General features: G+C 58.4%; 59 protein-coding genes, 1 tRNA gene and 1 pseudogene (2 of these 61 only partly in view). 31 read left to right on the top strand and 30 right to left on the bottom strand.

What is annotated here, in order from left to right:
• Window positions 1-658 carry the 5' portion of a MurR/RpiR family transcriptional regulator gene (locus ACOI7D_RS13275; RefSeq protein WP_032454033.1) on the bottom strand. The gene continues 71 nt to the left of window position 1, outside the view, so the window shows 658 of its 729 coding nt (coding positions 1-658); its start codon is at window positions 656-658; its stop codon lies off the left edge, out of view.
• Between the two features lie 50 nt (window positions 659-708).
• Between ACOI7D_RS13275 and yqfB the strand changes: the two genes are divergently transcribed.
• Together yqfB and trhA are read left to right on the top strand one after the other, a co-directional pair.
• Window positions 709-1020 carry a N(4)-acetylcytidine aminohydrolase gene (gene yqfB / locus ACOI7D_RS13270; protein ID WP_023290970.1) on the top strand — a complete coding sequence of 104 codons (312 nt, stop codon included), beginning with the start codon at window positions 709-711 and terminating at the stop codon, window positions 1018-1020.
• Between the two features lie 163 nt (window positions 1021-1183).
• On the top strand, window positions 1184-1843 hold the full coding sequence (gene trhA, locus ACOI7D_RS13265) for a PAQR family membrane homeostasis protein TrhA (RefSeq protein ID WP_008806429.1): 660 nt from the start codon (window positions 1184-1186) through the stop codon (window positions 1841-1843).
• A 155-nt stretch (window positions 1844-1998) separates the two neighbouring features.
• Here trhA and ygfZ read toward each other — a convergent pair whose 3' ends face one another.
• Window positions 1999-2982, bottom strand: a complete 984-nt coding sequence (gene ygfZ, locus ACOI7D_RS13260; protein ID WP_109546954.1) for a tRNA-modifying protein YgfZ — start codon at window positions 2980-2982, stop codon at window positions 1999-2001.
• Between the two features lie 245 nt (window positions 2983-3227).
• Here ygfZ and sdhE point away from each other — a divergent pair, with 245 nt between their 5' ends.
• Together sdhE and ACOI7D_RS13250 are read left to right on the top strand one after the other, a co-directional pair.
• Window positions 3228-3494, top strand: a complete 267-nt coding sequence (gene sdhE, locus ACOI7D_RS13255; protein ID WP_002916312.1) for an FAD assembly factor SdhE — start codon at window positions 3228-3230, stop codon at window positions 3492-3494.
• Window positions 3475-3885, top strand: a complete 411-nt coding sequence (locus tag ACOI7D_RS13250) for a protein YgfX (RefSeq protein ID WP_023290968.1) — start codon at window positions 3475-3477, stop codon at window positions 3883-3885. Before sdhE ends, ACOI7D_RS13250 begins: the two co-directional genes overlap by 20 nt.
• A gap of 6 nt (window positions 3886-3891) precedes the next feature.
• On the opposite strand, the gene fldB is transcribed toward ACOI7D_RS13250, so the two are convergent.
• Complete coding sequence (gene fldB / locus ACOI7D_RS13245) at window positions 3892-4413, bottom strand: flavodoxin FldB (protein WP_004205324.1); 522 nt, start codon at window positions 4411-4413, stop codon at window positions 3892-3894.
• 100 nt (window positions 4414-4513) lie between these two features.
• On the opposite strand from fldB, the gene xerD reads away from it, so the two are divergent.
• The 5 genes from xerD (at window position 4514) to lysS (ending at window position 10596) form a co-directional block, all read left to right on the top strand.
• On the top strand, window positions 4514-5410 hold the full coding sequence (xerD, locus tag ACOI7D_RS13240; protein WP_004144729.1) for a site-specific tyrosine recombinase XerD: 897 nt from the start codon (window positions 4514-4516) through the stop codon (window positions 5408-5410).
• A gap of 22 nt (window positions 5411-5432) precedes the next feature.
• The gene (gene dsbC, locus ACOI7D_RS13235) at window positions 5433-6146 is read left to right on the top strand and encodes a bifunctional protein-disulfide isomerase/oxidoreductase DsbC (protein ID WP_002916301.1); all 714 of its coding nucleotides are present in this window, start codon (window positions 5433-5435) and stop codon (window positions 6144-6146) included.
• Between the two features lie 5 nt (window positions 6147-6151).
• Window positions 6152-7885 (top strand): single-stranded-DNA-specific exonuclease RecJ, encoded by a 1734-nt coding sequence (recJ, locus tag ACOI7D_RS13230; protein ID WP_032454029.1) that lies wholly within the window; start codon window positions 6152-6154, stop codon window positions 7883-7885.
• 85 nt (window positions 7886-7970) lie between these two features.
• Window positions 7971-9069 (top strand): peptide chain release factor 2 gene (gene prfB, locus ACOI7D_RS13225; RefSeq protein ID WP_101862173.1). Its coding sequence is split into 2 segments (ribosomal slippage): window positions 7971-8045 and window positions 8047-9069, totalling 1098 coding nucleotides; the frame shifts between segments, so codons are not numbered across the junction.
• 9 nt (window positions 9070-9078) lie between these two features.
• Complete coding sequence (gene lysS / locus ACOI7D_RS13220; protein ID WP_008806422.1) at window positions 9079-10596, top strand: lysine--tRNA ligase; 1518 nt, start codon at window positions 9079-9081, stop codon at window positions 10594-10596.
• 203 nt (window positions 10597-10799) lie between these two features.
• On the opposite strand, the gene idi is transcribed toward lysS, so the two are convergent.
• A complete protein-coding gene (gene idi, locus ACOI7D_RS13215) occupies window positions 10800-11354 on the bottom strand; it encodes an isopentenyl-diphosphate Delta-isomerase (protein ID WP_032454025.1) in 555 nt (184 codons plus the stop codon).
• Between the two features lie 315 nt (window positions 11355-11669).
• Between idi and actS the strand changes: the two genes are divergently transcribed.
• Together actS and ACOI7D_RS13205 are read left to right on the top strand one after the other, a co-directional pair.
• Window positions 11670-12383, top strand: a complete 714-nt coding sequence (actS, locus tag ACOI7D_RS13210) for an amidase activator ActS (RefSeq protein WP_050533763.1) — start codon at window positions 11670-11672, stop codon at window positions 12381-12383.
• 80 nt (window positions 12384-12463) lie between these two features.
• Window positions 12464-12537: transfer RNA gene (locus tag ACOI7D_RS13205), tRNA-Gly, on the top strand.
• A 167-nt stretch (window positions 12538-12704) separates the two neighbouring features.
• Here the strand turns inward: ACOI7D_RS13205 and ACOI7D_RS13200 are convergent.
• A complete protein-coding gene (locus ACOI7D_RS13200) occupies window positions 12705-14093 on the bottom strand; it encodes an MFS transporter (protein ID WP_109546955.1) in 1389 nt (462 codons plus the stop codon).
• A 129-nt stretch (window positions 14094-14222) separates the two neighbouring features.
• On the opposite strand from ACOI7D_RS13200, the gene ACOI7D_RS13195 reads away from it, so the two are divergent.
• The gene (locus ACOI7D_RS13195) at window positions 14223-15140 is read left to right on the top strand and encodes a LysR family transcriptional regulator (protein WP_004205331.1); all 918 of its coding nucleotides are present in this window, start codon (window positions 14223-14225) and stop codon (window positions 15138-15140) included.
• 247 nt (window positions 15141-15387) lie between these two features.
• Here ACOI7D_RS13195 and ACOI7D_RS13190 read toward each other — a convergent pair.
• Window positions 15388-16089: pseudogene (locus ACOI7D_RS13190) on the bottom strand (carboxymuconolactone decarboxylase family protein); the annotation flags it as partial.
• Window positions 16090-16292: 203 nt separating this feature from the next.
• Between ACOI7D_RS13190 and ACOI7D_RS13185 the strand changes: the two are divergent.
• A complete protein-coding gene (locus ACOI7D_RS13185) occupies window positions 16293-16556 on the top strand; it encodes a hypothetical protein (protein WP_109546956.1) in 264 nt (87 codons plus the stop codon).
• A 3-nt stretch (window positions 16557-16559) separates the two neighbouring features.
• Here ACOI7D_RS13185 and ACOI7D_RS13180 read toward each other — a convergent pair whose 3' ends face one another.
• Window positions 16560-17132, bottom strand: a complete 573-nt coding sequence (locus ACOI7D_RS13180) for a DUF1349 domain-containing protein (RefSeq protein WP_109546957.1) — start codon at window positions 17130-17132, stop codon at window positions 16560-16562.
• Between the two features lie 18 nt (window positions 17133-17150).
• Window positions 17151-17444, bottom strand: coding sequence for a YciI family protein (locus ACOI7D_RS13175; protein WP_109546958.1), 294 nt, complete (start codon window positions 17442-17444; stop codon window positions 17151-17153).
• Between the two features lie 216 nt (window positions 17445-17660).
• Here ACOI7D_RS13175 and ACOI7D_RS13170 point away from each other — a divergent pair, with 216 nt between their 5' ends.
• The 5 genes from ACOI7D_RS13170 to ACOI7D_RS13150 all read left to right on the top strand — a co-directional run bounded on the left by ACOI7D_RS13170 (window position 17661) and on the right by ACOI7D_RS13150 (window position 22277).
• On the top strand, window positions 17661-17990 hold the full coding sequence (locus ACOI7D_RS13170) for a metalloregulator ArsR/SmtB family transcription factor (RefSeq protein WP_109546959.1): 330 nt from the start codon (window positions 17661-17663) through the stop codon (window positions 17988-17990).
• A 51-nt stretch (window positions 17991-18041) separates the two neighbouring features.
• On the top strand, window positions 18042-19334 hold the full coding sequence (locus tag ACOI7D_RS13165; protein WP_109547584.1) for an arsenic transporter: 1293 nt from the start codon (window positions 18042-18044) through the stop codon (window positions 19332-19334).
• A gap of 9 nt (window positions 19335-19343) precedes the next feature.
• Complete coding sequence (gene arsC, locus ACOI7D_RS13160) at window positions 19344-19766, top strand: glutaredoxin-dependent arsenate reductase (RefSeq protein ID WP_049013767.1); 423 nt, start codon at window positions 19344-19346, stop codon at window positions 19764-19766.
• A 473-nt stretch (window positions 19767-20239) separates the two neighbouring features.
• Entirely contained in the window at window positions 20240-21793 is a 1554-nt protein-coding gene (locus ACOI7D_RS13155) for a peptide MFS transporter (RefSeq protein ID WP_023290949.1), read from the top strand.
• 184 nt (window positions 21794-21977) lie between these two features.
• Window positions 21978-22277 carry a DUF1889 family protein gene (locus ACOI7D_RS13150; RefSeq protein WP_004205347.1) on the top strand — a complete coding sequence of 100 codons (300 nt, stop codon included), beginning with the start codon at window positions 21978-21980 and terminating at the stop codon, window positions 22275-22277.
• A gap of 240 nt (window positions 22278-22517) precedes the next feature.
• Here ACOI7D_RS13150 and ACOI7D_RS13145 read toward each other — a convergent pair whose 3' ends face one another.
• From ACOI7D_RS13145 to ACOI7D_RS13130, 4 genes are read right to left on the bottom strand one after another with little or no spacing between them, the layout of a single operon-like run.
• Window positions 22518-23966 carry an MdtP family multidrug efflux transporter outer membrane subunit gene (locus ACOI7D_RS13145; protein WP_044524654.1) on the bottom strand — a complete coding sequence of 483 codons (1449 nt, stop codon included), beginning with the start codon at window positions 23964-23966 and terminating at the stop codon, window positions 22518-22520.
• Window positions 23963-25900 (bottom strand): multidrug efflux transporter permease subunit MdtO, encoded by a 1938-nt coding sequence (mdtO, locus tag ACOI7D_RS13140; protein ID WP_050533770.1) that lies wholly within the window; start codon window positions 25898-25900, stop codon window positions 23963-23965. The genes ACOI7D_RS13145 and mdtO overlap by 4 nt, the downstream gene beginning before the upstream one ends.
• A gap of 12 nt (window positions 25901-25912) precedes the next feature.
• Window positions 25913-26938, bottom strand: a complete 1026-nt coding sequence (gene mdtN / locus ACOI7D_RS13135) for a multidrug transporter subunit MdtN (protein ID WP_023290946.1) — start codon at window positions 26936-26938, stop codon at window positions 25913-25915.
• A 6-nt stretch (window positions 26939-26944) separates the two neighbouring features.
• Window positions 26945-27217 (bottom strand): YtcA family lipoprotein, encoded by a 273-nt coding sequence (locus ACOI7D_RS13130; RefSeq protein ID WP_032454006.1) that lies wholly within the window; start codon window positions 27215-27217, stop codon window positions 26945-26947.
• A gap of 224 nt (window positions 27218-27441) precedes the next feature.
• Here ACOI7D_RS13130 and yjdI point away from each other — a divergent pair, with 224 nt between their 5' ends.
• Window positions 27442-27672: a 4Fe-4S mono-cluster protein YjdI gene (gene yjdI, locus ACOI7D_RS13125; protein ID WP_004205354.1), complete on the top strand. Its 231-nt coding sequence runs from the start codon at window positions 27442-27444 to the stop codon at window positions 27670-27672.
• 11 nt (window positions 27673-27683) lie between these two features.
• A complete protein-coding gene (locus ACOI7D_RS13120; protein ID WP_002916201.1) occupies window positions 27684-27956 on the top strand; it encodes a GNAT family N-acetyltransferase in 273 nt (90 codons plus the stop codon).
• Window positions 27957-28222: 266 nt separating this feature from the next.
• Here the strand turns inward: ACOI7D_RS13120 and ACOI7D_RS13115 are convergent, their stop codons facing one another.
• The 9 genes from ACOI7D_RS13115 to fimB form a co-directional block, all read right to left on the bottom strand.
• Window positions 28223-29128 carry a fimbrial protein gene (locus tag ACOI7D_RS13115; RefSeq protein ID WP_032429212.1) on the bottom strand — a complete coding sequence of 302 codons (906 nt, stop codon included), beginning with the start codon at window positions 29126-29128 and terminating at the stop codon, window positions 28223-28225.
• Between the two features lie 17 nt (window positions 29129-29145).
• On the bottom strand, window positions 29146-29631 hold the full coding sequence (locus ACOI7D_RS13110) for a fimbrial protein (protein ID WP_072199039.1): 486 nt from the start codon (window positions 29629-29631) through the stop codon (window positions 29146-29148).
• A gap of 27 nt (window positions 29632-29658) precedes the next feature.
• A complete protein-coding gene (locus ACOI7D_RS13105; RefSeq protein WP_117140790.1) occupies window positions 29659-30186 on the bottom strand; it encodes a fimbrial protein in 528 nt (175 codons plus the stop codon).
• A gap of 10 nt (window positions 30187-30196) precedes the next feature.
• The gene (locus tag ACOI7D_RS13100; protein ID WP_060590269.1) at window positions 30197-32809 is read right to left on the bottom strand and encodes a fimbrial biogenesis usher protein; all 2613 of its coding nucleotides are present in this window, start codon (window positions 32807-32809) and stop codon (window positions 30197-30199) included.
• Window positions 32810-32890: 81 nt separating this feature from the next.
• A complete protein-coding gene (locus tag ACOI7D_RS13095) occupies window positions 32891-33574 on the bottom strand; it encodes a fimbria/pilus periplasmic chaperone (RefSeq protein ID WP_371807673.1) in 684 nt (227 codons plus the stop codon).
• A gap of 70 nt (window positions 33575-33644) precedes the next feature.
• Entirely contained in the window at window positions 33645-34181 is a 537-nt protein-coding gene (locus ACOI7D_RS13090) for a fimbrial protein (RefSeq protein ID WP_012967260.1), read from the bottom strand.
• A 71-nt stretch (window positions 34182-34252) separates the two neighbouring features.
• On the bottom strand, window positions 34253-34801 hold the full coding sequence (fimA, locus tag ACOI7D_RS13085) for a type 1 fimbrial major subunit FimA (RefSeq protein ID WP_004205364.1): 549 nt from the start codon (window positions 34799-34801) through the stop codon (window positions 34253-34255).
• 479 nt (window positions 34802-35280) lie between these two features.
• A complete protein-coding gene (gene fimE, locus ACOI7D_RS13080; protein WP_032454002.1) occupies window positions 35281-35889 on the bottom strand; it encodes a type 1 fimbria switch DNA invertase FimE in 609 nt (202 codons plus the stop codon).
• 452 nt (window positions 35890-36341) lie between these two features.
• Window positions 36342-36947, bottom strand: coding sequence for a type 1 fimbria switch DNA invertase FimB (fimB, locus tag ACOI7D_RS13075; RefSeq protein ID WP_023290937.1), 606 nt, complete (start codon window positions 36945-36947; stop codon window positions 36342-36344).
• A gap of 168 nt (window positions 36948-37115) precedes the next feature.
• Here fimB and ACOI7D_RS13070 point away from each other — a divergent pair, with 168 nt between their 5' ends.
• A complete protein-coding gene (locus ACOI7D_RS13070) occupies window positions 37116-37376 on the top strand; it encodes a hypothetical protein (RefSeq protein WP_032428979.1) in 261 nt (86 codons plus the stop codon).
• Between the two features lie 348 nt (window positions 37377-37724).
• Here the strand turns inward: ACOI7D_RS13070 and ACOI7D_RS13065 are convergent, their stop codons facing one another.
• The gene (locus ACOI7D_RS13065) at window positions 37725-37970 is read right to left on the bottom strand and encodes a hypothetical protein (RefSeq protein WP_023290936.1); all 246 of its coding nucleotides are present in this window, start codon (window positions 37968-37970) and stop codon (window positions 37725-37727) included.
• A 399-nt stretch (window positions 37971-38369) separates the two neighbouring features.
• On the opposite strand from ACOI7D_RS13065, the gene ACOI7D_RS13060 reads away from it, so the two are divergent.
• Window positions 38370-39326: a nickel/cobalt transporter gene (locus ACOI7D_RS13060; RefSeq protein WP_044524643.1), complete on the top strand. Its 957-nt coding sequence runs from the start codon at window positions 38370-38372 to the stop codon at window positions 39324-39326.
• On the opposite strand, the gene ACOI7D_RS13055 is transcribed toward ACOI7D_RS13060, so the two are convergent.
• Window positions 39323-39829 (bottom strand): MarR family winged helix-turn-helix transcriptional regulator, encoded by a 507-nt coding sequence (locus ACOI7D_RS13055; RefSeq protein ID WP_004205381.1) that lies wholly within the window; start codon window positions 39827-39829, stop codon window positions 39323-39325. The genes ACOI7D_RS13060 and ACOI7D_RS13055 overlap by 4 nt on opposite strands.
• Before the next feature lie 81 nt (window positions 39830-39910).
• Between ACOI7D_RS13055 and ACOI7D_RS13050 the strand changes: the two genes are divergently transcribed.
• Window positions 39911-40807, top strand: coding sequence for an EamA family transporter (locus ACOI7D_RS13050; protein WP_023290933.1), 897 nt, complete (start codon window positions 39911-39913; stop codon window positions 40805-40807).
• Between the two features lie 95 nt (window positions 40808-40902).
• Here ACOI7D_RS13050 and ACOI7D_RS13045 read toward each other — a convergent pair whose 3' ends face one another.
• On the bottom strand, window positions 40903-41112 hold the full coding sequence (locus ACOI7D_RS13045; RefSeq protein WP_002916131.1) for a DUF1471 domain-containing protein: 210 nt from the start codon (window positions 41110-41112) through the stop codon (window positions 40903-40905).
• A 705-nt stretch (window positions 41113-41817) separates the two neighbouring features.
• On the opposite strand from ACOI7D_RS13045, the gene mrkA reads away from it, so the two are divergent.
• The 5 genes from mrkA (at window position 41818) to mrkF (ending at window position 47356) form a co-directional block, all read left to right on the top strand.
• The gene (gene mrkA / locus ACOI7D_RS13040) at window positions 41818-42426 is read left to right on the top strand and encodes a type 3 fimbria major subunit MrkA (protein ID WP_000756959.1); all 609 of its coding nucleotides are present in this window, start codon (window positions 41818-41820) and stop codon (window positions 42424-42426) included.
• Between the two features lie 95 nt (window positions 42427-42521).
• A complete protein-coding gene (mrkB, locus tag ACOI7D_RS13035) occupies window positions 42522-43223 on the top strand; it encodes a type 3 fimbria chaperone MrkB (protein ID WP_050533776.1) in 702 nt (233 codons plus the stop codon).
• An 11-nt stretch (window positions 43224-43234) separates the two neighbouring features.
• A complete protein-coding gene (gene mrkC / locus ACOI7D_RS13030) occupies window positions 43235-45721 on the top strand; it encodes a type 3 fimbria usher protein MrkC (RefSeq protein WP_244341676.1) in 2487 nt (828 codons plus the stop codon).
• A complete protein-coding gene (gene mrkD, locus ACOI7D_RS13025) occupies window positions 45712-46707 on the top strand; it encodes a type 3 fimbria adhesin subunit MrkD (RefSeq protein WP_023290930.1) in 996 nt (331 codons plus the stop codon). The genes mrkC and mrkD overlap by 10 nt, the downstream gene beginning before the upstream one ends.
• A gap of 13 nt (window positions 46708-46720) precedes the next feature.
• Window positions 46721-47356: a type 3 fimbria minor subunit MrkF gene (gene mrkF / locus ACOI7D_RS13020; protein WP_109546960.1), complete on the top strand. Its 636-nt coding sequence runs from the start codon at window positions 46721-46723 to the stop codon at window positions 47354-47356.
• A 33-nt stretch (window positions 47357-47389) separates the two neighbouring features.
• Here the strand turns inward: mrkF and mkrJ are convergent, their stop codons facing one another.
• From mkrJ to ACOI7D_RS12990, 6 genes are all read right to left on the bottom strand, one after another.
• A complete protein-coding gene (gene mkrJ, locus ACOI7D_RS13015) occupies window positions 47390-48106 on the bottom strand; it encodes a phosphodiesterase MrkJ (protein ID WP_023290928.1) in 717 nt (238 codons plus the stop codon).
• A 143-nt stretch (window positions 48107-48249) separates the two neighbouring features.
• Entirely contained in the window at window positions 48250-48822 is a 573-nt protein-coding gene (locus tag ACOI7D_RS13010; protein ID WP_023290927.1) for a LuxR C-terminal-related transcriptional regulator, read from the bottom strand.
• Window positions 48823-48839: 17 nt separating this feature from the next.
• Window positions 48840-49544, bottom strand: coding sequence for a transcriptional activator MrkH (gene mrkH / locus ACOI7D_RS13005; protein WP_023290926.1), 705 nt, complete (start codon window positions 49542-49544; stop codon window positions 48840-48842).
• A 382-nt stretch (window positions 49545-49926) separates the two neighbouring features.
• Complete coding sequence (locus ACOI7D_RS13000; protein WP_023290925.1) at window positions 49927-50805, bottom strand: aldo/keto reductase family oxidoreductase; 879 nt, start codon at window positions 50803-50805, stop codon at window positions 49927-49929.
• A gap of 120 nt (window positions 50806-50925) precedes the next feature.
• Window positions 50926-52155 (bottom strand): amino acid permease, encoded by a 1230-nt coding sequence (locus ACOI7D_RS12995; protein WP_109546961.1) that lies wholly within the window; start codon window positions 52153-52155, stop codon window positions 50926-50928.
• A gap of 123 nt (window positions 52156-52278) precedes the next feature.
• Window positions 52279-52740, bottom strand: coding sequence for a multidrug/biocide efflux PACE transporter (locus tag ACOI7D_RS12990; RefSeq protein WP_109546962.1), 462 nt, complete (start codon window positions 52738-52740; stop codon window positions 52279-52281).
• Between the two features lie 102 nt (window positions 52741-52842).
• On the opposite strand from ACOI7D_RS12990, the gene ACOI7D_RS12985 reads away from it, so the two are divergent.
• The 3 genes from ACOI7D_RS12985 to ompK26 all read left to right on the top strand — a co-directional run.
• Window positions 52843-53712, top strand: a complete 870-nt coding sequence (locus tag ACOI7D_RS12985; protein WP_032453992.1) for a LysR family transcriptional regulator — start codon at window positions 52843-52845, stop codon at window positions 53710-53712.
• A gap of 118 nt (window positions 53713-53830) precedes the next feature.
• Window positions 53831-55009, top strand: coding sequence for an acetyl-CoA C-acetyltransferase (locus ACOI7D_RS12980; protein WP_023290922.1), 1179 nt, complete (start codon window positions 53831-53833; stop codon window positions 55007-55009).
• Between the two features lie 249 nt (window positions 55010-55258).
• Window positions 55259-55730, top strand: partial view of a KdgM family porin OmpK26 gene (ompK26, locus tag ACOI7D_RS12975; RefSeq protein WP_004205398.1) — the 5' portion only. Its footprint extends 224 nt past the window's final position; the window shows 472 of its 696 coding nt (coding positions 1-472); it begins with the start codon at window positions 55259-55261; the stop codon falls past the right edge of the window.

The raw sequence follows: 55730 nt of genomic DNA, 5'->3' as shown, positions 1-55730 counted from the left end.
TATCGTAGACACCGCCAATGCGCGTCTGCGGCACGTGCCAGGAGAGATTGAAATCGGCCAGTTTGGCCAGCCGCGAGTGTTCGTGACTGGTAATGGACATCACCTTGCAGCGGTGCAGGCTGAACTGGCTGGCGAAGCGCAGGATCTCTTCCGTCTCGCCGGAGACGGAAAGCACGATCGCCAGCGCGTTACGGGCCATATCGTTAGTCACCGGAAAATAGGGGTCATCAATATGATTACTAAATTTCCCGACGTTGGAGAAGAAGCGGGCGCCATATTTCGCCAGCGCGCCCGAGGTGCCTGCGCCGACGAAAATAATACGTTCGGAGGCGAGAATAATATCGACGGCCTGCTCGAGTAATTCATCGAACTCGTCATTATTAACGCTTTTAAAAAAGCTCATGATTTCGCTGGCGCCGATATTTGCCTGTTGAGGCTCGTTCTGCTCAAGATATAATTTAAAGCGCACGCGAAATTCAGAGTAGCCCTCGCACTGCAGTTTGCGGCAGAAGCGCAACACGGTGGTGGTGGAGACGCCGGCGGCTTCGGCCAGTTCGCGGATGGTCATGTACATCACTTTGTCACGATTCTTAATGACGTAGTGGTAGACCATCATCTCAAGATTATTGAGACTGGCGACAGCGGCGTGGGAGAACATACTCACAGTGGCGAACTCACAATTCATAATGACCAGGACGGAATTATATCATGCAGGCCAATGACATTACCTTTTTTCAGCGCTTTCAGGAGGACATCCTCGCCGGGCGCAAAACGATCACCATTCGCGATGCGGCGGAGTCGCACTTTAAGCCCGGCGATGTGCTGCGCGTCGGGCGCTATGAAGACGACGGCTATTTTTGCACCATCGCCGTAACCGCGACCTCGACGGTGACTCTCGACACGCTGACCGACCAGCATGCTCAACAGGAGAATATGACCCTCGGGCAGCTGCGTCAGGTCATCAGCGACATCTATCCTGGGGAGAACCAGTTTTATGTCATTGAATTCAAAACGCTTTAAGACAATCAGGAACAGCTGTGAGTTGAAATAAAATTGTAACTTTATGATTTTAATGTGTTTACAAATATACATCGTTTTATTTTAGCTAACAGGTGTTCACTGGAATCATTCTCAGTTACCCTAAGTGGGCAATGAAAGCGTTCTTGTTTTCACGGAGTCAAATATGGTGCGCAAACCATTAATCACTCAGGGATATTCTCTGGCAGAGGAAGTTGCCAACAGCATCAGTCATGGGATCGGGCTGGTGTTCGGTATCGTCGGCCTCGTGCTCTTGCTGGTGCAGGCGGTGGACACTAACGCCAGCGCGACGGCGATCACCAGCTACAGTCTGTACGGCGGCAGCATGATTATGCTGTTTCTCGCCTCCACGCTCTATCACGCGATCCCGCATCAGCGGGCGAAACAGTGGCTGAAAAAGTTCGACCACTGCGCCATCTACTTGTTAATCGCCGGGACCTATACGCCGTTTTTGCTGGTAGGGTTGAACTCGCCGCTGGCGAAGGGGCTGATGATCGTCATCTGGAGCCTGGCGCTGCTGGGGATCCTGTTTAAGCTGACCATCGCGCACCGCTTTAAAATCCTGTCGCTGGTGACCTATCTGACCATGGGCTGGCTGTCGCTTATCGTGGTCTATCAGCTGGCGGTAAAGCTGGCGGTGGGCGGCGTGACGCTGCTGGCGGTCGGCGGGGTGGTGTACTCGCTCGGGGTCATCTTCTACGTCTGCAAACGCATTCCCTATAACCACGCTATCTGGCATGGCTTCGTGCTCGGCGGCAGCGTGTGTCACTTCCTGGCGATCTATCTGTACGTCGGCCAGTCCTGATAAACATCCCACGGTGGCGCTGCGCTTACCGTGGCTACGGTTATCTGCGGCCTGGAAATCCCACGGTGGCGCTACGCTTACCGTGGCTACGGTATTTGCAGTCAAGTAGCCCGGCTAAGGCGCGAGCGCCGCAAGCCGGGAGTCATAACGCTTTATTACGCGTCTTCCAGTGAATAGGGCAGCGGTTCGATGCGCAGGCTGCCGGCATCGTCGCGCACGCGGAACACGCTGTCCGGCTCCATATCGTTATTCATCACCACCTGCACCAGCAGCTGGCCATCATCCAGCTGAACCGCCGCAAGCACCGTACCGGTGCGGCGCCAGTTTTCGCCCATCTTCAGATCCAGATCTTCTCCGGCCTCCGGCACCCGGCTGGCGGTACCTGACAGCGTCCACAGCGCGCGCTTATTGGCGCCGCGGAATTTCGCCCTGGCGACCATTTCCTGGCCGGTATAGCAGCCTTTTTTGAAGCTGATACCGCCCAGCGCCTGCAGGTTGGTGGCCTGCGGAATGAACTGCCCGCTGTTGGCGCTGTCGATAACCGGCAGACCGGCTTCAATATTCAGCGCCAGCCACTGCTGGCTGTTGTTGAGCTGCGCTTCGCCACGCAGCGCGTCGGTGACGCGATTGGCGGTGTCGACATCGGTCACCAGCAGGAAGCGTTCGCCCGGGTGTTCAAACCACAGCAGGCTGGTGGCGCCTTCGCTAATCACCGGCGTCGCGGCGTCGGGCAGGGCGGCGAACAGCGGCGCCAGCGCGGCGCGCGCCTGGAAGCCGGCCACCCCCAGCAGAACCAGATCGTCGTTGGCGGCGATGGTGACTTTGGAGAAGACGGCATATTTTTTCAGCTCGGTCAGCTGCGCGTCGCGCAGGCTGCGGCGCTCAATCCACGCGAAGCCGCCGTCGCGGCGGAATACGCGCAGGTTGCTCCACATCTTGCCTTTGGCGTCACAGTGGGCGGCAAGCAGATGCTGGGCATCGGTGAGACTGCTCACATCGGCGGTAATCTGCCCCTGCAGATATTTTTCGCTGTCCGGTCCGCTAATTGTCGCCAGCGCCCAGTCATCCAGGGTCATCAGCGTTAACGGCAGACGAGCGGAAGAGGAAGGCTGACGCGGAGGAAAAGGTGTAAAAGCCATAGTCATATCCTGAATCGCTTAACGCAGTGTGTGTGACCAATGGTAAAAGAGCTATAGTGCATTGCAAGCGCTTTCAACAGGCCATTTGTGCGCTGACGTTTGGTGACGGCCTGACGCGGGAAAACAATAAGCCCATCATTATTTTATGGTTTTTATGGAAGGATGCTCGCATTCAGCGATATTCCTGTAAAGTTACGGCAGAAAACGGGTTAAACTAACCTATATTTTGCTGCTGGAAGGTCAACATGGACATTAACAATAAAGCACGTATCCACTGGGCATGCCGCCGCGGGATGCGCGAACTCGACATCTCCATCATGCCGTTCTTTGAGTATGAGTACGATACCCTCAGCGACGCTGACAAACAGCTGTTCATTCGCCTGCTGGAAAATGACGATCCGGATCTGTTCAACTGGCTGATGAACCACGGCAAACCGGCCGATGCGGAGCTGCAGCGGATGGTAACCTTAATTCAGACACGGAATCGGGAACGTGGTCCTGTGGCAATCTGATCTCCGTATCTCCTGGCGCGCGCAGTGGTTTTCCCTGCTGCTCCACGGCGTTGTGGCGGCGCTGGTGCTGCTGGTTCCCTGGCCGTTAAGCTACACCCCGATCTGGCTGCTGCTGCTGTCGCTGGTGGTCTTTGACTGTGTGCGTAGCCAGCGACGGATCCATGCCCGTCGCGGGGAGATAAAACTGCTCACCGATTCCCGGCTGCGCTGGCAAAACGCCGAATGGGAGATCCTCGGGACGCCGTGGGTCATCAACAGCGGTATGCTGCTGCGTTTGCGCCATGTCGATACCCGACGCGGTCAGCATCTGTGGCTGGCGGCGGACAGCATGGATCCCGGAGAGTGGCGGGATCTGCGCCGGCTGGTGCTGCAAAAACCGGCGCAGGAGTAAGCGGCGTCAGGAGAAGTGTTCGGCCATTTCGCCGAGGATCTGCTCGCACCAGCTCTGGATGCGCTCGTCGCTCAGGTCGTACTGGTTGGTTTCATCCAGCGCCAGGCCAACGAACAGTTGGCCATCAGCGATCACCGGTTTCGGGCTGGTGAACTCATAGCCTTCGGTTGGCCAGTAGCCGACAAACTTCACGCCTTTGGTCGCCAGCTTGTCATGCAGCATGCCCAGCGCGTCAAGGAACCATTCGCCATAGCCCAGCTGATCGCCCATGCCGTACAGCGCGACGATTTTGCCCTCCAGGTCCAGGGTGTCCAGCTGGTCCCAAACCGCTTCCCAGTCTTCCTGAATTTCGCCGAAATCCCAGGTCGGGATGCCGAGGATCAGTACATCGTACTGGCTCATCAGGGCGGGGGAGTCATCTTTCAGATTGTGCAACGTCACCAGCTCAGGGCCGATGATATCGCGGATTTTCTCCGCGGCCATTTCGGTGTAGCAGGTACTGGAGCCGTAAAACAGACCTATATTCATCGCGTAAACATCTCGATTCTTGCTGTGAATGGCGGGCAGTGTACCAGAAAGGCGTCCTCTTAAGGCATAATGAGAGCGTTTAACGAACAAAGAGGCCGATGTGAAACAGGATCTGGCACTAATCGAACAGTTTCTCGATGCCCTTTGGCTGGAGCGCAATCTGGCGGAGAATACGCTCAGCGCCTACCGTCGCGATTTGACGATGCTGGTGGAGTGGCTGCACCATCGCGGCCTGTCGCTGGCAAGCGTCGGCAGCGACGACCTGCAGGCGCTGCTGGCCGAGCGGCAGTCCGGCGGCTATAAAGCCACCAGCACCGCGCGCCTGCTGAGCGCCGTGCGTCGTTTCTTCCAGCATCTGTACCGGGAAAAAATTCGCCCGGACGACCCCAGCGCGCTGCTGGCCTCGCCGAAGCTGCCGCAGCGGCTGCCGAAGGATCTCAGTGAGGCGCAGGTTGAGCGTCTGCTGCAGGCCCCGCTGGTGGAGCAGCCGCTGGAGTTGCGCGACAAAGCGATGCTGGAGGTGCTGTATGCCACCGGCCTGCGCGTCTCGGAGCTGGTGGGGCTGACGATGAGCGACATCAGCCTGCGACAGGGTGTGCTGCGGGTGGTGGGCAAAGGCAACAAAGAGCGGCTGGTGCCGCTGGGGGAAGAGGCGGTACTGTGGGTGGAAAATTACCTCGAGTATGGTCGCCCCTGGCTGCTGAACGGCGTGGCGTCGGATGTCTTATTTCCCAGCCAGCGCGCCCAGCAGATGACGCGTCAGACCTTCTGGCACCGGATTAAACACTATGCCGTGCTGGCGGGGATCGACAGCGAAAAGCTCTCCCCGCACGTGTTGCGCCATGCGTTCGCCACGCATTTACTCAATCATGGCGCCGACCTGCGCGTGGTGCAGATGCTGTTAGGACACAGCGATCTCTCCACCACGCAGATCTACACCCACGTAGCGACCGAGCGTCTGCGACAACTTCATCAACAGCACCACCCGCGGGCGTGAGTGCTGAACAAAAGGACTGAGTATGAAAAAAGGTTTATTGATGTTCACCCTGCTGGCGGCTTCCCTTTCCGGGGCGGCGCATGCCGATAGCGCGGCAATTAAACAGTCGCTGGCGAAGCTGGGTGTGCAGAGCACCGATATTCAACCGTCGCCGGTTTCCGGGATGAGCACGGTGCTGACCGACAGCGGCGTACTGTATGTCACCGACGACGGCAAGCACATCATCCAGGGGCCGATGTACGACGTGAGCGGCGCGCAGCCGGTCAATGTCACTAACCAGCTGCTGCTGGGTAAACTGAACGCGCTGAGCAACGAAATGATTGTCTACAAAGCGCCGAAGGAGCAGCACGTCATTACCGTCTTCACCGACATCACCTGCGGTTATTGCCACAAGCTGCATGAGCAGATGAGCGACTACAACGCGCTGGGGATCACCGTGCGCTATCTCGCCTTCCCGCGCCAGGGACTGCAGAGCCAGGCGGAGCAGGACATGAAGGCCATCTGGTGCGCGAAAGATCGCAACAAAGCGCTGGATGACGCTATGAACGGCAAGGGCGTGCAGCCGGCGAGCTGCAGCGTGGATATCGCTAAACACTACACCCTTGGCGTGCAGATGGGCGTCAACGGTACCCCGGCGATGGTCCTCAGCAACGGCATGGTGCTGCCGGGCTATCAGGGGCCGAAAGAGCTGAAGGCGTTCCTCGACGAGCATAAAAAACAGACAAGCGGTAACTGATTCGCGTGAAACAACAGATACAACTACGCCGCCGCGAGGCGGTTGACGGCGTCGATTTACCCGCCGATCTGCCGCCGCTGCTGCAGCGGCTGTATGCCAGCCGCGGGGTGCGCAGCGCCCAGGAGCTGGAGCGCAGCGTCAAAGGCATGCTGCCGTGGACGCAGCTCACCGGCGTTGAAAAAGCGGTCGGGATGCTGCACGACGCTTTCCAGAAAGGGTTGCACATTGTCGTAGTCGGCGATTTTGACGCCGACGGCGCCACCAGCACCGCGCTCAGCGTGCTGGCCCTGCGCGCGCTGGGCTACGGCAACGTCTCCTACCTGGTGCCGAACCGTTTTGAAGACGGCTACGGCTTGAGCCCGGAAGTGGTCGATCAGGCCCACGCCCGCGGCGCGCAGATGATCATGACCGTCGACAACGGGATCTCGTCCCATGCCGGCGTCGATCATGCCCATGCGCTGGGGATCCCGGTGCTGGTAACCGATCACCACCTGCCGGGGGAGACGCTACCGGCGGCGGAGGCCATCGTTAACCCTAACCTGCGCGATTGCGACTTTCCGTCGAAATCGCTGGCCGGGGTCGGGGTGGCGTTCTATCTGATGCTGGCGCTGCGCACCTTTCTGCGTGATAACGGCTGGTTCGATGCCCGCGGCATCGCCGCGCCGAACCTTGCCGAGCTGCTGGATCTGGTGGCGCTTGGCACCGTTGCCGACGTCGTGCCGCTGGATGCTAACAATCGTATTCTCACCTGGCAGGGGTTAAGCCGCATTCGCGCTGGCAAATGTCGGCCCGGCATTAAGGCGCTGCTGGAGATTGCCAACCGCGATCCGCAAAAGCTGGCGGCCAGCGACCTCGGTTTTGCCCTCGGGCCGCGCCTGAACGCGGCGGGGCGGCTGGACGACATGTCGGTCGGCGTCGCGCTGCTGCTGTGCGATAACATTGGCGAAGCGCGCGTGTTAGCCAATGAGCTTGACGCGCTCAACCAGACGCGCAAAGAGATCGAGCAGGGGATGCAGGCGGAAGCGCTAACGCTCTGTCAGCAGCTGGAACGCAGTAGCGATACCCTGCCCGGCGGGCTGGCGATGTACCATCCGCAGTGGCACCAGGGGGTGGTCGGCATCCTCGCCTCGCGAATTAAGGAACGTTTCCACCGGCCGGTGATCGCCTTTGCGCCCACCGGCGACGGTACGCTGAAAGGCTCCGGCCGCTCCATTCAGGGGCTGCATATGCGCGATGCGCTGGAGCGTCTCGATACGCTCTATCCGGGGCTGATCCTGAAGTTCGGCGGCCACGCGATGGCGGCAGGATTATCGCTGGAAGAGGCGCGCTTTGAGGAGTTTCAGCAGCGCTTTGGCGAGCTGGTGACCGAGTGGCTGGATCCCGCGCTGTTACAGGGCGAGGTCGTTTCCGACGGGCCGCTGGCGGCGGCGGAGATGAGCATGGAAGTGGCGCAGATGCTGCGCGACGCCGGGCCGTGGGGACAGATGTTCCCGGAACCGCTGTTTGACGGCCGTTTCCGCCTGCTGCAGCAGCGGCTGGTGGGCGAGCGTCACCTGAAGGTGATGGTCGAGCCGGTTGACGGCGGCCCGCTGCTGGACGGTATCGCCTTCAACGTGGATACTTCCATCTGGCCCGACAACGGCGTGCGTGAAGTCCAGTTAGCCTACAAGCTCGACATCAATGAGTTCCGCGGCAACCGCAGCCTGCAGCTGATCATCGATCACCTCTGGCCAAATTGACAACAGTGTATGAATAAGGGCGCGAATCCGGTAGAATTCCGCTCTTATCACCGCATTTTGACAAATCCATTAAAAGAAACCGACCATGTTTGAAATAAATCCGGTAAAAAACCGCATTCAGGACCTCACGGAGCGCTCCGACGTTCTTAGGGGGTATCTTTGACTACGATGCCAAGAAAGAGCGTCTCGAAGAAGTAAACGCCGAGCTGGAACAGCCGGACGTCTGGAATGAACCTGAACGCGCTCAGGCGCTGGGTAAAGAGCGTTCTTCCCTGGAAGCCATCGTAGATACCCTGGATCAGATGTCCCAGGGGCTGGAAGACGTTGCCGGTCTGCTGGATCTGGCCGTGGAAGCGGACGACGAAGAGACCTTCAACGAAGCCGTCGCCGAGCTGGATACGCTGGAAGAGAAGCTGGCGCAGCTTGAGTTCCGCCGCATGTTCTCCGGCGAATACGACAACGCCGATTGCTACCTCGATATTCAGGCAGGCTCCGGCGGCACCGAAGCCCAGGACTGGGCCAGCATGCTGATGCGCATGTACCTGCGCTGGGCGGAAGCGCGCGGCTTTAAGACCGAGATCATCGAAGAGTCCGAAGGTGAAGTCGCGGGCATTAAATCCGTGACCATCAAGATCATTGGCGATTACGCTTACGGCTGGCTGCGTACCGAAACCGGCGTTCATCGTCTGGTGCGTAAGAGCCCGTTCGATTCCGGCGGCCGCCGTCATACCTCCTTTAGCTCTGCGTTCGTTTACCCGGAAGTTGAAGACGATATCGATATCGAAATTAACCCGGCCGACCTGCGCATCGACGTTTACCGCGCCTCCGGCGCCGGTGGGCAGCACGTTAACCGTACAGAATCCGCGGTGCGTATTACCCACATCCCGACCGGGTTGGTGACGCAGTGCCAGAACGACCGTTCGCAGCACAAGAACAAAGACCAGGCCATGAAGCAGATGAAAGCGAAGCTTTATGAGCTGGAGATGCAGAAGAAAAATGCCGAGAAGCAGGCGATGGAAGACAACAAGTCCGATATCGGCTGGGGCAGCCAGATCCGCTCTTACGTGCTGGATGACTCGCGTATTAAAGATCTGCGTACCGGGGTGGAAACCCGCAACACTCAGGCGGTGCTCGACGGCAGCCTGGACCAATTTATCGAAGCAAGTTTGAAAGCAGGGTTATGAGGAACCAACATGTCTGAACAACAAGCACAGGGCGCTGACGCGGCAATTGACCTTAATAATGAACTGAAAACCCGTCGCGAGAAGCTGGCTGCGCTGCGTGAGCAGGGCGTCGCTTTCCCGAACGATTTCCGTCGTGACCATACCTCTGACCAACTGCACGCTGACTTCGATGCCAAAGAAAACGAAGAGCTGGAAGCGCTGAACGTTGAAGTGGCCGTGGCTGGCCGCATGATGACCCGCCGTATCATGGGTAAAGCGTCCTTCGTCACCCTGCAGGACGTTGGCGGCCGCATCCAGCTGTACGTAGCGCGCGATGACCTGGCGGAAGGCGTTTACAACGACCAGTTCAAAAAATGGGATCTCGGCGACATTATCGCCGCCCGCGGTAAGCTGTTCAAGACCAAAACCGGTGAGCTGTCTATCCACTGCACCGAGCTGCGTCTGCTGACCAAAGCCCTGCGCCCGTTACCGGACAAGTTCCATGGCCTGCAGGATCAGGAAGCGCGCTATCGTCAGCGTTACCTCGACCTGATCTCCAACGATGAATCGCGCAACACCTTTAAAGTGCGTTCGCAGATCCTGGCGGGTATCCGTCAGTTCATGGTTGGCCGCGGCTTTATGGAAGTGGAAACCCCGATGATGCAGGTGATCCCGGGCGGCGCCTCCGCGCGTCCGTTCATCACCCATCATAACGCGCTGGATCTGGACATGTACCTGCGTATCGCGCCGGAACTGTACCTCAAGCGCCTGGTCGTGGGCGGTTTCGAACGCGTCTTCGAGATCAACCGTAACTTCCGTAACGAAGGGATCTCCGTTCGTCATAACCCAGAGTTCACCATGATGGAACTCTACATGGCCTATGCGGACTATAAGGATCTGATCGAGCTGACCGAATCCCTGTTCCGCACCCTGGCGCAGGACATTCTCGGCAACACCGAAGTGCCTTACGGCGACCAGGTGTTCGACTTCGGCAAGCCGTTTGAAAAACTGACCATGCGCGAAGCGATCAAGAAATACCGTCCGGAAACCGAGATGGCGGATCTGGATAACTTCGATTCCGCGAAAGCGATCGCTGAGTCTATCGGCATCAAAGTGGAGAAGAGCTGGGGTCTGGGCCGTATCGTGACCGAGATCTTCGAAGAAGTGGCGGAAGCGCACCTGATCCAGCCGACCTTCATCACTGAATACCCGGCGGAAGTTTCTCCGCTGGCGCGTCGTAACGACGTCAATCCGGAAATCACCGACCGCTTTGAATTCTTCATCGGCGGCCGTGAGATCGGTAATGGCTTTAGCGAGCTGAACGACGCCGAAGACCAGGCGCAGCGCTTCCAGGACCAGGTTGATGCGAAAGCCGCGGGCGACGACGAAGCGATGTTCTACGATGAAGACTACGTGACCGCGCTGGAGCACGGCCTGCCGCCGACCGCCGGTCTGGGTATTGGTATCGACCGCATGGTGATGCTGTTCACCAACAGCCACACCATCCGCGACGTGATCCTGTTCCCGGCAATGCGTCCGCAGAAATAATCGCGTCTTGTGAAATGCAAAAACCCGGCTTGCCGGGTTTTTTTATGTCTGACGTGAGGCCTGAAGGCTGGCGGCGTAAATGTCTTATCCGGGCTACGCAACAGCGCAGAACCGTAGGCCTGCGCAAGCGTAGCGCCGCCAGGCAACGATGACAGGTACGGAGTCGCTTTTTGCGCCGGGTGGCGGCTGCGAGAATAGTTAGCTTACCCGCGCACACGCGCAACAAAGTCGGTCAGCGCCTGGCGAGCGTCCCGATTTTCCGCTTCCAGCACCATCCACGGGCTAAACGCCCACGGCGTGGCGGCCAGCGCGCTTAACATCGTTGCCAGGTCAACCCACTGATAATCCATGACTTCATCGTCGTTAGGCAGCACTTCGCTCACCACGCGCGCGGCATACACCGGGCATACTTCGTTCTCAACGATGCCGTTCGGGGCGACCGCCCGGTAGCGGAAGGCCGGGTGAACCGGCACGATGTCGGCGATCTCCACGCCGAGTTCGAAGCGACAGCGGCGCGTGACGGCCTGCTCGAAGGTCTCGCCCTGCTGGGGGTGTCCGCAGACGGAGTTGGTCCACACCCCGGGCCAGGCTTTTTTGCCCAGCGAACGGCGGGTGACCAGCAATTGTCCCTGCTGATTAAACAACCAGCAAGAGAACGCGAGATGTAAAGGGGTATCAAGCGTGTGGGCGGCATACTTCTCCAGCATACCGGCAGGCTGATCCTGCTCATCCAGTAAAATGACGTGTTCCCCGGCCATGACGACTCCTGAAAATAAAAAATGACCCGGCACAAACCCGCCGGGTCATGTACTCAGGCCTCTAGGGTAGCCGATAAATGGGAGAAAGGCATTACCAAAACAAGCCCTGCAGTCCGCTCTGTGAGCGGCAACGCGTCATGGCGGGCAAGCCCACCACGACGTGCGGCTCCAGCAGCAATCGCTGTCCGTCGCGGGCCGTATTCGATGGCAGGGGGATATTGGTTTCGCCATCAGGGATGACGCCCTGCGCCGCGGACTGGTATGATATTCGCCCTGGTTGCGAGGTAAGTGGTTGTGTTAAGTGCAGGATGCCTGATGATGAAACGCGTTTTTATGACACTGATGCTGGTGGTAAGCCTGGCGCTGGCCGGCTGCTCCAGCAACTCCGATTCCGGTACGACCTACACCGTCAAACGTGGCGATACCCTGTATGGCATCTCCCGCACCACCGGCACCAGCGTTCGCGATCTGGCCCGCCTGAATAACATCTCCCCGCCTTACACCATTGAGGTGGGGCAGAAGCTGAAGCTTAACGGCAGCAGTTCAACGAAGACAACGAAGAAAAAATCTGCCTCCACGCGCACGGCGGCGGTCACGCCTTCGTCCGCGGTACCTCAGTCCTCCTGGCCGCCGGTGGGACAGCGCTGCTGGCGCTGGCCGACCAGCGGCAAAGTGGTCCTGCCTTATTCCACCGCCGATGGCGGCAATAAAGGCATTGATATCGCCGGGACTCGCGGCCAGCCCGTGTACGCCGCCGGGGCGGGCAAGGTGGTCTACGTCGGCAACCAGCTGCGCGGCTACGGCAACCTGATCATGATTAAGCACAGCGAGGATTACATCACCGCCTATGCCCACAACGATAAGCTGATGGTGAATAACGGCCAGAGCGTGAAGGCCGGCCAGCAAATCGCCACCATGGGCAGTACGGATGCCGACTCAGTGCGTCTGCATTTCCAGATCCGCTACCGGGCGACGGCCATCGATCCGCTGCGCTACCTGCCGCCGCAGGGCAGTAAGCCTAAGTGCTAAAAGGTTATTTTATCGCCAGTCAGTATCCGGCGGGCTTGTCACAGGGTGCATAAGGGCTATAATGCTTCTCGCACCTCTTCGCGGGCGTAGTTCAATGGTAGAACGAGAGCTTCCCAAGCTCTATACGAGGGTTCGATTCCCTTCGCCCGCTCCAAACTCAAGTCTCCTGAAGTCTATCCAACTCAATTTTCCCTTGATAAATAATAAGTTATAGCATTCTGTTAGTCTATTGAACTCCGACGGAGGACTCCTCTTTGGTTGCGGGATCGGCGTTTTGCGCTGCTGGCGCTGGAGTAGTAGCGTTTAGTGATATTTTCGCACTTATCCTGTTTCCGCAGGATGAGTGATTTTACGCAACCGGCTCGCGCTGACGACGACCGATACCGCAGAGGCCGCGGCGGCGCTCCACAGCGCAACATGAATTGACCTTTCATCTGCTGCCAGCAGAACGCCTACGGCGGCGGCTCCCAGGCACTGCCCGAAAGTGCGCATAATGGATAAAACTCCGGACGCATAACTCGCGTGCTCACGAATAACGTTTGAGAGCATTTCCCGGTTATTGGGACTCTGAAAGCAGCCAAACCCTATTCCGCACACCAGACTTCGCAGGCAGATATCCCACATTGGAGGGCTGGCGGGTAACGTCGCCAGCAGGATCAAACCGACGACAAATATCACCAGCCCCAGGGTGGATATCGCCGGGGCTGATATCGTGTCCGCCCAACGGCCTGCATGCGGCGCAATCAGCACGATCCCTAACGGCCACGGCGTAAACAGCAGGGCAGACACTACCGGACTGTAGCCGTATTCGCTCTGAAACAGGAAGGGTAGCGCAATAAAGGTGATCCCCTGGCTGACAAAAGCAATCATCGACGTGAAGGCCGCGAGGGTAAAACGTTCATTTTTAAACATGGTCGGCGGCAGTAAGGGATGACCCGTGCGGCGGATTTGCCAGATAAAAGCCATGCCGCTCAGCGCAGCGAGAGCCATCCAGCAAAGGCTGCCGAATTGATAAGTAGCGTTCTGTAGGCTGTTCGCCGCCATGATCGTCGAACCCAACAGCAGTGCCGACAATATGGCGCCCAGGGTGTCGAAGGGCGCCTGCATACGGATCGCATTACGCGGCAGCGCTCTGATCGCCAGCAGTAAGGCGAGGGTGCCGGGAAGAACGTTTATCGCAAACAGCCATTGCCAGCTCAGGGTGTGAAGGATCGTACCGCCCAATACCGGGCCGATAGCGGAGCTGGAGGCAATGAGCAGGGCATGGAACCCCAGAATGCGGCCAAGTAATCGTCCGGGAAATACGGACCTGAGTATTGCGGGGGCAATACTCAGCGTCGCCGCGCCGCCGATCCCCTGAAGCACGCGCATACCGATAAGCACTTCGGGCTTATTCGCCAGCGCGCAACCCAGTGATGTCAGGGTAAAGGTCGTCAGGCCCGCCAGAAATACGGGGCGATAACCCAGACGGGCCGCAAGCGCCGCGAATATCGCCAGCGTCATCGCAGCCGCCAGCAGATACCCGTTGGCGAACCAGACGGCAATACCGGCAGGTACCTGCATATCCTGAGCCATTGAGGGCAGGGCAATGTTGATCATGGTGCCATCTAACACGCCCATTAAGGTGGTGGTCATTATTGCGGCCATCACCCGTGCGCGCGCCGGGCCAGGCAGTCCTTCGTCGCCGGGTTGGCTGGAAAAGAGCGTCATCATTTGTCCTCTGGGAAGAGTGTATGGATGACAAAACTATAAAGATGGCTTTTACCGGGCGGAAGGTGCACTATTTTCACTTTATTGTTGCATCAAACGCCTTATCTTAATGTGCTGGGAGAAAGGGTAATGTCTGATCCCGATTTTAATTTGCTGGTAGCACTCGACATATTGCTGAGTGAAGCGAGTGTCGCAGGTGCGGCACGTCGTCTGAACCTCAGCACCTCGGCCATGAGCCGGACATTAAGCAGGTTACGCGATGTCACAGGAGACCCGATCCTGGTGCGCGCCGGGCGTAACATGGTACTGACCCCGTGGGCCGAAGCGACCCGGGATCGCGCCAGGCGTGCAGTGCACGAGGCCAGGGCGGTATTGCAGCCCTCAACTGAAACGTTCTGCGCGCGAAGTCTGGCGCGTCTTTTTACCATCAGGGCAAACGATGGTTTTGTGGTGGCGTTTGGGCCTGCGCTCATCGCAGCGGTTGCCGACGCCGCGCCGGACGTCTGTATACGCTTCGCGCCTAAGCCGGAAAAAACCTCGCGCTATCTTCGGGAAGGGCTGGTTGATCTGGAGATTGGCGTTCAGAGTAATATGGGGCCAGAAATACGGCTGCAACGACTGTTTGAGGATCGGTTTGTTGGCGTCGTGCGTAAAGGGCACCCGCTGGCTAAGCAGGCAGAAATAGGCGTGGGTGATTATGTCGCCTGGGGCCATGTGGTAGCGTCACCCGAGGGCGCGTTGCACGGATCCGTTGACGATGCGCTGGCCGAACTGGGGACAAAACGTAAAATTGCGAGCGTCGTACCGGGATTTCCGACAGCACTGTCCGTGGCGCTGGAATCGGATCTTATCGCCATGATACCCGCACTCTATTTACTCAATCAGCAGGTAACGGACCAGGTACACGTTTTCGAGCTGCCGTTCAAAAGCCGTCGTATTACGGTATCGCAGATGTGGCACCCAAGGATGGAACGCGACCCCGGTCACCGCTGGCTGAGAAAGCAAATTCTTGCGATATGCGGTGGGGGGAGGTCAGTCATGGCCTGACCAATTAGACATGTCCGCGCTACCGTCTCGCCACAGCGATCGCTGCTTTCAAAGGATGAGACTCATGACGGCATACGGAACGGAAATTTTCTCAATGAGCGATCTGAACAGACTCACGATCGAAGTCTCCATACTTCGATAGACCGTTTATGTTTTTTCTGCGAGACCTAATCGAAAGCCCTCGTGGTACCTTTAAATTAACAATTAACGACGAATAAAGGACAGCTTCCCTGTCCTTTATTCTTTTTTATTCAGTTTTGCTCGCGCGCGCTCGCAATACCTCACCGACCACAGGAGCAGCGGTAAATGCATTTGGCCATCCCGCGTAGAACGCCGCCTGGGCGACCACTTCTCCGGCCTCTTCAGCCGAAAGCCCATTATCCATCGCTCTGTTTAGGTGGTAGCTAATCTGCGCGCTCTGTCCGGCGGCGATTAACGCGCTGACCGTCACCAGGCTTCTGTCGCGGGGCGTAAGCGCGGGCCGTTGCCAGAGGTCGAGAAACAGCGGGTCGGCGGTAAATTTAACCAAGCCAGGCGAAATGGGGCCGACATTTTTCTCCACGGTGTCTGCACGCTGTTTCTCTACCTGTTCATTGAGGGGCAGCAGCGTCGGCGAGGCGGCGGGAAGGGCCTCTGCCGTCACGCCCCTGGCTGCAAAGATGGCTTTAGCGACGCTGACGGCTGACATCGCATTGGGCCAGCCAGCGTAGAAGGCGAGGTGAGTAATGACCTCTGACACTTCCGCGGGCGTCACGCCGCTATCGAGAGCGACTTCAATATAGTGCTTAAGCTCGCCTGGCTGGTTGCGGGCAATCAGCATGGCCACAGTCACGATGCTGCGGTCGCGGGCAGACAGGGCGTCACGTTGCCAGAGGTCGTTGGTAATCGCTTCACGGCCAAAGCGTGCCAGCGCCGGGGAGACCGCGTGAATGTCAGCGTCCGAAAGGGTGAAAGCCCTGATTGATTTTCTGATAGCGCATACCGCGGCATAAAGGCTATTTTGCGTGCGAAATGTCTGAAGACACCGGCCCTGTCTTTCCCTCTGTCTTAACCCTATACTCCCTGCGGATAAAGCGGTTTTTTATCGCGGTGTAACGGCTTATCCCATCGTCAACGCGATGGGCGGGGAATTTCAATAAGGGAGAGGCAGCAATGGGCAGACGCTTAATGGTCTGTGTGTTCGCGCTGGTGGCGTTTTCAGCCACTGCAGCGCATGGCCATCACGGCCAGTCGGTAATATCGGGCGCCGACGGCGGCAACGGTTCGGACGGCGGCAGTAGCGATAACTCCTCGGGGCGGGCAGGGTGCCCGGGCGGCACCGATCCCGATAAGCATGGCCAATTTTATCTGCCCGGGACCCGCGAACCCTCCAATCCTGGCCCCCAGGATGCAGAGAAAGTCGGGTCTTCCCGCTAGCGTTCAGCTCAGATCGTGCAGCGCTTTGTCCAGCGGTGGGGAAAGCTGAATATCCAGAAAGGCAACCGCCAGTCCGCCGCGCTCCGGTGAGCAGCACATGACGCCGGCTTTCACCGGGCCTGGCGGAAAGTAGCCGAGCCGCAGCAGCGGCCAGCGCTCGCCGTCGGTCGAATACTGCAGCCTTAACGCATCGCCCATGCGGGTCAGCCGCAGCCAGAAGGTGCGCGGGTCGCCGGGGAAAAGCCCGGTGGCCCAGTCGGAGTGGGTTAGCGTCAGCACGCTGCCGATGGCCGGGGCATCGTCATTAAACTCAATCCCCGCCTTCAGCCAGGTCTGCTCGTCCGCCATTATCATCAGCCCGGCCTGGTCGTAAAGCGTGGTGAAATCCGCACAGATTTTTGCCTGCAGGGTAAAATCGCCCTCCACCTCAGCGGCATAAAGATGGCCGGAGAAGCGCTCGAAGCCATACCAGGTATGACGCCAGAAATCGGTATGCTTATCGGTGACCACCGTCAGGCCGTCGGCATCGCGGCGCCACTCGGCAGGTTCATTGATCCAGTGAAAGGACGGCTGCATGTTTCCTCCGGGACAGGCTTATAACAGCGACTGCAGCGCGGGGGACGCCATGCTGGCCTCAAAGGGGATAATCTCCGTATGGGCGAGACCCAGCTGCTGGAAGGGATCCTGGCTCAGACGCGATTCCAGAATTTCCCGGCTGTCGCATTTCGCCAGAATCACCCCGCCGGTGCGGGGAATACGGCGGCCGGAGGTGAGAAAGAGGCCGTCAGCATAGCCTTTTTTGAGCCATTCGACGTGGGCGGGAATGGCGTCATCCACCTCTTCGAGCGGTTTTATATACGTTAAAACAACCACATAAATCGTACTCATCCTGAAAACCCTGTCAATCCGATGGGATCTTCAGCCTGACACATTTCGATGATGGTTAAAAGAAAACGCGGCATTTTTGCGTGCTATTGAGCAGGAGGCACATGTTGCAACGGTATGGAGATTTATCGCGGCTGTGAAAACACATATGTTTTTTCGAATGCGTATTGATCTTTGTTCGTGGTCCCGTATGCTGTCCGTCACGCTTGAGGAGAAACCATGTCTTTATTGCCCCTGCAACTGTTCAAAAACCTCGCCGATGAAACCCGGCTGGGGATCGTGCTGTTGCTCAAGGCGCGGGGAGAGCTGTGCGTGTGCGATCTCTGTACGGCACTCGCCCAGTCCCAGCCCAAGATCTCCCGCCATCTGGCAATGCTGCGGGAGAGCGGGCTGCTGCTGGATCGAAAACAGGGTAAGTGGGTCCATTATCGCCTCTCTCCGCAGATGCCGGCCTGGGCGGCGCAGGTGATTGAGCAGGTCTGGCTAAGTCAGCAGGACGAGGTGCGGCTGATGGTCAGCAGACTGACTGACGGGCCGGGTTGTCGGTAAAAAATTTATCTTAACATATATGATTTTTCGAATGTGATTGGTGAGGGAATGATGTTGCTGGCAGGTGCGATTTTTGTCCTGACCCTGGTGCTGGTGATCTGGCAGCCGCGGGGTTTAGGGATCGGCTGGAGCGCGGCCTTTGGCGCGGCGCTGGCGCTGGTCACCGGTGGCGTACAGATAGCCGATATCCCGGTGGTGTGGCATATCGTCTGGAATGCCACCGCCACGTTTATCGCCGTGATCATTATCAGCCTGCTGCTCGACGAGTCCGGCTTTTTTGAATGGGCCGCGCTACACGTTTCCCGCTGGGGAAGAGGGCGGGGTCGTCTGCTGTTTACCTGGATTATCCTGCTCGGCGCGGCGGTGGCGGCGCTGTTTGCCAACGACGGCGCGGCGCTGATCCTCACGCCCATCGTGATTGCCATGCTGCGGGCGCTGGGGTTCAGTAAGGGAACGATGCTGGCCTTTGTCATGGCAGCCGGGTCTATTGCCGATACCGCCAGCCTGCCGCTGGTGGTGTCGAATTTAGTGAATATCGTGTCGGCAGATTTCTTTGCCATTGGCTTCAGGGAGTACGCTTCGGTGATGGTGCCGGTCGATCTCGCGGCAATCCTCTCCACCCTGGCGATGCTGCACCTGTTCTTTCGCAAGGATATCCCACCCGCCTGGGATATGGCGTTACTGAAAGCGCCGGCCACGGCGATAAAAGATCCGGCGACGTTCCGTACCGGCTGGGGCGTGCTGCTGCTGTTGCTGGTCGGCTTTTTCGTTCTTGACCCGCTGGGGATCCCGGTCAGCGCCATCGCGGCGCCGGGAGCGGGGATCCTGTTTGCTGTCGCGAAGCGCGGGCGAGTGATTAACACCGGCAAGGTGCTGCGCGGCGCCCCATGGCAGATTGTGATCTTCTCGCTGGGGATGTATCTGGTGGTGTATGGTCTGCGAAACGCCGGATTAACGGATTATCTGACCACGGTGCTGAACATGCTGGCGGAGCGCGGGCTCTGGGCCGCGACGCTGGGCACCGGTATCCTGTCGGCCTTCCTCTCTTCGATCATGAATAATATGCCCAGCGTGCTGGTCGGCGCCTTGTCGATTGATGGCAGCGCGGCAACAGGGACGATCAAAGAGGCCATGATATATGCCAACGTCATCGGCTGCGATCTGGGGCCCAAAATCACGCCGATTGGTAGCCTGGCCACGCTGCTCTGGCTGCATGTGCTGACGCAGAAGCACATCACCATCGGTTGGGGGTATTATTTCCGCTGCGGCATCATCATGACCCTGCCGGTGCTGCTGGTAACGCTGGCCGCGCTGGCGCTGCGTCTCTCCTTCAATCAGCCATGAGAACGTGCTATGAGCATCACCATTTACCATAACCCTGAATGCGGCACCTCGCGTAATACCCTGGCGCTGATCCGCAACAGCGGCGCTGAGCCCACCATTATCTATTATCTGGAGACGCCGCCGTCGCGTGATGAACTACGCCAGCTGATCGCCGCGATGGCGATCCCGGTGCGGGCGCTGCTGCGGCAAAACGTCGAACCCTACGATGCGCTGGGCCTGGCGGAAGACCGGTTTACAGATGACCAGTTAATCGACTTTATGCTCCAACATCCGATCCTGATCAACCGTCCGATCGTGGTGACGCCGCGGGGCACCCGGCTCTGCCGCCCGTCAGAGGTGGTGCTGGAGATCCTGACGGCGCCGCAAAAAGGCGCCTTCGTGAAGGAAGACGGTGAGCGCGTCATTGATCGGGCGGGGCAGCGTGTGAAATAGCGCGCAAAATGGCGCCGGCTGTAGCAGCCGGCAAGCCATGTGCATCCTGCCTCGCGGGAGGCTCTCCGGGTGTGAAACACCTGGATGGCTGAACAATATTCTCCCTTAGCGCTATTTCTGCCTCCTCAGGCCCGTTTCCCTTACTTTTCCTGTCGTTATATGCCCTGCCTGCACCGATGGTTTTTGTCCTTTGTTACTCAATCAACTTACTGTTTTTAATAAATAAAATTATGTATTCTTTACAATGGCATAATGTCAACGCCGTTTGCGCTTTTGCGAACATTAAATCTATAAAACTAGATGTTTGTCGACTTTTCATCTAAAAAGGGAAGGTAAGGGGCTGGACAAAACCACTGCATGGTTATCAAATGGTTAAAAATGCTCGTTCCTGATGTTAAGACAAACAAATTATAAATCGTCAGCCCGCTTTATACGGTTAACTTGCGCTGCGGCGCACCTTATCTGGAGAATTTATGCATTCCTCTGTTAATAAAAACGAAAGCCGTACCTTTTTCGGCCATCCTTATCCGCTGGGCTCCCTGTTCTTCACCGAAATGTGGGAGCGCTTCTCGTTTTACGGCATCCGCCCCTTACTGATCCTGTTTATGGCGGCGACGGTTTACGACGGCGGAATGGGGTTGGCGCGGGAGAACGCCTCGGCGATCGTCGGGATTTTTGCCGGCAGTATGTATCTGGCCGCACTGCCGGGCGGCTGGCTGGCGGATAACTGGCTTGGCCAGCAGCGCGCCGTCTGGTACGGCTCGATTCTGATCGCCCTCGGGCACCTGTCGATCGCCCTGTCGGCATGGCTGGGCAACGACCTGTTCTTTATCGGTCTGATGTTTATCGTCCTCGGTTCCGGGTTGTTTAAAACCTGTATCTCGGTGATGGTCGGCACTCTGTATAAAAAAGGCGACGCGCGCCGCGACGGCGGTTTCTCGCTGTTCTACATGGGGATCAACATCGGCTCGTTTATCGCGCCTTTGATCTCCGGCTGGCTGATTAAATCCCATGGCTGGCACTGGGGCTTCGGCATCGGGGGGATCGGGATGCTGGTGGCGCTGATCATTTTCCGTGTCTTTGCCGTGCCGTCGATGAAGCGCTATGACGCAGAGGTCGGCCTCGACTCCACCTGGAACAGCCCGGTGGCGAAAAAGAATGGCGTTGGGGCGTGGCTGCTGGCGCTGGCGCTGGGAGTGGCTGTGCTGGTCACGCTCATTAGCCTGGGCACGATCGTGATTAACCCGGTGGCGGTGGCCAGCGTGCTGGTCTATGTGATTGCCGCTTCCGTAGCGCTCTATTTCATCTGGCTGTTCGTCTTCGCCGGCCTGAACCGTAAAGAGCGGGCGCGCCTGCTGGTGTGCTTTATTTTGCTGGTCTCGGCGGCCTTTTTCTGGTCGGCATTTGAACAGAAACCGACCTCATTCAACCTGTTTGCTAACGACTATACCAACCGGATGATCGGCGATTTTGAGATCCCCGCGGTCTGGTTCCAGTCGATTAACGCCTTATTTATCATTCTCCTCGCCCCGGTATTCAGCTGGGCGTGGCCAGCGCTGGCGCGTAAAAACGTTCGTCCGGGCAGCATGACCAAATTCGTCATTGGCATCCTGTGCGCGGCGGCGGGCTTTGGCCTGATGATGCTGGCGGCGCAGAACGTCCTGAACAACGGCGGGGCCGGTGTGTCGCCGCTGTGGCTAGTGGGCAGCATCCTGATGCTGACGCTCGGCGAACTGTGCCTGAGCCCGATTGGCCTGGCGACCATGACCCTGCTGGCGCCGGAGAGAATGCGCGGCCAGATGATGGGGCTGTGGTTCTGCGCCAGCGCGCTGGGTAACCTGGCGGCGGGCCTGATTGGCGGTCACGTGAAGGCCGATCAGCTGTCGCTGCTGCCGGACCTCTTCGCCCGCTGCTCCATCGCGCTGCTGATCTGCGCCGCCGTGCTGGCCGTGCTGATTGTCCCGGTCCGCCGGATGCTGGAGAACAGTCAGTCCAGCGGCGCGCAAAAATCCGTCAGCAACGCCTGACGCGATCCCCAGGCCGGTCCCGCGGGACCGGCTTGTTTTTTGTCCAACCCCCGCCCCTGCAGTGCAAAATCCCCTTTTCTGAATGCGCGATGTCCCATAACGTGAGCGTGTTCTTTGAAATCACGTCGCTTTCCGGTCCATAGTGTAGTCAGGTTTACTATGTGGTTAATATAAGGACACACCTATGCCAGCAGTCATTGATAAAGCATTGGATTTCATTGGTGGTATGAATACGTCTGAGCCAGTACCACAGTCTATGGATGAAAGTACCGCGAAGGGAATTCTCAAATATTTGAAAGAGCTGGGCGTGCCAGCCAGCCCGGCCGACGTCGCTGAGCGCGGTCAGCAGCAAGGCTGGAGCGCCGGGTTTACCGACAAAGTGGCGGAGTGGGCTGAACGGGTCGCCGCCGGCGAACGGCTGGTGATTAAGCATCCGGAATTCTTTTCCACCTACATGCGGGAAGAGCTCCGCGCCCTGGTGTAATCACCGCGCATTAACCCCGCATCTTCTGTTTAATGCCTTCCCCACCGGGGAAGGCATTCTGGCTGATGACAAACCTGTTTCATTATTGTGCCCGCATTTCTGCCGGGTGGCGGCTTTCGCCTTACCCGGCCTACGAAAGACGGCAATATCAACCCGTTATGCGGTTGGCCGTAGTCCCGCGCAAGCGCAGCGCCGCCGGGCAATCCCTGAAGACGGTCCCCACCGGGGAAGGCATTTTTGTTACTGGCCGCGGTAGCCGCCGCCCAGGGCTTTGATCAGGGTAATGTCGGTGCTCAACCGCTGGGCCTCAATATCCAGCAGCAACAGCTGCTGGGCAAGGACCGCCCGCCGGGCCTCTTCGGCGGCGTAGCGGCTGAGCAGGCCGCGCTGATAATGGGCGCGAGCGCTGTCGGTGGTGGTCTGCGCCGCGGTGACCTTCAGCTGCTGCAGCGCGCGCTGCTGATTCAGGTCGTTAAGCTGGCTGGAGCTGATGGCGACATCGCGAACCGCGTCCAACACCGCCTGGTTGTACTGTTTGATCAGAATATTGCTGGCGGTGCGCACCGACTGCAGATTGGCGTTCAGACGACCGCCGTCGAAGATCGGCAGATAGAGCCCAGGCAGCAGGTTGATCTGCTGGAAAGAGGACTTAAACAGATCCCCGACGCTCAGGGCGTTATAGCCCCAGAACGCTTTGATATCAAAATGGGGATAAAACGCCGCCTTCGCCGCGTCGACCTGGCTCAGGGAGGCGGTCACATACCCGCGCAGCGCCTGCAGGTCCGGGCGGCGGGCCAGCAGCTCGAAAGAGAGCGACGGCGGCAGCGTCTCCTGGAGCGCAGGCAGCGCCACCGGATGGATCGCCGGCATGCTCTGCGCATCGGCGCCGATCAGCGCCCGCAGGGTTTCACGATACTGGGTCAGCGTCCCCTCGGCGCTGATGATCTGCTGGCGGGCGGCGAGCTGCTCGGCCTGGGCGTTGGCCACATCGACGCTGTCTTCCACGCCGCGTTGGGTCCGATGCTCGTGGGCCGCCACTGAGAACTGGGCAATGCCTTCCAGGTCCTGCAGCAGCGCGATTTTCTGGAACGTCGCCTGCATGGCGAAATAGAGCTGCGCCACGCTGCTGGCGATGTCGAGCTCAATGCCGGCGGTCTCCGCCAGCCGGGCGTTTTTCTCGCCAATGGCGGCGGCAACCCGGGCGCGATCGGCTCCCCAGAGATCGATATTCAGCTGCGCCCCGACGCCAACGGTGTTCAGCGTATACCAGGGACCGTTCTTATCCACCGGCAGGGAGTAGGAGTAGGGCCAGCTAAAGGATTTGTCGGTGATCCGCAGGCGGTTTTGCGCCGCGACGGCGGTGGCCTGCAGGCCCATCGCCGACTGGGCGAGTTCCACCGTGGACTGCGACTGAGAGATGCGCAGCCGGGCGGCCTGCATGGTCGGCGAGTTCTGCAGCGCCCGGTTGATCAGCATATTGAGCTGAGGATCCTCATAGGCCTCCCACCAGCGGGCTGCCGGCCAGTCGCTATTCGCCAGGTGGATCACCTGCGCCAGCTGGGCCTGCTGCGGATTGACGATGGCGACCTGGGCTGGCTCGTCCTGGATCAGCGCGCAGCCGCTGAGCAGCGTCAGCGTCAGGGTAAGGAGAGTGCCGCGCAGCCGCGCGGAGAAAGGAAGGATCATCATGACGTTTTAGCCTGTTGCTCAGTCGCTATCGGTGTCGGGCCCCAGTCGGGCAGGGCGGCCAGCGCGGCGGCCAGCGCCGGGCCAAAGGGGTTAGTCAGGTCGGCGGCCAGCTGCTCGGCAGGCGCTGTCGCCTCCTGTTCGATACGTTCGGCGTAGCGCCGCAGCTGTTCGGCGCAGCGGGTCAGGGTCGGGTCTCCCGGCGCGGCGTTGAGCCGGTACCCTTCGCTAAGGCGGGCGATCTCCTCCGCCCGGGCGAGGGTGGCGCGCATCGGCCAGTCTTTCGCCTGGGGCCAGGGGTGGGCATACGTACCCAGCGGTTCGGCGCGAACCCGATGGATCAGCGCTTCGCTGTCGGTGAAGGCGACAAACAGAGGGGCCAGCGGCACCGCATCGTGCGGGGCGGCGAGGCAGTCCGCCAGCCGGCGATAGAGTCCGGCGAGGCGCGATTTCAGCTGCGGCGCTTCGCTGTCCGGCCAGAGATACAAATGGACAATGGAGGAGACCAGCACCCCGAGCAGAATGCCCAGCACCCGGTCCCGCAGCTCGGTGAGGTTTGTCAGCGGACCAAACCAGCTGAGGAAGGCCAGAGCAAAAGTGAAACCAATCTGGATCCCGGCGTAGGCGATACGCTCCGAGCCGGCGGCAATCCAGGCCGCCAGCGCCAGCACCGGCAGGGACATCGCCAGCAGCCCCGACAGCGAGTCGGTCCAGGGCTGGACAAAGACGATTAACAGCAGCGCCAGCAGAGTGGCGAGCAGCGCGCCGCCGATGCGCAGCCACGTCTTCTGCATCGTGGCGCCCAGCCCGGGCTGGGCGACGATCACGCAGCTCAGCATAATGGTGTGCAGCCCCTGCCAGTCGGCAGCGGTATAGAAGACATAGCAGATTAGCGTCGCCAGCAGGGTCTTGAGCGCAAAATGGAGATACGCCGGGTTGCGCCAGGCGTCCGGCGCCAGCAGAGGCGGTTTTTCCACCTCGCCCTGCGGCAGGGCCACCGGCTCACCCTGGGCCAGCTGCTGCAGAAGGGCAGCCATCTCCTGCAGAACGGCGCGATTGGCGCCGCGGCCGCTGAGCGCCAGGGGGGGAATGGCGCCGTCAAACGGCCCCTCGCTAAGGGCGCTCTTCAGCTGCAGTACCGCCTGCGACAGCAGCAGGCGATCTCCGCTATCGGCCTCGTCCGCTTGCAGCAGCGCCGCCAGCTGGTAGCAGCGCAGGGTGGCGGCCAGCCGCGAGCGCCAGGCCTGCGGATCGGCGGCGATCTCCGGCGTCGCCCGGCAGGCCTGGGCGAACAGCGACTGCAGCTGGTTGAACTGCGCGGCGGTCTCGCCGAAGGTCGGTGGCGTTTCTCCGCCCGGGGTCGCCAGCCGGCTGGCGACCGACTGCAGCATCTCCGCCAGACGCGCCTTAAACTGGTTGCCGGGAAAGGCCTGCTGAAAACAGGCGTTGACCAGCAGGGTGACAAGGATCGCGGTGTTAATCGCCACCCACAGCCAGAGCAGCAGCCGCACCAGGATCTCGCTCTGGCTGGTCATCGACGGGAAGGTTTGGGCGTAAATCACCGCCAGCGCCACCACGAAAAAGGCCAGTCCCAGCTTGCCCAGCACCCGCATCAGATAGATGGCGCAGAAAAAGAGCGCCACGGAGGCCGCCAGGCGGATCAGCGGGTAGTCATAGGTCCACTTGATGATCAGCAGCACGCCGCCGAGCGCCACGCTGACGGTGACAAAAAAGACCACGCTGACTAACTTAATCATCAACACGTTAGGCTGGCTGACGTAGAACACGACGATCAGCGCGACGGCCAGGAAGGGGAGCTGCAGGGTCATGAACAGGGTGATGAGCACCGCACAGCTCAGCGTCAGGCGCAGCGTGTAGCTGGCGCGTCCCGGCGCGTCGCGCAGTTCCTGGCGTAAAAAATGGGCGAGAGGAAACATCGCGTCGCCCGGCTACGGCTGCAGCACGGCGCTGGCCGAGGCGCCCATGCGGAACAAAGCCGGATCGGGATCGCTGACGGCGATTTTCACCGGGAAGCGCTGCGAGACGTGGACCCAGTTAATGCTTTTCTGGATCAGCGGCAGGCCTTCGATGACGCTCCCGCCTTCGGGCAGGACCCCGGAGCCGACCGAATCCACCACCCCGTTAAAGGTCCGGTTGTGGTTGGTCATCACGGTGATCCGCGCCGCCACGCCGGGGCGCACGTTGTTCAGATCGGTCTCGCGGAAGTTCGCGATCACATACCAGCGGTCGTCATCCAGCAGGGTGAATACCGGCTTCAGCGCCGAGGCGTACTGGCCGACGGTGGTTTTCAGCGCCACTACCACGCCGTTGAACGGCGCGCGCACTTCGGTAAATTCCAGATGCAGTTCGGCGAGGGCGATTTGCGCCAGGATCCCGGCGCGTTGCGCCACCATGGCATCCACGCCGGTCACGGCCGCCGAGGCCTGTCTGGCCTGCAGCAGCGTGGCTTCCAGCTCCGCCCGCGCCGCTTTCTCGGCGGTGCGCGCCTGATCGAGATCTTCCTGCGAGGCAAACCCCTGCGGCACCAGCGGTTCAAGGCGGATGCGCGTGGAGGTGGTCTGCTTGACCAGCGCTCTGGCGCGCTCGACGGCGGCCGCTACCGACTGGGCGTTATACTCCTGCGCTTTGATGGTGCGCTGGGTCAGCATAATCTGCGCGTCGAGGGTCGTCAGCCGGGCTTTCGCGTCATCGAGCATCGCCTGATAGGGACGGGGGTCGATGCGGAACAGCAGATCGCCTTTTTTCACCCGCTGGTTATCGCGGATGGGCATCTCCACGATGCGTCCGCTGACCTCGGGCACCACATCGATGGTATCGGCATAGACATAGGCGTCATTGGTCTCCGGCGACGTTTGCAACTGCCAGATAACCAGGATCAGCGCCAGGATGGCGGCGAGGACCAGCGCCAGCAGAGGCCATTTCTTGCGTAACAGGGGAGTGCGGGAAGTAGTCATAAGCGATCAGTGAACAAAAAACAGAAACCACAGCAGCGTGGCGAACAGGAACATCAGCGCGACATAGCTGAAGACCAGGGGAGAAAAGCGCGGCTGCCAGCCGTTACGGGTAATCAGGATATGGCAGGGGATGAGTAAAAACGCGCCGCCCAACAAGCAGAAAAACCAGCCGGGGAACGCGGCGCCCAATACCGGGATCGCTGGTGAGAGTGAGCAGCCGGTGAGCGGCAAGACGAGCAGTAGCCGCGCCGGGCGGGCTATGGTGGCAATATGATTCAATGGAACATCCCTGAGTGCTCTTACCAGTGTGTCATGAGTGTAATCGCCTCGTTGCGGGAATGAAAGTCAACCGTACGTTGACTGCGGGATCCGTGCGCGCCGGAAGAGCGGGAGGATGCGCCAAATCCCTCTCCTGACGCCCATTACCGACTTGCGCATAGTCAGCCGTCACGGGGAGGACTATGCTTAGCCTGAAAGTCATAAAACAAGACCGAGGCAATGTCATGGATAAGGAATTACTGGAAGCCGGCTACCGGGCCTACACCGGGGAGAAAATCGACGTCTACTTTAATACGGCGATCTGTCAGCATTCCGGGAACTGCGTGCGCGGCAGCGCGAAGCTGTTCAATCTCAAGCGTAAGCCGTGGATCATCCCGGATGAAGTGGATGTCGCGACGGTGGTGAAGGTTATAGATACCTGCCCGAGCGGCGCCCTGCAATATCGTCATAAATAAGCGAGGAGAAGATGGAAATACTGGAAGGGCACAACAAATTTTATGTTAACGACGCGCAGGGTAACCAGGTCGCGGAGATTGTTTTTGTTCCCACCGGCGAACACCTCAGCATTATCGAACATACCGATGTCGATCCCAGCCTGAAAGGCCAGGGCGTGGGGAAACAGCTGGTGGCGAAGGTGGTGGAAAAAATGCGCCAGGAGCAGCGGAAGATTATTCCACTCTGCCCGTTTGCCAAACATGAATTCGATAACACCCGCGAATACGACGATATTCGCGCCTGACGTACCGGCACCGGTGTAAACCGGTGCGCTTTTCACTCGCCAGCGCATCCGCGCCATTAGTCACTCATCGCTTCCCCCCATGCCTGTTCAAACGCCGACCGTGAGTTTGCTGATGAACTAGGCGGCTACCTGTGCGGAAAGCGAGGGGCCATATGCGGGTGATATTTCACCCGCTTTTTACCCCCCCAGCCGCTTCGCCGCGTTCAGCATCCGCTGGTTCAACCCCCGGGCGGCCAGCGAGCAGGAAGAGAGGATGTCATCGGTCATCATTGATAGACAAAGGTAATGCCGATGATCGACTGCACATTACCGGCGGTGACCTGGCCTGTGGTCCGGGCGTAGGTCGCCGTCAGGCCGAGATTGACCGGCGAGGTTCCGACGGTGCCCAGCGAGACCGTGCTGTTCGCCGGCACGGCGCTGCCGTTGCGGGTAAGCTGGACGCCTATCCCCTGCGCCGGCGAGGCGGAGGCGGTGTTCGTGAAGATCGCGTGGGCGCTGTCCGCGGTGGCGCCGGAGAGGTAATACCCCAGCTGCTGGCTCTGCGCGCAGTGCACGGTGAGCGGCACGGCCATGGAGCCCGGGTAGTCGGGGAGAGTAACGGTGACATCGCGGGCAGAGACATCGCAGCCGCCGGTGGGGACCACCACGTCGTTATTGGCGTAGATGTTCCAGATGAACTGGAAGGAGTCGCTATTGTAGTTGTTGGTCTGATGCAGGATCAGCACCGCGATTAACGATCCTGCGGCGATCGCCACCCCGCCGGCGGTGCTGACCGGCGTCAGATACAGGACGGCGGGCCAGGGCTTATCGGTCCGTGAATCGTAAATCACCCGCGCCGTTTCCGTGGTGGTCGGGAAGGGGTAAGAGGTGCCGTTATATTTCACGGTGCCAGAGAAACTCGACAGCACGCCGCCATAGGCGGATCCGCGCTGCAGGGTCACGTAGTCAGTGATCGTTTCCGGATAGTCGTTATGGCAAAAAATCTGCGTGGAGAGGTCGACCACCAGGTTTTGCCCGACGTTGACCGCCGGGGTCAGGTTAACGTAGACGTTGGCTGAGCCGCCGCCGATGGGGATCGTCGCGCCGGTGGCCGTTTTGCAGGCGAAGGACCAGGCGTTTATCGACCAGCCCAGCAGCAACAGGGTGGTGAACAGAGGGATAATTTTTTTCATCATGATGCTCTCCTGGCTCAGGCGTAGGTATAGGTGACGTTAATCACCGCCTGAATGGTGCCTTGCGTGGCGCCGCCGTTGACCGACAGGGCCCTGACCTGCAGCGGGAAGCGGGCGGACTGGCTGGCCTCATCCACCTGTACCGACTGGCTGCTGCCGTTGTTCAGCGTGGCGCCGTCCTCGCTCTGCAGTTCGAGCTGAATATTGCCTGCCGTCCCCTGGTTTTTGTAATAGCCGGTGCTGTCCGCGGTCCCGCTGAAGGTGGCCTTCACCCGTGAGGTACCGACGGGGCAGTTGCTGAGATCCAGCGCCACGCTGTGCCAGGCCGATGCCGAGCCCGCGCCGATCAGGCTGAAGGTGTAAAGATCGCCCAGCTCGACGGTGGCATTGACGGTGGAGACCGTGCAGGGTCTGGCCACCACCTTCCCGTTGACGGTGAGGGTGACATCGGCCGCCCGCAGGGAAGGGCTCGCGGTTAACAGGCCGGCCAGCAGCCAGCCCACGTGGGTCCATTTCATTGCAGCCTCCGCTTACTGAAATTCCAGGGTGAATGTCGCTGTCGCATTGACATGCCCGGCGGTGACGGGCACCTGGGTGGCCATCAGACGGGCGTAAAAGTTCAGGATGTTGGTCTGGCCCGGCGTCAGCGTGGTCCAGGCGATGGCTGACGACGGGGCATTGACGGGCAGCCGGGACTGCTGCTGGTCGAGAATCTCCACCCCCATTCCCGCCGCCGCCGAGGCGCCGGCGTCGAGTTTTAACAGGCTGGTATTGACGCTGTCCGCCACGCCGGTGAAGCCGACCTTCACCGCGGTGACGGAAGTGCCGCAGGGCGACAGCACGATACGGAACGGCACCGGCGGGGTCGTTGCCCCGACGGCGTAAAACTGCTTCGCGGCGTTGTCCTGCAAATCGACGGTGAACTCCTTCGACTCTCCGGCCACCGCGCAGGCGTTGTCGCGCACATAGCCGCTGATGGCGATCGTGCTGTCGGCAGCGAAGGCCAGCGGCGCGGCCAGCGTGAGCAGGGTGCCCAGCAGATACTGCGGTGTTCTCATCATCATCTCCTTAGCGACACGCGACGGACAGCTGGCTGAGCGCCTGCTGCCGGCTCTCCGGCGGCAGACGATAATCGGCCACACACTGGGCGTCGGGGCCATCGCCCCATTTCACCCGCACCTTACCCGCCAGCGGCATCCCGCTGAGGTAGACCTGACCGTTATCCGCGACGATGCTGCCGCTCTGGTTGCTGTCGCTGGTGGCGAGGGCGCCAAACGGCACCGGTTTGCCGCGATGGGTCAGCGTCATCAGGATCTTCATCCCCACCTGGGCGTTAAAGCTGGCGCGGACGATCGCCCCATGGGTAGGCACCACGCTGACCACCGCATCATCAAGGTCGACATTGTCCGCCAGGGTATTGGTGTCCAGCGCGACCCGGTTTTCGCGATACTCGGTGGCATACGGCAGGACGGCATATCCGCGCCAGTCGGTGCGTACCCCGGTCTGGTTTTCCACCTTCACGCCGCCGGCGCCGGGGGCTTTCACCAGCACCACGGTATCGTTCAGCGGCTGGCTCAAGGTGATGCCGTTGGCGTGCGCCAGCACGCCGCCGCTGACCCCGTAGTAGAGCTGTTTAAAGCCATCGCTGCGGCTGTAGCCGACGTTGGCGTTGCCGTAGCCGCCGCGGTAGTTGAGCGCGGTATAGCCGGTGCTCCCGTTGTCGCCGTTGCCGCCGCCGGCATAGCCGGTTTGCACGCTATAGCTGAGGTTGTTGTCATCCAGCAGGGTGCCGTACAGGCCCGCCAGATTGGTCATGCGGCCATTGAGATCGTGCGACAGGCTGTAGCTGGCGCTGGCGTGCCGCCAGACCGAACGGCTATCGGAGCGCAGCCAGTGGCTGAAGGGGATATTGACGTTAACCGCCAGCATCTGATCGCGTCCCTGCTGCCAGGCGTTTTTCGTCAGGCTGTAGCTTAGCGACCAGTTGATATCGTCTACGGCGGCGTTGAGGCCGGCCTGCAGTTGCTCATCGGCATCGTCGGTGCCCCAGTAAGTCTGGTGGCTGCCGCTCAGATAGAGGGTGGCGGTGCGCCCCAGCTGTTGGGTCACGCTCAGCTGCACCTTGCCGCGTTTGCTGTAAGCCAGATTGTAGTAGTCGGTAAATTTGGGTTTCACCTGGATAACCCCGTCCTGAGTTTCCACGCTGTAGCCGCTCATCCGGCGGTAGGTGGTATCGGCAAAGTTATAGTAGCCGCGGGTGGAGTAGCGGTAGCCCACCAGCTGCAGGTTGGTGCCGGTCTCATCCAGTGACTTGTTATAGAGAAAGCGCACCGACTGTCCCTGATGCTCGCTGTCGTCAGGCAGGGTGGCGTTGGCCTGGGTGATATCCAGCGACAAGGCGCCGAAATAGCCCATGTTTTTCCCCACCCCGAGGTTAAAGGCGCGATAGCGGTCCGCCAGCTGGGCGCCGCCGTACAGGGTCCAGCCGGCCGGCAGGCCATGCATGGCCGTACTCTGGAAAAAATCGGGCGTTTCCTGCTGGCTGTTGCCGCTGCGGTACTCCCCGGCGGAGAGGGCGAAGCGGGTATGGCCTTCGCGCTGCAGCACCGGCACCGTTGACCAGGGCACGCTGAAGACCTGGCGGGTGCCATCCGCTTCTTTAATGGTGACCTGCAGATCGCCGCCGTTGCCCGCGGCGTAGAGATCGTCGATGGTAAACGGCCCCGGCGGCACCGTGCTCTGGTAGATTTCGTAGCCGTTTTGTTTGACTGACACCTGCGCGGTGCCGCGGGCGATCCCGTGGATCACCGGCGCGAAGCCTTTCTGGCTGTCCGGCAGCATATTGTCATCGGAGGCCAGCTGCGCGCCGCGGAAGTTGATCCCGTCGAAGACATCGCCGTTGGTATAGCTATCCCCGAGGGTAAGCCGCGACCGCAGGGGAATGATGTCCCGCTCAAGCCAGCTGTTGACGTGCTGCCAGCGGTTCTCATTGGATGAGGCGCTGCCGCCGCTGCTGTAACTCCAGGTGCTGTTATCGCGCAGGCGCCAGGCGCCGAGGTTCAGCCCGCTCTGCAGATTCAGATAGGCGTAACGGCTGTTCCCCCCGGTGGCGTTATGAACGTTATTGCCGGTGAAGTTATAGTTAATCAGCCCGGCGGTGATGCCGTTATCCCATAGCTCCGGCGGAATATAGCCGCGGGCGTGGCTGCCCATAAACGCCTGGGGTACGGTGAGATACAGGCGCTGCTGGCCGACATCGAAGCGGGTGGTGGCTTCGCTGATGAGCGTCGTTAGCGGCACGCAGGCCTTACTGTCCAGGGCCGCCATGCCCGTCACCCGTCCGGTATCCACCCCCATGCTCGCCAGCTGGCCGCGGGTCAGGCAGGGCGACAGGCCATGGCCCTGCGCGTCGGCCTGGAAAGTAACGTCCCGGGTAGTCATATAGCCGTTATTGAGGTAAATATCGACGCGATAGGTGCCCGGCGGGACCTCCTGGCCTTTTTCAAATCCCGACAGGTCTGCCACCGCCGCCGGATCGTCAGCTAAAAAGCGGGGGTTAAAATAGAGGTCCGCCTGCGCGGCAAACGGCTGCGAGCAGAGCCACAGCGTCAGCGCCGGCGTAATCAGGCGCCGGGCGCTTGGGCGACCCCCATGGTCCAGTCCATATTTTCGATGTGACATAATCCCTCCGGTCCGACGTTGCCCGGCAGTCAGTGCTTCTGGTCATGCGCAGCGTGGCCCGCGCGGCGGGGCACACCAGAGTTAACGCAGTACGCCATTCATTTTCGGCGTCAGCGCGCCGTAATCGTTAATGGTGCGATAGGTGATGGTGCCGCCGGCATCCGCGGGCAGCTTGACGCTGGTTTTGCCCATCGGCGGCACCAGGGCGTTTTCCAGAATGCGCGTTCCGGCGTTCAGTTCGGTCACCGTCAGGTAATAGGGGGTGGGATTAGTCAGCGTTAGCGACGATCCGTTGCGGCTAAAGGTCAGCTTGTCCGGCGCCTGATCCGGGGGCAGGGCCAGTTTTGCCGGTCGGTAGTAGAGCTTGATGCGGCTGATAATCGCCAGCTGGAGGGTGTTGTCGCTGAGCTTCGATTTATCCATTGAAGGAATGGCCTTCACGTTCATCCAGAACAGGCTTTCCCGATCCTGCGGCAGCTGGTTATTGGTCGCGTCGATAATGCGCAGGGTGTTCTCTTTTTTGCCCTGCATGGCAAACAGGGGGGGAGTGATAACAAACCGGCCGTCTCGCTGCCCATCGGCATTTTCCACCCATGACTGAATAAGCCAGGTGCTGTTGTCGTCGTTATTGGTGACCGCCAGCTGGACCTGTTTCTGACCTGCCGGGTAGATGACCCGGGTCGCGCCCAGCGCGACGCCCGCGTGCGCGCTGGCGCTCAACGCGCCGGCGGCGAAAAGCGCACATCCCGTCAGTATGCCGCGTATCGTCGTTGCCGTTTTTCTCACATTATCTCCTTGCCTGCTCACGGTGTTGTCCTGCTGGTCTGCGGGTTGATTACTGATAGGTTAATGAGAACCAGGCCTGGGCGTTGGCCGCCCCGCCGGTGACCTGGCGTCCGGTCGCCCGATATTTGGCGACGAAATTTAGCGTCGTCGGTCCGCGGTAGAGCGGCACCCAGCGATCCGGCGGACGATTGAGGGGCAGCTGCTGGCCCTGACTGTCGAACAGCGCAATGCCGATCCCGCTGGCGATCCCCGGGCCTTCGCCCACCGACAGCACATCGGGGTTTTTGCCGTCAGCCACGCCGTGAAATGCCACCCCGACATGCTGGCTGACCGCCGTACTGCAATCCTGTAAATGAATCGCGAAAGGGATCGGGTTGCTGTCTTCGCCCACGTCGTGAAATCGGTTACTGCTGATCTGTCCCAGATTGACCGTCATCTGCCGATCGCCGGCTTCAACGCGGCAGGAACTGGCCATGATCAGGCCCTGAAAGCGCATGCTCCCTCCCGGCAGCGTGACGTTCCACTGATTACCGGCCAGCGCCAGCGGAGGCAGCAGCAGTAGCAGACCCGATTTCATTCCCTGCATCGTTTCACCCCGGTTGCAAAATTAAGCGCGGGCCCTCCTGGCCCGGATGGCTTCCTTGCCTGATGGTTGCCTTACTCGTACTGCACTTTGAAGGTGGCGTCCGCGTTCGCGATACCGGCGGTCGCGGCGCCAGTGGCGTAGTAACGCGCCTGGAACGGAATGATGTTGGTGCCGTCATTCAGGGTGGTGGCTGCGCTGAAGGTGGCGCCGTCCAGCGCCAGCGGCGTGCCGGTGTTGTCGAGGATCTGCACGCCGACGTTGGTCGCGCTGCCGGCGGCAGAGTTTTGCAGCGCCAGAACGGTGGTATTGCTGCTGTCGATAGCCGTACCGGCGAAGGCGACGGACGCTTTGGTTGCTACCGTGGTGTCGCAATCATCCAGCTGAATGTTGAAACCGACGGACGAACTGGTGCTCCCCGCCGTGGCCAGCTTCGCGGAACGCACCTGGCCCAACTGGACGGTTTGATCGATAGAGCCGGCATCCACCGCACAGGCCGCGTTAACGACTTCCCCTTTAAAATGGACGGTCCCGCCGTTAACCGTGGTGGTATCGGCCAGGGCCGCCGCGGAGCTCAGAGACAGGGCTGACACAACAATCATTGCCAGTGTTTTGATTTTCATACTGTTTTCCTTTGAACGATGTCGAAATAACGAACCGGATTGGCAGCCGTTGTGCCTTCCAGGCATTTCAGATTTCAGCCGAGTGGTCCGGCTGCCGGCTCTGCACAGTTTTCGCCCAACCGATGAGACAATTGGGGCCATTTTGACTCGTTGAGATAAACGATCTGATTTCCGTTTAATTACGCCTGTTTTATGGTGTTAAGTTCTGATAAATGTTGTTTATATGGATATTTAATCTGTGGTTGTTGGCGGAGTGCGAAAGGAAGAGCGATGCCGCTGGCGAAGGCGCGTCGATGCCCCGGGAGGTTAGGGTGAGAAAAGTGCGTAATTGATGTTTTAAAAATGATTTAAAATCAGATGATTATGAATTTTTTTGCAGAAATATGGCGTGGTGAGTTGCAAAATATGTCAAAACATTTTTATGATATAAACAGTTTGGCCCCAATTGACCTGTTCACGGTTTATTTTTTTAATTAAATTCAATCGGTTGTATCAATTCCCGCTTCTGCATTGTTTTCTCCAATAAGATTATTTCTTTCCCATATTCCGGCAAAACGCGCCGCATTGCTGGCGGTGTAGCGCACCGTGTGTCGAATATTACGATGACCGAGATAATCCTGGATCAAACGGGTATCTGTCCCTCTTTCCGCCAGTTCGTAGCCGCAGGCGTGACGCAGCATATGGGGGTGGGTCTGCGTTACGGTACCTGCCTTTTCCCCGGCGGCGCGAATAATACGATATGCCTGCTGGCGTGAGAGCGGGGTACCGCGACGGGAGATAAACAGCGCGTCGGTTTTGGCCGCCGCTTTCCAGCCGGCGCGGACCTGACTCCAGCGCTCAATAGCCTCACGTTCATCAAAGCGCAGCGGGTGAATAGTCGAAAAACCGTTCTTCAACCGCCGCACATTGACCCGGCCTTCCCGTAGATCCAGATCGTGATAGTGCAGATCCAGCAGTTCGCTGATGCGCATCCCGTGGCGAAAGGCGAGCAGGATGAGGCAGTAGTCCCGCTCGCCGGTGGCGCCCTGACGCGCGGCCTGCATCATAGCCTGAACTTCTTTGGCGGTAAGAAAACGACGTCGGTTCACAATAGTTGCTCCTGAAAAAGATGTGAGGGGTCGTCATGGCGAAACCATACGCCATGACGGAAAAGATCCGGAATGCGAGAACGGTACAAGGTGAAGGCGATTAACCACGCATAGATAGCATATTATATTTACAGCCAGTCAAAATATCGCCTGGCGATAATTCTTAATTTTAGAGATTTTAAGCAAGGCCACAATAGATCTGCTCGGGTTTCATAGCATGTGCATAAAATAAAAGGTTTTTTTCAAACGATAGATTTTAAAAATAGCGGGATGGATTTTAGCCAACAATAAATAGTCACGGCAAAACCGGAATTTATGCAGGGTTAATTGAACGAGGTGACCGCAGGATTAAATAAGAACTTGCGGGAACAGTAATCATAATTAACCGAGGGTTAATTTATTGATATTTAATTTCCCCGCAAAGCGGTACAACGCCATCCGTGGCGTCAGGCTTACTGAAGCAGCGACAGGCGCTGTTTGTCGCGCGTATTGTCCCAGATACCATAGAAGCGTCCCGCGTTGCTGGCGGTATACCAGACGGTATGGCGAATATTGCGGTGTCCGAGATAGTCCTGGATCAGGCGGGTATCGATACCCATATTGGCCAACGCAAAGCCACACGAGTGACGCAGCATGTGCGGGTGGATCTCCAGCGGCAATCCCGCCTGGTCGCCAGAAGAGGCGATAATCTGATAGAACTGCTGGCGGGAAAGGGGATTGCCTTTGCGGGAGAGAAACAGCCACTCGCTGGCGGCCTGCGGCCAGGTGTTGCGAATGGCCAGCCAGCGCTTTAGGGCGTGGATCTCTTTATTCAGCAAAGGGTGGGTGGTCGAGAACCCCTTTTTTAGCCGATGGATATAAACGCAGCGGGAAGCAAGGTCGATATCGGATATTCGCAGGCGACAGATCTCGCTGGCGCGCAGACCATGGATGAAGCACAGCAGCGTCAGGCAATAATTACGTGCGGCGTAGGGACCGCTATCGGCGGCTTTAAGTAGCGACTCGATTTCATTCTGAGTCAGGAAGTTCCTTTTTTTAATATCGGCGTTATTCGTCATGGTGTTCCCTTTTATGGCAGGCAAATATTACGCTTTCCAGGCCTGCGCCAGGTCATTGTTAAATGCGACTGCCTTTTTATTTTTAAACAGCGTGCTGATAACGTTTTTATTTGCTACGGGTGCACGCAGTATCATGGGCTATCGCCATCCCCTGCGATAAGACGCCGCATGCTGAAGGGTAAAGAAAGGGTTAGCTGGTTGAACTGGCGAATCTTTCCTGGAGGTTTCCACGTCCTGTACATCCCTGATCCTCTTGATGATGCCCACGTGATGATGAAGGCACTGGCTTCCGGCCACGGCAAGGCGGCCATCAATGCCGTCATGATTTATTTCCCGGCTGTCGGGGCGGCACGGCGTCAGCCAGCCGGCCGCCCGTATCTCAGCGACGGGAATGGCATGAGTAATTTCTCAGACAGAATACAACCTTGAACCGTCTGGATAGCATTCACTGCAAAACTACAACAGTGATTAAACCATACTGCAAAAAGCCTGGGGATAATAGCCATTGTCTCTGTAAGGGCACTTTACGTATTATTTAAAGGGTTGAGCTTAATCTTAATAGTGCAGGGGTAGCAGCGGGCGGTAATCGGCGGTAGCGGTGATATCAGGCTGTGGGTATTAGTAGCCATGGACTGCGGACCGGTTGCGGGTAATATTCTGCAGCAAGCTAAGAATAAAGAGCAGGCAGGGCTGGACGCGACGGTCCGGCGTCACAGGCGGAGTGAAAGGCTCCGGTGGCAGAAGACCTCGATCTGACATTCGCCGGAGCAGGCTGACTTACCATTTTTCGTCGCGGGCTTCCTGACGACCTTCGCGGCGGTTTTCCCGCTTATCGTGACGGCAGCTGGCATTGCTTTGATTGTTGTTGCTGACGCACTCTTGCTTGGTTTCACGGCCCTGCTCGCGGCTATCCTGGCGGATATCGCGGGCGTCCTGGCGCTGGTCGCTGCGCCAGGTCGCCTGCGCCGAAAGCGAGGGCGTCAGCAGCGCGACGCACGCCAGGGCGAGTAAACATCTTTTCATCGAAGTGGTCCTGTTAATGCATGTATTAAATAAATAGCAGTTAATGAATATTCGTGCCTGATGCGCAGGATGATAAAGTACATAAAGTGCCAGGATAGCGATAACTGATTTATTTTTATCTGTTTTTAGACGTGTAACGACTGCTCTTATATGTTATTCAGGGTGCCAGCATTAAAAACAAACGTCTGTGGTATGCTGAAGAGAGTAAAGTGCTTTGTGCAAAGATAGGGCAGAGGGTAGGTACAGGAGCCCGCTGATGCTGATAATGCGGAGCCTTGTGACCTCGAGCATTGACGAGAAAAACGCCGACAAATCATCCATCCTTGAAAACAGGCACTATTGTTCGCCGGGCATGAGATTGTCGTCCGGTGGTTCATCTCTTTTCACCATGGCATAACGATGATGATTCCGATTGCGCAGCGCGACTGGCGCCTGCTGGTCGCCGGGAGCGGCGGCCTTCTTCTGCTGGCCGCCGGCGTCACCTTGCACAGCCACTGGAGCGACTTTCTCCAGTGGTGCCTCGCCACGCAAATTACCCTGCATCGCTATCTGGTGATGTACCTTTTGCTGCTGAACAACCATCAGTACAGCGGCGGCGTCTGGCTGCTGGTGGGCGCATTTCTTTACGGCGTGCTGCATGCTATCGGACCGGGCCACGGTAAGTTTATCGTCACCACTTACCTGAGCACCAACCAGGAGAGCCTGACCGCGGCGCGGGTGGTGCCTTTTCTCGGCAGCCTGCTGCAGGGCGTGAGCGCCATCCTGTTTGTCTATATTCTCGCTGTGGGGCTGAATCTGGCCGCCGGCGATCTCAGCGCCAGCCGCTGGTACGTCGAGAAGATCAGCGCCCTGACCATCGCCGCCTTTGGGGTTTACGTTATCTGTCGCGCGCTGCAAAGCCTGCGGCCGGGTAAAACAAGGATACGCGCCCTGAGGCCGGCGCATCAGCATGATGCCGCGTGCGGCTGCGGGCACCACGGCGTGGGGCAGGACCTGCAGGGCGCCGACTGGAAGACACGTCTGGGCGTGGTGCTGGCTATCGGCGCCCGGCCCTGCAGCGGAGCGATTATGATCCTGCTGTTCGCCAACGCGCTGGGGATCGTCAGCTGGGGCATCGCCGCGGTGATGACCATGGCGCTGGGCACCGCGCTCTCGATCCTCGGTCTGTCGCTGGCGGTGCACTATGCCCGTCACCGTACCGTCAACCGGCTGACGGCGACCAGCCGTCCGCGGCCCTGGCTGGTGCCGCTGGTGAAGATCCTCGGCGGGCTGGCGCTGATCCTCTTTGCCGCCGGGTTGTTTTTCACCGTGGTGCCGATCAGCGCTAACGGCGACTTTATCGCCGCGGGCTGTTAACGGCTTTCCAGCAGGCGCATCAATACCCGCAGCGCCTGATCCAGCTGCTGGCGCTCGCCATCGCTGAGCCCCGCCAGCAGCTGCCGTTCATTATCGACATGGGTCTCCACCGCCTCATCGATGCGCTCACGTCCGGCGGGCGTCAGGGCGACCAGCATACTGCGGGCGTCTTCCGGATTGGGCAGGCGGGTAATAAACCCGCGTTTTTCCAGCGCCTTCAGGCGATGAGTCATGGTGCCGGAGGTGATCATCAGCGTGGAGAAGAGCTGGGTCGGCGAAAGAATGAACGGCGCCCCGGCGCGGCGCAGCGTCGCCAGCATGTCAAACTCCCAGCGCACCAGTTCGTGGCGCGTAAAAGCCACTTCCACCTGCGGCTCCAGCAGCATGGCGCACCGTTTCAGACGGCCAATCGGCCCCATTGGGCTGCAGTCGAGGTCCGGTCGCTCCCGTTGCCACTGGGCGAGAATCCGATCAACGGCGTCGATCGGCGGTGATTTGTCCATGAGTGCTCACTTGTCTTGATATCAAGATAATTGCGGGTACATACTTGAGGCACCAATTTAACTTGAAGTGAAGATAAAATCATGGCTTTTCTCTCGCGTAGTCTGATGCTCGACCTGCTGCTCACGGCGCTGGCGCCCGCTATCTGGGGGACGACCTACATCGTCACCTCCCAGTTTCTTCCCCCTGACCGGCCGTTTATTGCCGCACTGCTGAGGGTGTTGCCGGCAGGTATCGCCCTGCTGATCTGGAGCCGCCGCTTTCCGCAGCGCGGCGAATGGCTAAAGCTTATCGTTACCGGCATCTTAAATATCGGCGCGTTTCAGGCGCTGTTGTTTATCGCCGCCTATCGCTTACCCGGCGGGCTGGCGGCAGTGATTGGCGCGATCCAGCCGCTGCTGGTGATGCTTCTCGCCTGGTGCGTAGACCGGCAGCGCTCGCCCTGGCTGGCGGTATTCTCAGCCCTCGCCGGCATACTCGGTATGGCCATGCTGCTGCTGTCGCCACGCACCGTCCTCGACCCGCTGGGCATCGGCGCGGCGTTTCTCGGGGCGATCAGTATGGCGCTGGGCACCTGGCTCTCCCGCCGCTGGGCGCTCTCCCTGCCGATCGTCGCGTTAACCGGCTGGCAGCTGGCGATCGGCGGGGTGGTGCTGGCGCCAGTGGCGCTGATCGTTGACCCCCCTTTGCATCAGGTGACTGCGCTGCAGGCGGCCGGCTATCTGTGGCTGTGCGTGGCGGGCGCCATGCTGGCCTATGGCCTGTGGTTCCGGGGGATTGGCCGCCTCTCGCCGGTGGCGGTGTCGGCAATGAGCCTGCTGAGCCCGGTGACCGCCGTGGTGCTGGGGTGGATTTTCCTTGGACAAACGATCCAGGGGATGGCGCTGGTCGGGCTGATCGTGGTGCTGGCGAGCGTATTGTCTATTCAGCGCGCGCTGGCGCGCCAGGCGGCGGGGGCAAAAACGAAAAAAGCCCCATAACGGGGCTCGACATTGCTGTGTGCGGGGTAGGCGGCGGGAGCCAGACCAGCCGCCCGCAGGCGGCCTGTCCGGCAGCTCCCTCTGCAACCATTCGCTTATTTAGAGAGCTCGGCGGTCATATGGACCTGGTTGCCGGTGTACGCTTCGGTGATGTGGTAGGAAGCGCCTTGTTCTTTCGCAATGGTCGCGATTTTCGCTTCTGCGCTGTCCAGGGTATCTGCTGTTACGCTCACCGGATGAGCGAAGCTAGCGAAAGAGACCAGGGAGAGCATACCGGCAGCGGCGAGTAATTTTACGTTTTTCATGGTGTTTGTCCTTTTAACTTTTATGGTGGAAAGCGTGTTTGCTTTCGATGGACTTATAATAAGTCTGCTAACTATAACGCGCGTGGCAAAAAGTGCGATTTAGATCACATTTTTATGGCGGTTTGATAATGGGGAAATGAACCTTTCTCTATTTTTTGATTTAAAAACAACGCATTAGAGATTTATTTCTGCAGGGGATATCACGCGGACTGCCTGTGCTCAGAGTGTGGAATGCGCCTCATTTACGCGGTTACCATTCATTGTGTGAATTGTTTGGGCGGTTTTTAACCGCCGTCATGGCGGATTCGGACGATTCGCAATAGCCCTCTGGCGGCCATTTCGGCATGCTGAGGTGGCCCTTTCTCTCGCGCCCTGGCGTCAGGCTTTCCGTGCTGTAAACAACCACCACCCCGTTTTCACCTATCAATAATTATTTATTAATAGCCATTAGGTATATGTTATATAACTTAATGAAACGTGAACAAATGTATATTTGTCGGCGAATAAATAGCATTCTTTGACGCCGATAGCACCAGCGAACTTATATTTTTTGGTTCGTTACCTGACGCCTTAAATATTGCGGCTCCCGGTCAGTCGAAGATTCTATTAGCAGTGGCATAAATCAGCATCGCCTGATGTTTCTGGTTCTATGCGAATTCACAGTGTGCTCATTGATTCGTAATTCACTCTGACAAGGAAATGGCAATGAAAAAGGTTCTTCTCTCTGCAGCAATGGCAACCGCGTTTTTTGGCATGACTGCTGCCCATGCAGCTGATACCAATGTTGGCGGCGGCCAGGTTAATTTCTTCGGTAAAGTTACCGATGTATCCTGTACTGTTTCTGTTAACGGCCAGGGCAGCGATGCGAACGTTTACCTGTCTCCGGTAACCCTGACTGAAGTTAAAGCGGCAGCAGCGGATACTTACCTGAAACCGAAATCTTTCACCATTGACGTCTCTAACTGCCAGGCGGCTGACGGCACCAAACAGGATGACGTAAGCAAACTGGGCGTAAACTGGACCGGCGGTAACCTGCTGGCTGGCGCAACCAGCAAACAACAGGGCTACCTGGCGAACACCGAAGCTTCCGGTGCTCAGAACATCCAGCTGGTGCTGTCTACTGACAACGCTACCGCGCTGACCAACAAAATCATCCCGGGTGACAGCACTCAGCCGAAAGCGAAAGGCGATGCTTCCGCTGTAGCCGATGGCGCGCGTTTCACCTACTACGTAGGCTACGCCACCAGCGCGCCGACCACTGTGACCACCGGTGTGGTAAACAGCTACGCGACTTACGAAATTACTTACCAGTAATTCCGTCAGAAAATAAAACTGCCCCGCGATGGGGCAGTTAATAACAATAATAAAGCGGCAATGTCCGCCGCTTGTATTTTTATTCTGAGGTCAGCATGAAGCGTATTGCCCTTTTTTTCTGTTTCATTTTTAGTTTTGCGGCCCATGCCAACAATATTATTGTTAACGGTACCCGCTTTATTTATCCAGGAAATGAAAAAGAAATAACGGTACAGCTTTCAAATAACGCCGACCGTCCGGCGCTGGCGCAGGCCTGGCTGGATAACGGCGATGCCGATGCCACACCGGATACCATTACCACCCCGTTTATTATCACCCCGCCGATTTCGCGCGTTGACGCCAAGAGCGGCCAGACGCTGCGTATTAAGCTCGGCAGCAGCGCCGGTCTGGCGAAAGATAAAGAGACGCTGTGGTGGCTGAATCTGCTGGAAATTCCGCCGGTGGTGGCTGATCAGAAAAATGAAGGCCAGAACGTGCTGCAGCTGGCGATCCGTTCCCGCTTTAAATTTATTTATCGTCCTGCCGGGCTGGGCAACCGCGATGCGGCGGCCGAGAAGCTGACCCTGACCGCCAGCGGCAGCAGTCTCGCCATCAACAACCCGACGCCGTTCTACATTACCGTCAGCCGTATTTCCCGCGACGGCGGTAAAGCCCTGAACAGCAAAACCGTGATGCTGGCGCCGCAGTCCAGCCAGACGGTGGCGCTCTCCTCCGCCGTCAACCGCGGCGAAACCCTGACCGTTAACAACATTAATGACTATGGCGCCGATGTCGCAGTGAAAGTGGCCGTTAAATAAGGGAAAAGCTAATGAAGCAGAGGTCATTCTGCCCGGGAAGATTAAGCACCGCGATCGCCATCGCGCTGTGCTGCTTTCCGCCATTTTCCAGCGGACAGGAAAACCCGGGAACGGTATATCAATTTAACGACGGCTTTATTGTCGGCAGTCGCGAAAAGGTCGACCTGTCACGCTTCTCGACCAGCGCGATTACCGAAGGCACTTACTCCCTTGACGTCTACACCAACGACGAATGGAAAGGGCGCTACGATCTGCGCATCGCGCGCGACAAAGACGGTAACCTTGGGGTCTGCTACACCAAAGCGATGCTGACCCAGTACGGCATCGCGGCGGAAAAGCTCAATCCGCAGCTGAGCGAACAGGAAGGCTATTGCGGTAGCCTCAAATCCTGGCGCAACGAAGACAACGTCAAAGACAACCTGCTCCAGTCCTCCCTGCGGTTGAACATTTCAGTGCCGCAGATCTATGAAGATCAACGCCTGAAAAACTATGTCAGCCCGGAGTTCTGGGACAAAGGCATTACCGCGCTTAATCTTGGCTGGATGGCCAACGCCTGGAACAGCCACACCTCTTCGGTCGGCGGGTCGGATAACAGCAGCGCCTACCTTGGCGTCAACGCCGGTCTGTCGTGGGACGGCTGGCTGCTGAAGCATATCGGTAACCTGAACTGGCAGCAGCAGCAGGGCAAAGCGCACTGGAACAGCAACCAGACCTATCTCCAGCGGCCGATCCCGCAGATCAACTCCATCGTCAGCGGTGGGCAGATTTTTACCAATGGCGAATTTTTCGACACCATCGGTCTGCGTGGGGTCAACCTCGCCACTGATGACAATATGTTCCCGGACGGCATGCGCTCCTATGCCCCGGAAATTCGCGGCGTGGCGCAGAGCAACGCCCTCGTCACCGTGCGTCAGGGCAGCAACATTATCTATCAGACCACGGTTCCGCCGGGGCCGTTTACCCTGCAGGATGTCTATCCATCCGGCTATGGCAGCGATCTTGAAGTCTCGGTAAAAGAGGCGGATGGCTCGGTGGAAGTGTTCAGCGTGCCTTACGCCTCCGTTGCTCAGCTGCTGCGTCCGGGCATGACCCGCTACGCGCTCTCCGCCGGTAAAGTGGACGACAGCGGGCTACGCAACAAGCCGATGCTCTATCAGGCGACCTGGCAGCATGGGATCAATAACCTGCTGACCGGCTACACCGGGGTCACCGGCTTTGACGACTATCAGGCCTTCCTGGTGGGCACCGGGATGAACACCGGGATCGGCGCGCTCTCTTTTGACGTCACCCATTCGCGGCTGAAGAGCGATACCCATGATGACTCGGGGCAGAGCTATCGCGCCACCTTTAACCGCATGTTCACCGATACCCAGACCAGCATCGTGCTGGCGGCGTATCGCTACTCGACGAAAGGTTATTACAACCTCAACGATGCGCTGTACGCCGTCGATCAGGAAAAAAACAGCCGCAGCAACTATACGCTGTGGCGGCAAAAAAACGGCATGACCTTCACGGTGAACCAGAACCTGCCGGACGGCTGGGGCGGGTTTTATCTCAGCGGTCGTATTTCCGATTACTGGAACCGCTCCGGGACCGAGAAGCAGTATCAGGTCAGCTACAACAATTCGTTTGGTCGTCTCTCCTGGTCGGCGAGCGCCCAGCGCGTCTATACCCCGGACAGCTCCGGCCATCGCCGCGACGATCGCATTTCACTCAACTTCAGCTACCCGCTGTGGTTTGGCGATAACCGCACCGCCAACCTGACGTCGAACACCTCGTTCAACAACTCGCGCTTTGCCAGCTCGCAGATTGGTATCAATGGCTCGCTGGACAGTGAAAACAACCTTAACTACGGCGTGTCGACCACCACCGCCACCGGCGGTCAGCACGATGTGGCGCTCAACGGCAGCTATCGTACGCCATGGACCACCCTAAACGGCAGCTACAGCCAGGGCGAAGGGTATCGTCAGAGCGGCATTGGCGCCAGCGGGACGATGATCGCCCACAGCGGCGGCGTGGTGCTCTCGCCGGAAAGCGGCTCGACGATGGCGCTGATTGAAGCCAAAGACGCGGCCGGCGCCATGCTCCCGGGATCGCCGGGCACCCGCGTGGACAGCAACGGTTACGCCATCCTGCCGTATCTGCGCCCGTACCGGATTAACGCCGTCGAGATCGACCCGAAAGGCAGCCATGACGACGTGGCCTTCGATCGCACTGTGGCGCAGGTTGTGCCGTGGGAAGGCAGCGTGGTTAAGGTGGCGTTCGGCACCACGGTGCAGAACAACCTCACCCTGCAGGCGCGCCAGGCGAACCATGAGCCGCTGCCGTTCGCGGCGAGTATTTTCTCCCCCGACGGCAAGGAGATCGGCGTCGTCGGTCAGGGCAGCATGATGTTCATCAGCGATGCGAACGCCAAACGCGCGATTGTGAAGTGGAGCGGCGGGCAGTGTTCGGTGGATCTGGGACAGCAAACAACAAAGGATAGCGTATGTCGCTGAGGAAATTACTGACGCTTTTTATCGTCTTAATGGCGCTGGGCACCACCTCGTCCTGGGCCGTCTGTACGCGTCTCTCTTCGCCAACGGTGATGCTGGACATGGTGGTGGGCAGGGTGGTGGTGCCCCCGGATCTGCCGGTGGGCTCGGTGATCCTCACCCGCGACTGGACGATGAGCGCCCCGGGCGGGGCGAGCTATCGCTGTACCTCCGGCACCAACCGCTTCGCGGCGAAGATCGTCTCGCCAGGGGCCACCGATCTTGGGAATAAAATTTATTCCACCAACGTGCCGGGGATTGGTATGCGTTTCAGCCGCGGCGGCGCGACGGTGAATATCGTCTATCCTGACGTCTATTCGTCCCGGGTGTATAACACCACCAACTATTCCCTTGAAGGGTCACGTTTTACGCTGGAGATTATCAAAACCGCGGCAACCACCGGCAGCGGCACCCTCGCGGCGGGAAAATACACCTCCTATGACTGGGAGAGCGGCGGCAACCCGATCCTCGAAACCTATCTGAGCGCCAATGCGATCACCGTGGTCTCGCCCTCCTGTTCGGTACTGAGCGGGAAAAATATGAATGTTGATGTGGGCGCCATCAGACGCACTGACCTGAAAGGGGTGGGCACCACCGCGGGCGGGAAGGATTTTAATATCGATCTGCAGTGCAGCGGCGGCTTGAGTGAAACGGGATACGCCAACATCAGCACCTCTTTTTCCGGCACCCTGGCGACCAGCACCACCGCCACCATGGGCGCCTTGCTGAATGAAAAGGCCGGCAGCGGGATGGCGAAAGGCGTCGGCATCCAGGTGCTGAAGGATGGATCCCCGCTGCAGTTTAATAAGAAATATACCGTTGGCCGCTTGAATAATCAGGAGACCCGCTACATCACCATCCCGCTGCACGCGCGCTTTTATCAGTATGGCCCGACGACCAGCACCGGCGAGGTGGAGTCGCATATGATCTTTAACCTGACGTACGATTAATACGGGAGGGGGAATGAAGGGATTGCCGAAACATACTATCGCGTGGCTGCTGCTCTGCGGCAGCCTCGCCGCCCCCTCGGCGTGGGGTTTCGAGACCAATTATGATCGCGGACGGGTCGATTTTGCCGGGCGGGTGACGGATATTTCCTGCAGCGTCGCGCTCAATGGCGGCCAGCATGCCGGCAGCGGCAACGTCTGGCTGGCGCCGGTCAGCCTGGCGGAAGTGCACGATCGCGGGGCCGGCGCGTTTATGAAGCCGCAGCCTTTTACCCTGTCGCTGTCAAACTGCCAGCTGCGTCATGACGGCGGCGGCGCCTCGCAGGACGAGGTGCGGCGGGTCAGCGTTCGCTGGGTCGACGGTTTTTTACTGACGGCGGTCGGTAATGAGAACGCGGGCTATCTGGCCAATACCTTGCCAGACGGAGCGCAGAATATTTATCTGGCGCTGTCGACCAATGATAATAATACGCTGGATAAGAGTAATAAAATTGTCCCTACGGACCCGCAGCAAAATCAGGTGCATTTGCAGGAAAGCGCGGTCAGCGGCGGCCTGTTCACCTATTATGTGGGCTACGTTTCGCCGACGCCGAAAAGCGCCACCAGCGGGCCAATTACCAGCTGGGCTACGTGGGAATTAGTTTATAATTAAGCGAGACGAAAAAGCCGGGCAAGCCCGGCTTTTTTATATGACAATATCGTCGGCAACCAGTTGTTCAATGCTGACTTCCTGCCAGTAATGCCCCTGAATAGCAAACCACTCCATACCCTGCAGCCATTTTTTATGGGCTTCGCTTTCCACGCCTTCAATAATCACGTTGTGATGATTGCGGGATAAAAAGGTGACCAGCGCATCCATCAGCTGACGGCCGGACTCTTTGCGCATCAGATGCCAGAAAAAATCTTTATCAATTTTGACATAGTCAAAATGATAACCGCTGATGGCGTTTATCCCCGCGTAGCCAGAGCCGAAGTCGTCGAGCCACAGCGAGGTATCCTGCGGGCTTTGCCAGGCGGCGAGGGAATTATTCAGAAGTTTCTCGGCGTTTTCGGTCACTTCAAAATGGACGCAGGTCAGGGCGGCAATTTTCTCTTTTATTTCCTTCTGGCGTAGCAGATTCAGGATATGGTCATCGACGTTAATGGTGGCGGAAATATGGTTACGTAAAAACCATGCTTTATGCTGTTCAATCAACGCCAGTTGCTCGAGAAAAATACGTTCACGAACCGCCGCGGTGGCATGGCGGAAAAAATATTCTGGCGAAACGGGAAGATTATCGAAGCGGCTTAAGCATTCAACCGCGACTAAGGTACCTTGTGGGGAAAACATTTTCTGAAAGACGTAGCGTACAGCGATATCATTACGAGATAAAATGTTGTCTTCGAATATTTTAGTGTTCATTATCCCTCTTCACGAGGTTAGTCAGACAATAAGCAGAGGATAGTCTAATTATAGGCTACCTGATGGTTAATGGGAATGGCAGGAAATGTAAATCAACAGCGAATAAGTACGCTTTATCCGCTATTGATTTACCGCTGTAAAATTTAACATTGATGAAGGGCGGCAATACGCTGGTTCATCGTGCGGGAATTATCAATGCCCAGCTTTTGCATGATATGGATACGATGGCTGTGGACCGTTTTATGGGCAATGCCGAGCAGGGCGGCAATACGCTTATTATTATTGTTGGCAATCAGCAGTTCGAGGATCTGGCACTCCCGCGGCGACAGCTGTTTGCGCAATCGTCGCGGCGGCGGTTCGCTGGCGCCCTTCGCGCGCTGGATAATGGAAGTAAACATAGATAGCGGTGAGTTTTCGCTAATAATCATGGCATTATCGACAGTTATCAACTCTCGGCATAGCCCGGCAATGTCGCTTTTTACCATCAGCACCGGCTGCTGGCAGCGCTGCAGGGAAAGGCGGAGCGCATTCAGCAGATCAAGGATTCTGATGGCAGAAATATCCTTATTAATTAAATTGAAAATAACCGTTTGGGCCACAGGCAGATGTTTTCTCTGGATAACATCGTCATAGCCAAAACGGGTGGCATTTTCATGACTATCAATAAGGTAGTGATAGATTGAGTGACCAATGAGATTATCATTGGTGTACAGCAATATACTTTCCAAGGGTATCAGATTCTCTTTTTGCGCTTGGCTTCTAAGATCAGGTCCAGCAGAATCTTCTCTATTCTGCGCTGGTCGTCGAGATGACGGAACTTAAACTGGCAGGATATCTGATAGTAGCTTTCGCTCTCTTCATTGGGGTTATCGAGGGTGATAATAATGACATTTTTTACCACCAGGTCGATGGTGATCTCGCCATATTCCGCCAGCATCAGTACGGCATTTTTCAGCAATGCGTTATGACTGAGAAATTTCAGGTTCGGCGTTTTGGTCATCAGCGCGCAACCGCCGTCCGAAATGTCTTTGATGTCGAAAAGATAGTTTTCACCATTTTTATGGCGCCCGCGGCAATAAAAGTCATGCTCATGGCGTAAACGAAAGCGGGGATCGCGGCGACGCTGCACGACCTGCAGGCATTCAGGCAAGGAAAAGGCGTAGCGGATACCTTTATCGACACCGCTATTGTCATGTTTTGTCAGGGCTGCATTAAACTCTATTTTCCCTGAATCGCTATGCAGTAGAAAACGAATTTTATGACCCGGTGGGATTTTGCGATGGGTCTGAATATGGAACTCGGCAAAGTCCACGCGCGTCAGTTGGGTTATGATACTGGTGTTGTTAAAAAATATTTCAATTTCAGTACGTTTGCGCAACTCCTCTCTGAAAATAGCAATAATTTCATACTTACTGGTCTTTATCGTTCCCTCTGTCATAGGCTTCCCTTGTAAATAGTTGTCGTGAGGCGTTTGATTTTTCTTATAGCAATAGCAACATTCTGATTGGGTTAATCAGATGTTTTTATGAGCGTTTGATGTTATTGACTATCTTTGCAGCCAGATTGATATGTATAAACTTGGAATTCGATATTGTGTTTCCTGTAATCAAGAGTTTCAAATTTTGGTCATGACAAAAACGACAACGGCCTCCAAGCTGGAGACCGGTCGAAGGAAAAAAACTTAAGTTTAATTAACGGGGATAATGAGAAAACGATCGTCGATCATGCCCCATTTGTAGGATCTATAGTGCCAGCAGTGTTGAGGTTTTTCCAGGCAAATATTGAGGAGGGAAGTCGTTCCCTCCATTTAGCCTGAGGGGTCAGGAATGCGCGCGATTGGCGATATTATCCAGGATGCGTAGCGCATCCGCTGGCAGAACCAGCCCGGCGGCGGCAATATTTTCCGCCAGGTGCGTGCGGGATGAGGTGCCGGGGATCAGCAGAATATTGGGCGCGCGCTGGAGTAGCCAGGCGAGGGCGACCTGCATCGGCGTCGCCTCAAGCGAGGCCGCGACCTCGTTCAGCTCCTGCGCCTGCAGCGGGGTAAAACCGCCCAGCGGGAAGAAGGGGACCCAGGCGATGTGCTGGGCGGCCAGCGCATCCACCAGCGCGTCGTCGGCGCGATGGGCAATGTTATAGAGGTTTTGCACGCAGACGATAGGCGTCATTTTCTGCGCATCCGCCACCTGCTTTGCCGTCACGTTGCTAAGGCCAATATGGCGGATCAACCCTCGCGCCTTCAGCTCCAGCAGGGTGGCGAGCGGCGCCTCCAGCGACCCCTCCACCGGGCCGTGGGGGCTCAGCATACTGCGCAGGTTCACCACCTCCAGCACGTCGAGCCCCAGGTGACGCAAATTGTCCTCGACGGCCTGGGTCAGTTCAGCAGGCGACATGGCTGGCAGCCAGTTGCCTTTTTCGTCACGGCGGGCGCTGACCTTGGTGACAATGCACAGATCGTCGGGGTAGGGGTGAAGCGCTTTGCGGATCAGCTGATTGGTCACATGGGGGCCATAGAAATCCGAAGTATCGATATGGTTTACCCCAGCTTCGACGGCGGCCTGCAGCACGCGCACCGCTTCTTCAGGATCTTTCGGCGGGCCGAAGACGCCGGGGCCGGCCAGCTGCATGGCGCCGTAACCCAACCGATAGACCTGGCGATCGCCGAGCGTGCCGCGACCGGATAAGGTGACACTGGACATAGGAACTCTCCTCACGGTGGCTAAGCCGTAAGTGTAATGCGCTCACAAGGAAGGGAAGGGCGAGAATGTTGTCAGAATGTGCGACAGCGGCTCAGGCAAGCCGCTGTCGCCGGAGGCGGATTAGCCGAAGAACATCACGGAGACGCAGAGCAGGCCGACCACCAGAGTGATGGCGTTCCCCACCGAGCGATACGGCTTCAGCGCCGGGATAAGCCAGGTTGACAGCGTGGGCATGATAAACAGGATCATGGCGATAAGCGGTCCGCTGATGGCGTAGATCATCGAGATCGCATTCGGGTTGATAAAGCACACCGCAAAGGTGAAAGCGGAGACCAGCATGATCGACATCGCGCGGTTGAAGGCGCGGCTCTTGCGCACGCCCATCAGGCCCAGCGAGCTTTTGACGATTTCGCTGGCGCCTTCAATGACCCCGAAGTAGGTGCCGAGAAAGGATTTCGACATGGCGACCACGGCGACGATAATGCCGGTCACCGCCAGCCAGCCCGGCGCGCCCGGCACCATCGACAGGGCGGAGAGGATAGTCACCCCCTGATCGCGGGCGGTCTCAATATAGGTCGCCGGGATAGCCAGCAGGCAGCTGAAGACGAAAAACAGCACGCTGGCGCAGATGATGGTGTAGGCCACCTTCATGATTTTTTTGCATTTACCCATGGCCAGGTCGCCGTGTTTCTCCTGCTGGTCGATAGCAAAAGTCGAGATGATCGGCGTATGGCTAAAAGCGAAAACCATCACGGGTATGGAGATCCAGATCTGGTGGAGCGTCTGCGAGCTGAACTGCATCTGGCTGGTGAGATGTTCCGGATGCCAGTCGCGGATTAAATAGAGGGAGAGAAACAGAAAGCAGGCGATGAGCGGGAAGACCAAAAAGCCCATCACCTTGATGGTGATCTGCCGGCCCATGAGAAAGATCAGGTTAAGGACCAGCACCACGCCAAGACTCAGCAGCGCGCGTAGCGCAGGCGTCATCGGCGTGCGATGCGCCACCTGCTCGGCCAGCGAGTTGGTGATGGCCACGGCGTAAATCAGCACGACCACAAAGAAGGCGAGGAAATAGAGGCCGGTGATCAGGTTGCCAATTTTCTTACCATAGTAGTGATTGACTGCGCCAGTGATCCCGGTTCCCGGCGCGATATTGGCCGAGAGAATAAACTGGCTCAGCGCTTTGTGAGGCCAGTAGGTGAGCGGCCAGGCGACCAGCGCGGTGATGAAAAGGACGATGGCGCCAGCCGAACCCAGCTGGATCGGTAGAAATAGCGTCCCAGCGCCTACTGCAGTGCCATATAAGGCAAAACTCCATAGAGTTTCTTCTTTAGACCAAATTTTAGACATTATGCGACTTTATCAACCGTCAAACCAAAAAAAAGGAGTGCAATTTACCATATTTATGGTTCATCTGTTGCGATAGTTTTTGGTGATAAAGTCGCGGCGGATCGCGAAGGATCCGCCCCGGGACTAGCCGCGTGCCGCCTGGCGCGGGCGGCGGTGACGGATCACGCGCTCGCGCAGGGTGTCCCAGACCCAGTTAAACGCCATGGTGTAGGGCAGGAAGAAGAGCATGAAGCCGATCTCCAGCATAAACGCCTGCAGCAGCGATACCCCCAGCACGATAGCCACCATGGTGACGCCGATGCTAACAAAGCCGGTCTCGAAGCCGATCGCGTGCAGCGCCCGCACTTTCAGCCGACGGGGGACGCGGGAGACCGGCCACAGGCGATCGAAAGCCGCGTTATAAATAATGTTCCATACCATCGCCAGGGTGGCGAGCAGAATGCTCAGCCCGCCCATCTCCACCACCGAACGCTGCATCAGCCAGGCGGCGGTGGGGGCGAGGATCAGCGTCGCCAGTCCTTCGAAGGTGATGGCGTGGATAACGCGTTCGGTGAGCGTCTTGCGCTGATGCGGGGTCTGTTGCATGGCGAGCTACCTCCAGTTTTAGCCTGAACAGGAAATTACCCGGCAGTTTATGGAAAAATATGATAAACAAAAGATAGAAACCATCGATAAAGTAGATATATCATGCGTTATTCACCGGAAGCGTTAACCGCCTTTGTCGAGGCCGTTGACAGCGGGTCGTTCTCCGCCGCCGCCCGTCGCCTGCGGAAAAGCCAATCGACGATCAGTACCGCTATCGCCAACCTGGAGGCTGACCTCGGGGTGACCCTCTTCGATCGGGCAACGCGGCAGCCGACGCTGACGCCGCAGGGGGAGCAGGTGCTGAGCTATGTCAAAGCGATCCTCGCCGCCAGCGAGCGGCTGGATGAGCTGGCGGTGTCGCTGTCCGGCGAGACGGAGCCGCGACTGACCTTTGTGCTCTCGGACACCCTGCACCCGGACGTGCTGGAAGATCTGCTGGTGCAGTTTGACCGCCGCTTCCCTCATACCGAGTTTGAGTGTTTGATTGGCGAAGATGAGGACGTGATCGATCTCCTGCAAAAATCCCGCGCCCAGGTGGGATTGATTGAGGCGAGAGAGCGCTACCCGACCGATATCGGCAGCACCCGCCTGCCGCTGCAGACGGCGATGGGCATTTACGTGGCGCCTGACCATCCGCTGGCGGCGCAGGGCAAGGTTGTCTGGGATGAGCTGCGCAGCTGGCGCGAGCTGCGTTTGAGCACCTTTCTGGCCAGCGCCACGGAGCCTGCCGCCGGGCAGGTCTGGTCGGCGCCAAACTACCTGCTGCTGCTCAGCATGGCGGTGCAGGGCTTCGGCTGGTGCATTCTGCCCTGCGCCCTGGTGGCGGAGTTTGCGCCGCAGGGCGGGCTGGTGGCGCTCGATATCCCCGGCTGGCCGCGGGCGATTTCGGTGGATCTGCTGTGGAATAAGAAAGCGCCGCCCGGGGCGGCGGGCAGCTGGCTGCGTCAGCATCTGCAGCGGCGTGAACGTTAACGAATGGCTAATTCTTTGTGATTGGCCTCACTTTTTTTAAACAATTACAAAGTTTTTTGATAACAATTATCTAGTATATCGCTGTTTCTTTGCGCAAAAGCACGGGCAGGGGTAGAGGATGAAGGATGTCGTGATCGTCGGGGCGCTGCGAACGCCGATTGGCTGCTTTCAGGGCGCGCTATCGCGCCATTCAGCCGTTGAGCTGGGTAGCGTGGTGGTGAAGGCGCTGGTGGAGAAGACGGGAATCGATCCGCAGAGCGTGGATGAGGTGATCCTCGGCCAGGTGCTGACCGCGGGAACCGGGCAAAACCCGGCCCGTCAGTCCGCTATTCGCGGCGGGTTGCCCAACACTGTATCGGCTATCACCATTAACGACGTCTGCGGTTCCGGTCTGAAAGCCCTGCACCTCGCCACCCAGGCCATCCAGTGCGGGGAGGCGGACGTGGTGATCGCCGGCGGCCAGGAGAACATGAGCCGCGCTCCGCATGTCCTCACCGACAGCCGCACCGGCGCCCAACTGGGCAACAGCCAGCTGATTGACAGTCTGGTCCATGACGGCCTGTGGGACGCCTTCAACGATTACCATATGGGCGTCACGGCGGAAAACCTCGCCCGGGAATACGGCATCAGCCGCGAACTGCAGGACGCCTGGGCGCTCAGCTCGCAGCATAAGGCGCGCAAGGCGATTGATTCCGGACGCTTTCGCGATGAGATTGTCCCGGTCGTTACCGAGCATAACGGCGCGCCGCGCACCGTGGATACCGATGAACAACCGCGGGTGGATGCCAGCGCGGAAGGGTTGGCCAGCCTGCAGCCTGCCTTCGATCGTCTCGGATCGGTGACCGCCGGCAACGCTTCCAGCATCAATGACGGCGCGGCGGCGGTGATGATGATGAGCGAGGCGAAAGCCGAGGAGCTGGGGCTGCCGATCCTCGCGCGGATCCGCGCCTTCGCCAGCGTCGGCGTCGATCCGGCGCTGATGGGCATCGCCCCGGTGCACGCCACCCGCCGCTGTCTGGAACGGGCCGGCTGGCGGCTGGACGACGTCGATCTGATCGAAGCCAATGAGGCCTTTGCCGCTCAGGCTATCTCCGTTGGCCGGGTACTGGAGTGGGATGAGCGACGGGTCAACGTCAACGGCGGCGCGATCGCCCTCGGCCACCCGATCGGCGCCTCCGGCTGCCGGATTCTGGTGTCGCTGGTGCATGAAATGATCAAGCGCGATGCGCGTAAAGGGCTGGCGACGCTGTGCATTGGCGGCGGTCAGGGCGTGGCGCTGGCGGTAGAGCGCGCGTAGCGCTGAATGTCGATTTCCATGGCCTCCTGCGGGAGGCCTTTTTTATGCGCCGCGCTTTGCCGACCCCCTCTTTTTTGCCGTCTTTCCCTTCTCCCCATCGTCAATTTATTGAGCTCCGTCACGTCTTGTTGTGCCACCTTTTTTGAAACAAATAACTACGATCCTGGTCACTAAAACTGAGGTGCTTAAAAAATAAAATAACGTTTCATAAAAACGAAATGACATTTTATTTATTATAAGGGGTACCCTATGTTAAAACGATCTCTGGTTCTGGCCGCCCTCTGCGGTATGTCTTTTGCGGCAACTGCGGTCACGATAGATTTACGTCATGAATTTATTGATGGCGGCAAGAGCGATAAAAGCAATGCCGACCGCGTCTCGGTATCCCACCGCTTCGCCAACGGGCTAGGCTTTACCGTGGAGGCCAAATGGCGTTCAGGCGGCGACAACGGTTCGCAACCCTATTCGGACGTGGTGGGCAACGGCCATGAAGACACCATCAGCTGGCGCTGGAAAGCGACGTCGAACCTTTTCCTCACCCCCGGGTTTACCATAGAGAGCAACGACAGCCGCTCCATTTACAAGCCGCATCTGCACGTACAGTACAGTTTCGACAATGGCTTCTATGTCGCCGCTCGCTATCGCTATGAGTACACCCGCTATCCGAACGATGCCGGTAAAGATGATGACAAGGTGAATCGCGGCGACGCGTGGGCCGGGT

It is taken from the genome of Klebsiella sp. C360 (assembly GCF_048822415.1).
GTDB classification, from domain to species: domain Bacteria; phylum Pseudomonadota; class Gammaproteobacteria; order Enterobacterales; family Enterobacteriaceae; genus Klebsiella; species Klebsiella quasipneumoniae.
The sequence above is the reverse complement of the archived record's forward strand: the minus strand, read 5'-3'. Positions and strand labels throughout refer to the sequence as shown.

Coding starts and splice junctions, on each gene's coding strand:
- yqfB (WP_023290970.1), top strand. CDS start 709: ATGCAGGCCAATGACATTACCTTTTTTCAGCGCTTTCAGGAGGACATC.
- trhA (WP_008806429.1), top strand. CDS start 1,184: ATGGTGCGCAAACCATTAATCACTCAGGGATATTCTCTGGCAGAGGAA.
- ygfZ (WP_109546954.1), bottom strand. CDS start 2,982: ATGGCTTTTACACCTTTTCCTCCGCGTCAGCCTTCCTCTTCCGCTCGT.
- sdhE (WP_002916312.1), top strand. CDS start 3,228: ATGGACATTAACAATAAAGCACGTATCCACTGGGCATGCCGCCGCGGG.
- fldB (WP_004205324.1), bottom strand. CDS start 4,413: ATGAATATAGGTCTGTTTTACGGCTCCAGTACCTGCTACACCGAAATG.
- dsbC (WP_002916301.1), top strand. CDS start 5,433: ATGAAAAAAGGTTTATTGATGTTCACCCTGCTGGCGGCTTCCCTTTCC.
- lysS (WP_008806422.1), top strand. CDS start 9,079: ATGTCTGAACAACAAGCACAGGGCGCTGACGCGGCAATTGACCTTAAT.
- idi (WP_032454025.1), bottom strand. CDS start 11,354: ATGGCCGGGGAACACGTCATTTTACTGGATGAGCAGGATCAGCCTGCC.
- actS (WP_050533763.1), top strand. CDS start 11,670: ATGATGAAACGCGTTTTTATGACACTGATGCTGGTGGTAAGCCTGGCG.
- ACOI7D_RS13200 (WP_109546955.1), bottom strand. CDS start 14,093: ATGACGCTCTTTTCCAGCCAACCCGGCGACGAAGGACTGCCTGGCCCG.
- ACOI7D_RS13195 (WP_004205331.1), top strand. CDS start 14,223: ATGTCTGATCCCGATTTTAATTTGCTGGTAGCACTCGACATATTGCTG.
- ACOI7D_RS13185 (WP_109546956.1), top strand. CDS start 16,293: ATGGGCAGACGCTTAATGGTCTGTGTGTTCGCGCTGGTGGCGTTTTCA.
- ACOI7D_RS13180 (WP_109546957.1), bottom strand. CDS start 17,132: ATGCAGCCGTCCTTTCACTGGATCAATGAACCTGCCGAGTGGCGCCGC.
- ACOI7D_RS13175 (WP_109546958.1), bottom strand. CDS start 17,444: ATGAGTACGATTTATGTGGTTGTTTTAACGTATATAAAACCGCTCGAA.
- ACOI7D_RS13170 (WP_109546959.1), top strand. CDS start 17,661: ATGTCTTTATTGCCCCTGCAACTGTTCAAAAACCTCGCCGATGAAACC.
- ACOI7D_RS13165 (WP_109547584.1), top strand. CDS start 18,042: ATGTTGCTGGCAGGTGCGATTTTTGTCCTGACCCTGGTGCTGGTGATC.
- arsC (WP_049013767.1), top strand. CDS start 19,344: ATGAGCATCACCATTTACCATAACCCTGAATGCGGCACCTCGCGTAAT.
- ACOI7D_RS13155 (WP_023290949.1), top strand. CDS start 20,240: ATGCATTCCTCTGTTAATAAAAACGAAAGCCGTACCTTTTTCGGCCAT.
- ACOI7D_RS13150 (WP_004205347.1), top strand. CDS start 21,978: ATGCCAGCAGTCATTGATAAAGCATTGGATTTCATTGGTGGTATGAAT.
- ACOI7D_RS13145 (WP_044524654.1), bottom strand. CDS start 23,966: ATGATGATCCTTCCTTTCTCCGCGCGGCTGCGCGGCACTCTCCTTACC.
- mdtO (WP_050533770.1), bottom strand. CDS start 25,900: ATGTTTCCTCTCGCCCATTTTTTACGCCAGGAACTGCGCGACGCGCCG.
- mdtN (WP_023290946.1), bottom strand. CDS start 26,938: ATGACTACTTCCCGCACTCCCCTGTTACGCAAGAAATGGCCTCTGCTG.
- yjdI (WP_004205354.1), top strand. CDS start 27,442: ATGGATAAGGAATTACTGGAAGCCGGCTACCGGGCCTACACCGGGGAG.
- ACOI7D_RS13120 (WP_002916201.1), top strand. CDS start 27,684: ATGGAAATACTGGAAGGGCACAACAAATTTTATGTTAACGACGCGCAG.
- ACOI7D_RS13115 (WP_032429212.1), bottom strand. CDS start 29,128: ATGAAAAAAATTATCCCTCTGTTCACCACCCTGTTGCTGCTGGGCTGG.
- ACOI7D_RS13105 (WP_117140790.1), bottom strand. CDS start 30,186: ATGAGAACACCGCAGTATCTGCTGGGCACCCTGCTCACGCTGGCCGCG.
- ACOI7D_RS13100 (WP_060590269.1), bottom strand. CDS start 32,809: ATGTCACATCGAAAATATGGACTGGACCATGGGGGTCGCCCAAGCGCC.
- ACOI7D_RS13090 (WP_012967260.1), bottom strand. CDS start 34,181: ATGCAGGGAATGAAATCGGGTCTGCTACTGCTGCTGCCTCCGCTGGCG.
- fimA (WP_004205364.1), bottom strand. CDS start 34,801: ATGAAAATCAAAACACTGGCAATGATTGTTGTGTCAGCCCTGTCTCTG.
- fimB (WP_023290937.1), bottom strand. CDS start 36,947: ATGACGAATAACGCCGATATTAAAAAAAGGAACTTCCTGACTCAGAAT.
- ACOI7D_RS13070 (WP_032428979.1), top strand. CDS start 37,116: ATGCTGAAGGGTAAAGAAAGGGTTAGCTGGTTGAACTGGCGAATCTTT.
- ACOI7D_RS13065 (WP_023290936.1), bottom strand. CDS start 37,970: ATGAAAAGATGTTTACTCGCCCTGGCGTGCGTCGCGCTGCTGACGCCC.
- ACOI7D_RS13060 (WP_044524643.1), top strand. CDS start 38,370: ATGATGATTCCGATTGCGCAGCGCGACTGGCGCCTGCTGGTCGCCGGG.
- ACOI7D_RS13055 (WP_004205381.1), bottom strand. CDS start 39,829: ATGGACAAATCACCGCCGATCGACGCCGTTGATCGGATTCTCGCCCAG.
- ACOI7D_RS13050 (WP_023290933.1), top strand. CDS start 39,911: ATGGCTTTTCTCTCGCGTAGTCTGATGCTCGACCTGCTGCTCACGGCG.
- ACOI7D_RS13045 (WP_002916131.1), bottom strand. CDS start 41,112: ATGAAAAACGTAAAATTACTCGCCGCTGCCGGTATGCTCTCCCTGGTC.
- mrkA (WP_000756959.1), top strand. CDS start 41,818: ATGAAAAAGGTTCTTCTCTCTGCAGCAATGGCAACCGCGTTTTTTGGC.
- mrkB (WP_050533776.1), top strand. CDS start 42,522: ATGAAGCGTATTGCCCTTTTTTTCTGTTTCATTTTTAGTTTTGCGGCC.
- mrkC (WP_244341676.1), top strand. CDS start 43,235: ATGAAGCAGAGGTCATTCTGCCCGGGAAGATTAAGCACCGCGATCGCC.
- mrkD (WP_023290930.1), top strand. CDS start 45,712: ATGTCGCTGAGGAAATTACTGACGCTTTTTATCGTCTTAATGGCGCTG.
- mrkF (WP_109546960.1), top strand. CDS start 46,721: ATGAAGGGATTGCCGAAACATACTATCGCGTGGCTGCTGCTCTGCGGC.
- mkrJ (WP_023290928.1), bottom strand. CDS start 48,106: ATGAACACTAAAATATTCGAAGACAACATTTTATCTCGTAATGATATC.
- mrkH (WP_023290926.1), bottom strand. CDS start 49,544: ATGACAGAGGGAACGATAAAGACCAGTAAGTATGAAATTATTGCTATT.
- ACOI7D_RS13000 (WP_023290925.1), bottom strand. CDS start 50,805: ATGTCCAGTGTCACCTTATCCGGTCGCGGCACGCTCGGCGATCGCCAG.
- ACOI7D_RS12995 (WP_109546961.1), bottom strand. CDS start 52,155: ATGTCTAAAATTTGGTCTAAAGAAGAAACTCTATGGAGTTTTGCCTTA.
- ACOI7D_RS12990 (WP_109546962.1), bottom strand. CDS start 52,740: ATGCAACAGACCCCGCATCAGCGCAAGACGCTCACCGAACGCGTTATC.
- ACOI7D_RS12985 (WP_032453992.1), top strand. CDS start 52,843: ATGCGTTATTCACCGGAAGCGTTAACCGCCTTTGTCGAGGCCGTTGAC.
- ACOI7D_RS12980 (WP_023290922.1), top strand. CDS start 53,831: ATGAAGGATGTCGTGATCGTCGGGGCGCTGCGAACGCCGATTGGCTGC.